The sequence below is a fragment of the Devosia rhodophyticola genome (assembly GCF_028816475.1).
Lineage (GTDB): Bacteria > Pseudomonadota > Alphaproteobacteria > Rhizobiales > Devosiaceae > Devosia > Devosia rhodophyticola.
Window position 1 is genome coordinate 2,053,186 of record NZ_CP118247.1, and the last position, 41,815, is coordinate 2,095,000.

Below are 41,815 nucleotides of genomic sequence, written 5' to 3' on the forward strand. Positions count from 1 at the left end.
TTGCCGGATTGCAGTCCATAGAGGTGCATTATGTTGCTTTCTCGCCTTATGTCGGCGCGTTTCGCGCTGGCCGTCGTTGCCATGATGATCGTGGTGACCGCTTCCAATATTCTGGTGCAGTTTCCGGTTGAGGCCAATCTCGGCCCGATCAACCTTGCCGACCTTCTAACCTGGGGGGCGTTTACCTATCCGCTGGCGTTCCTGGTGTCGGACCTCACCAATCGGCGCGAAGGCCCGACCGTGGCGCGGCTGGTGGTGCTGGTGGGGTTTGTTCTGGCGCTGGCTATTTCGTTTTATCTGGCAACGCCGCGCATAGCGATTGCCTCGGGCAGCGCCTTCCTGATCGGGCAGTTGCTCGACATTTCGGTGTTTCAGCGCTTGCGGAACTGGATTTGGTATGTGCCCCCGTTTGTCGCTTCGCTGGTGGGGTCAGCGCTCGATACGATGATTTTCTTCACGCTGGCGTTTGCGCCAATCTTTGCCGGGATCGACCTGTTGTTCGGCTATGCCGATGGATCATTGGGGTTTGGGGCGCCGTGGCTGGGTGTTGGTGGTGAAGTGCCGTTGTGGACATCGCTGGCGAGCGGGGATTTCAGCGTCAAACTCTTGAGCGCGCTTGTGCTGCTGGTGCCCTATCGTCTGTTTATGGGGTCGCTGGCGAAGCGCCGTGCCGCGGCGTCTGCCTGATATCGGAGCTATTGCTGATCTGGCTGCAGCGCGAACTCGAGCAGGAGATTGCGCTCCCAATCGTTGAAATTATTGTCCGACCCCAAAATGATGCGCAACTCGCCATCGGGAGCAGTATGAACGGCAACGGCTTCCATATTATCAATATCGCCGCCACGCGCTTCGAGCAGAATGTCGCCGGACATAAGATTGCCCGGACGCACGTCGGCGGCGGCAACCCGGCGCAATGTCATGGAAAAAGTCAGGAATGACAGGCCGCGTTCGAGCACCAGCAGGTCGCCATTGGGCAGGAATGCGCAATCGGTTGGATTGACGTCAGGCGATGAGCGATAGGTCAGCTGGCCCTTGTCGCGGTCGCCCAGCAGCCAGGCAACGTGCTGGCCATCATTGTCCTTGACCCCTTCGGTCAGCAACAGGGTCGATCCGGCAATGGGAGATGCATCGGGGGCGATGCAGACCGCTTCGAGTGATTCATTGGTGCGGGTATCGGTGAGCCAATCAGGAATGGGCACTTCGCGCGCGGCGCCGCCGGGTACATTGTCGGTCAGGGCGAAATCGGCAACGCGGGTCAGATGTTCAAAGCCGACGCGTACGCCGACGGGTAGGCCGTCGCGATAGATGGTGTCGATAGCTTCGGCATCGCGGCTATATTGACGCGGCAGCGGCGCGCCCTTGGAGTTCTGGATTGGCTCGATTTTGACACCAATAAAGCCGAGCAAGCGGGTGGCGTCTTCGTAAATCAGCTGGCCGGAAACGAAGTTGCCGCGATCCGAGACAAAGCTCAAATGCTGGTTGGCACTGGTAAAGGCCAAGCCTGACAGGCCACCAAAGGTATCGGTTTGGCTGACCATGGAAATGCCGCCGCGCCAGATCAGATTGTCGACGGGCTCGCCTATGGCGGCGCCCTTGAAGCGGTCGATCTGAGCGGCGCTGATCGTCAGTTCGGTGGCCGTGACGGGCGCGGCCACCAGCAGCAGGATTATTGCGCTGAGGCTGCCCGCTCTTCTCACCGTGCCCTCCGGCGTCCTTGCGTGGGGGCTTCTTCGTCAAACAGTGCCGCCAGTTCGTCGGTCAAGGCACCCGCCAACTCTTCAGCGTCCAGAAGGGTCACGGCGCGGCGATAATAACGGGTGACGTCATGGCCGATGCCGACGGCAACCAGCTGGATCGGGGAGCGGGTCTCGATATCCTCGATGACCTGACGCAAATGGGCTTCGAGATAGTTGCCGGCGTTGACGCTCTGTGTTGAGTCATCGACCGGGGCACCATCGGAAATCACCATCAGGATGCGCCGCGATTCGGGGCGCCCCATCAGGCGCTTGCGCGCCCATTCCAGGGCTTCTCCGTCAATATTTTCCTTGAGCAGACCTTCGCGCATCATCAGACCGAGATTGCGCCGGGCGTGCCGCCATGGTTCGTCGGCGGCCTTGTAAATGATGTGGCGTACGTCATTGACGCGACCCGGATTGCCGGGGCGATTGGCTTCAAGCCATGCCTCGCGGCTCTTGCCGCCTTTCCAGGCGCGGGTGGTAAAGCCCAATATTTCGACCTTGACGCCGCAGCGCTCGAGCGTGCGGGCCAGAATGTCGCCGCAGATTGCGGCAATGGTAATGGGGCGACCGCGCATCGAGCCGGAATTGTCGATCAGCAGGGTCACGACCGTATCGCGGAAGTCGGTGTCGTTTTCGACCTTGAAGGACAGGGCCTGCATTGGATCTATGACCACGCGGGTAAGCCGGGCGCTATCGAGCACGCCTTCTTCGAGATCAAACTGCCAGGAGCGGTTCTGTTTGGCCATCAGGCGGCGCTGCAACTTGTTGGCGAGCCGGGCCACGGCGCCAGCGAGGTTTTCCAGCTGGCGATCCAGAAGCGTGCGCAATTGATCGAGTTCGTCGGGCGGGCACAGATCGGCGGCCTTGACGATCTCATCAAATTTTTGCGTAAAAATCTTGTAGTTGAACTGGTTGGAGCCCAATTCATTGGTCTTGCCGGGTGGCGGGGGCATGGGCGCGTCGTCACCGGCATCACTCTCGGCATCCTCGTCGGTGTCGGCCATATCGCTTTCAAGGCCATCGACGTCGCCGGTTTCCTCGCTGTCGCCAGCGCGCTGATCTTCCTGGGCCTCGGACTGATCGCTTTCGCCGTCACCCTGTTCGGGGTTCTGATCGGTGCCTTCTGCCTGGTCGTCGTCGTCCTGATCATTGCTTTCGTCGGCGGGATCGGGATTGTCCAATTCGCTTTCTGGCACGAGATTGAGATCGCGCAGCAATGTTTTGGCGGCTTTGGAAAAGGCTTCCTGATCTTCAAACAGGGTTTGCAACTGGGCCAGCGACGCGCCGCCTTTGGCCTCGATATCGTCGCGCCAGAGATCAACCAGTGCGTGACCCGAGGGCGGCACGGGCACCCCGGCGAGCTTTTCGCGCAGCATCAGACCGAGTGCCTCGGCGATGGGCGCGTCGTCGCGGTTGGAAACTTCGGCAAAATTGGCGCGAAACAGCCGATCTTCCAGCATTTCGCCAATATTGCCGGTCATGCCGGGCATACGCACGCAACCAAGGGCTTCGACGCGTGCCTGTTCGAGCGCGTCAAAGGCGGCGCGAGCCATGGGATCTATCGGGGCGCGCTTGCGGTGGGCATCGGGATCGTGGCTGGCCAGCCGCATGGCCATGGCATCCCCCTGACCGCGGGCAATGGCAATGTCGCGCCGGGTCGGCAGGCGCGGCAGATTGGCCAGACGCGCCTTGTCCGAGGTTAGCAGGGGGCGGTCGGTGGTAAAACTCACCTCAAGTTCAGGCTTGCCGCCAATAGCGCGCACGGTTGCCCCCATGGCGGACTTGAACGCCTGGGTATTGTCGGGCCGATTGGCCTTGCTGCGCGGCGGTTGTGCCATGGTGAGGTCCGGTCGATTAAGCGGGCGGGGTAATGGTTGAGGCTTTGTGGGCACCAACGATCAGGAGCATCGGGCGGATTATTTCATCCGCCAGTTGAGGGTTTTGCGCCAAGTCCACCGATGTTGGGGTCCACTCCTCTATTGCGTCAAGCACAAAGCCATTGGCGAGCAGGCTATTGAGGCAGGTGGACAATTTGCGGTGATATTTGACGACGCCATCGGCCAGCCAGTTGGTGACCCGTTCACCCTCTTTTCCATAGTCAGTAATGGCCCATGCGCGGTTGTCGCCATCGCCATTGATCCAGTCGGGGGTGGCGCGGGTGGCAAAAATCGGGTGTTCCATGGAAAAGACGAAACCGCCGCCAGCGCGTAGGCCATCGCGGAGCCGGGCGCAAAGCGCGTCGAAATCGGCCAGATAATGGACGGCGAGCGAGCTGAAGACCAGATCGAAACCAGCTGAATCGGGTTGGTAATGGGCGAGATCGGCCTGCTGATAGTCGATGGGCAGGCCCAGCCCGCGTTCGCGGGCGGTTTGCAGCATTTTTTCCGACAGATCGACGCCCGTGATTTTTGCGGCGCCCTGCTCATGGGCCCAACGGCAAAAGGCGCCAAAGCCGCAGCCCAGATCCAATACGCGCTTGTTGGCAAGCGGGGGCAGCATGGCCCGGACGACGGGCCATTCGGGTGCGCCCGCCAGTCCCTCGCGAGAGCGGGGGAGCTGGCTATATTGCGCAAAAAACGCGGGTTGATCGTAAATATTCTGGGCCAAGAAAACCGTCCCGGTTCAGGCGGTAACAGCCAGATTGGCTGAGCTTTCGGGCAGGTCCTCGCCAAAGACGCGCTGGTAGAATTCGGCAACCACGGGGCGTTCGAGTTCGTCGCATTTGTTGAGGAACGTCAGCCGGAAGGCAAAGCCGACATCGCCAAAAATTTCGGCATTTTCGGCCCAGGTGATGACCGTACGCGGGCTCATGACCGTGGACAGATCGCCATTGATGAAGGCGGATCGGGTCAAGTCGGCCAGTCGGACCATGTTGGAAATGGTCTTTTTGCCTTTGTCGTTGGCGGCATAGGTTTTGTTCTTGGCCAGAACGATGCCGACTTCCTTGTCATGGGGCAGATAGTTGAGCGTTGTCACCAGGCTCCAGCGGTCCATCTGGCCCTGATTGATCTGCTGGGTGCCGTGATAGAGCCCCGAAGTATCGCCCAGACCAATGGTATTGGTGGTCGAGAACAGCCGGAAGGCCGGGTGGGGGACAATGACGCGGTTCTGGTCGAGCAGGGTCAGGCGACCGGCCACTTCGAGCACGCGCTGGATCACGAACATCACATCGGGACGGCCCGCATCATATTCGTCAAAGACCAGGGCGACATTGTTCTGGACGGCCCATGGCAAAATGCCGTCGCGGAACTCGGTGATCTGCTTGCCATCCTTGAGCACGATGGCGTCCTTGCCCACCAGATCAATGCGGCTGACGTGGCTGTCGAGATTGACGCGGACCATGGGCCAGTTGAGGCGCGCGGCCACCTGCTCGATGTGGGTGGATTTGCCGGTGCCGTGATAGCCTTGGACCATGACGCGACGATTGAAGGCAAAGCCAGCTAGAATGGCTAGCGTCGTATTGCGGTCAAACAGGTAGTCGGGGTCAATGGGGGGCACATGTTCAGTGCGTTCGGCATAGCCCTTGACGACCAGATCCGTATCGATCGCAAACAGATCGCGGGCCTTGTAATCAGTGTCCGGCAGATTGGTATATTCACTCATGATAGGCTCGCAGCGCAAGTTTTAGGGCAATGGTTCTGGCGCGCTCTATAGCAGGATTGCGCGCTGGCGGGTAGGCGGCAGGTTGGCGCGCTGATCAGCGCGCCACAAACCCGGCTTTTTTCAAATGGGAGTAGGCAGCAATAATGGCGCGCAGGCGGTCTTCAGACGATTTGTCACCGCCGTTGGCATCGGGGTGATGGATCTTGACCAGGGCCTTGTAGGCCTTCTTGATGTCATCGGATTTGGCTTGCCCGATAATGCCCAGTGCCTCAAGAGCGCGACGGTCAGGCTCGTGCAGAGGCTTGACGCGTTCGGCCGCCGGGGTCTGGTTCTGGCGATGGCGGTATTTGGCAAAAACGCCAAATGGGTCGCCATATTTATCGCCCGGGCGAAGCCCTGCGGTGCGCGCAGTTGCCGAATGGCGGGCGCCGGGTTGGCCGGTTGCAAAACTCTGGCGCTTTTCGGGCTGGGGCGGGGCATGGAGTGCCTCGTCCAGATCGTCCTTGTCCATGCCGGCAAAGAAATTGAACGCGGTATTATAGTGGCGCACGTGCTCAAGGCAGAAATTATGATATTCGCCCGCCTTGCGGTGGCCTTTGGGGGCCTTGTGCGTGCCGGCCTTCTCGCAGCCTTCCCAGTCGCATGGGGTTTCGATCGGCGCCGGCTTTTCTTCGCGGCGGGGGCGAATGCGGATGTTGTCGAAAATCTTGGATTCCAATTTCATTGCGCCTAACTAGTAAAGTTCATTCAACAAACCCAGGCGTGCCCCGATGTCCATGCATGACACCATCGTAGACAAGCTCACCGCTGCTTTCGACCCCGAGATTTTAGAGGTCATCGACGAGTCCAACCAGCACTTTGGCCATGCCGGGTGGCAGGAAGGTGGCGAAACGCACTTTCGGGTCAGAATCGCGGCTCGCCATTTTGCCGGTAAGCTGCGCGTGGTGCAACACCGGGATGTCATGATGGCCCTCAATAGTGAGTTGAAAGGGCGGCTACATGCCCTGACCATCGAAATAGTGCCCGTGAAAAAACCAGATGTGGTCTCAACCCCAGTTTAGCAAGAGGCACGCAGCTCTGCATAGCCCGATAGGCCATCGGCTTCCGAAGAAAGTACGGTTATGCGGCAATTTGTGCCGCTAAGCAGCCCATTGCCGCCTGCGGGGATCACCGTACCATCGGTAAAACTTACGCGATCCGGCGATACGGTGAGGACCGATATTACACCAGTGGTATTGCACAGCGGATAGCTGTCGCCGCTTGAAACAAGAAATTTTGTCGCCTGGGGCATGCAGTCGTCCTGGGCGGTAGCGGTTCCGGTCGCGACTGCTGCCGGGGCGGTTATAGCCGGAACGGGCGAGGATTGATTGCGCCAACTGTCCTCGAGAATGGCCAGACGGTTTTGCAGGTTCAGCATGGCATCAGGGTTTACCGCCGCCGTGCCGGGTTTCTGCTGAACATAAAGATCTAGGCTCAGGCGCAGCTGGGCAACTTCGGTTGCGAGGCGCAGGACTTCACGGCGCGTATCGGTATAGACCCAGACGCAGGCAATGATGGCGGTCAATCCCACAAGACCCACCGCCAGCAGCAGAATTGTCTGATGCAGGGACGGACGGGCCGGGGGCTGTTCGGGGGGCGTGTTAGCGCCAGTATCCGATTTCGTCACCCCCGGCAGCGTCCAATCCTGATCCAAATCGGTAGTATCCATTACAGGCCCCTACAACTGGCGGCGTTCTGGTTTGTTCAAACAGGTCAAAGCCCTGTTTCAGATTGGTCCAGAAGGCGAACCAGGGACTGGTTGATGCGTGTGTCAGCGCCCCGTCGGTTAGAACAAAAGGCAGGGCCTGTACATCGACCGCCTCCTGTCCCGCCAAAAGCGCCGCCTCCACTATAACGTAAATTTCTTCGATCAGGACATCCGTCATTGCATAGCACCCCCTCGAAGTGCAGCCGCCATGAACCATTAGCGCAGAACCGGTGCGCTCCAACGCTTGATCGTAGACGTTTGGAAAGCCCAAATTAAAGGCGAGGTGATGGCGCGAACGTGGGTTGAGCTGTTTTATGCCCACCCGATAAAAACCTTCGGGGGCCTGCAAGTCGCCTTCGGCCAGCTTGGGGCCGAGATGGCCGGAAAAAGCGCGAATGGGATAGTGTCGAAAACAGGCAAAGCGCTGGCCATTGCGTGCCAGCCAGAGCTCGAGCCGTTTTTCAGTCTTGAAAAGTCGAATGAAAGCTGGATTGCCGAGCGCAAAGCCCTGTTCTGACAAGGTATTGGATAGCTTTGCGCGGCTGGTTGTTCCAGGTTCGAGCGCTTTTGGCTGATCCATGGGCCCGCGAAATCTCTAGCGGCTGGGCGCGGGGGCAGGCGTGGGCGCGGTGCTTGATGCGTTGGTCTGGGTTGCGGCGCTGGCCGATTGATTACCAAAAATATTGCCAAAGAATCCCGAGATAGCCTGACCGCGCTGTTTGGCAGCGGCTTCGGCATCGGCGGCGCGCTCTGCCTCGGCTGCCTGGCGCTCCTGACGCTGTTGCAGCGTTTCCAGCTCCTCGGCAAAGGCAACCTGATCGGCGGCCCGTTTGGCCAAAAGTGCCGGATTGGACTTGCTGGCGGGGCAGACGCCTGTTGCGTCCAGCGGACCAGAACCGGAGGGGTTGAAGATATACTGCTTTTCGCAGACGTCCCAGACGGCCGGGGTCTTGGTCACCTCGAAATAATCGTAGCCTTCCTTGATGTCTTTCCAAAAGCCCAGATTGGGATTGGTCGACTGTTTGGCCAGATTGGTAGCGGTCATCTTGAAAGGGAACATTTCAAGCTGGAAGCTTGAGTTGCCACCTTTGAAGGTTTCGCGGGCAAGGGCATAGATTTCGGCAATGCCGCCGTCGGTCATGGCGTAGCAGCCGCGCGACGAGCAATCGCCATGCAGCATCAGATCAGAGCCGGTGCGGCCCCAGGCGCGATCAAACTTGTTGGGAAAACCAGTGTTGAATGAGAGGTAGTAATTCGACTTGGGATTCATCAGGCCCGGGGTGATGGTATAAAAGCCCTCGGGGCTTTGCCGGTCACCTTCCTTGATCTTGGGTCCAAGATTGCCCGAAAAGGCGCAAATTTCGTAGGTCTTGAGCAAGCGATATTGCCCGGTGTTGCTCTGTTTCCAGATTTCCACCTGCTTTTCCTGCTTGAACAGGCGAATGACCATGGGCGCGCCGGGGGACGAGCCAATGTTGCGCAGGCTCGCCTGAAGGACGCTGGAAAGCGGCTGATTTTGTCGGTTGTCACCAGTGGCAAAGCCGCCGCAGGCCGCAAGGCTCAAGGCAATCCAGCCGAGAATGAAGATCGAGCAAAACTTGCGTAGCAGGAAAAAATTCAATTGGGGTCGATCCAGACAATGCGGGAAGTGGACGGCCTATTTCATTTTGGTTAGCGCATGGTGGAGCGGCGCGGTGAATGAATTGTTAACAGCGCCAGCCATCTCACGCAATTGTGGATCAATTCAACTTTAAGTTGTTTGAGATCAGGGCAGGTTGGTGCCGATGGCGATGAATTTTTCACGCCGATGCTCGCGCACCTCAAGGCGGGACTTGTCGGCAAAATCATCAAGAAAACCGGCGATGGCGCTGCGGGTATTGTTCATGACGGTTTCAGGATGGCGATGGGCGCCTCCGGTCGGCTCGGCAATGATGCCGTCGATCACACCGAATCCAAGCAGATCGGACGCAGTGATCTTCATATTGTTGGCGGCATCCTGAGCCTTGGCGGCATCGCGCCACAGAATGGTGGCGCCGCCTTCGGGCGAAATCACCGAATAGATGGCGTGTTCGAGCATCAGTACGCGGCTGGCAGTGGCAATGGCGATGGCACCACCCGAACCGCCTTCACCGATGACGATGGCCAGATTGGGCACACCCAGCTCTAGGCTCTTTTCGGTCGAGCGGGCAATGGCTTCTGCCTGACCACGTTCTTCAGCCCCGATGCCGGGATAGGCACCCGAGGTATCGACGAGCGAGATCACCGGAATATTGAAGCGATCCGCCATTTCCATGATGCGGACGGCCTTGCGATAGCCCTCGGGGCGGGCCATGCCGAAATTGTGCTTGAGGCGGGTTTCGGTGGAATTGCCCTTTTCCTGACCGATAACAGCAACCGGCTGGCCGTTGAAACGCCCCAGCCCAGCCTGAATGGCAGAGTCCTCGGCAAACTTGCGGTCTCCGGCCAAAGGCGACCACTCGGTGATCAGGCCCTTGATATAGTCGGAAAAATGGGGGCGTTGCGGATGGCGGGCCACCTGGGTCTTTTGCCAAGGGGTCAGGCGCTTGTAGATATCGATGAGGGCTTCGTCGGCGCGGCTCGAAAGTCGGCTGACCTCTTCATCGATACTAACGGCCTGATCTGTTGCGGCGAGGGATTTAAGCTCGGCAATCTTGCCCTCGAGATCGGCTACCGGCTTTTCAAAATCTAAATAAGACTGCATCCCACCCGCCCGTTAGGGGTCGTTATGCGACCCGAATTTGAGGTCGCTCTGTTGCGCTCTAAAGTGGCCGGAAAGTGACGATGGCGCAAGCGCGTGTCAAGATGCATCACCAGACAAAGGTCCGCTATCGGCCAAAGGATGGTGGGTTTCGACCAATGTGCGCAGTTTTTCGTCCAGAACATGGGTGTAAATCTGGGTGGTCGAAATGTCGGCATGGCCCAACAACAACTGAACGACGCGCAAATCGGCACCGCCCGCCAACAAGTGGCTGGCAAAGGCATGGCGCAGTACGTGGGGGGCGACGCGGGCGCTGGATATGCCAGCGCGTCCGGCCAAAGCCTTGAGATCACGGGCAAAGACCTGCCGCGACAAATGGCCACCCACACCAGCGGCGGGAAACAGCATGGTGCCGGGCTTAAGCGTTGTCAGCCAGGCGCGCACGGCATCGCGGGTGCGGTCATTGACCGGCACGATCCGCTCCTTGTTACCCTTGCCGATAATCGTGAGATAGCTGGCGTCGCGCATCACGGCGGAACGCTTGAGCCCGACCAGCTCGGTAACGCGCATGCCGGTGGCGTAAACCAGCTCCAGCAGCACATAAAGCCTCAGGGCCGAAGTTTTTTTGGCGGGCGACACATCCGCATTGGCCTCGGTTTCGGCCAGCGATAGCAGGCGGTCGACTTCGGCAATGCTCAACACCTTGGGCAAGGCGCGCCGGGCGCGAGGGCTGGCAATAATACGGGTGGGATCATCGCCCCGAATGGCATCGGCGCAGAGAAATTTGTGAAACTGACGAATGGCAGAGAGGCGCCGAGCGCTGGAGGCCGCCGAAAGGCCCTCTGACTTCAGGGCGTCTAGGTAATGGGTGATTGTGTTTCGATCACCGGTGGAAAAATCAAGTTTCCTGGCCCCCAGAAAGGCGCGGTAGTCCTCCAGATCGCGTCGGTAGGCCGCAAGCGTATTGCGGGCGGCGCCGCGCTCGGCGCTCATCATTTCAAGAAAAGACTCGATCAGATGAATGTCATTCATGGGGAGGGTAAGGGCGATAGTGGGCCATTGTCGGGTGCGCTGGCACGCAACAGGTCAGTGGTTGAAATGCGCACCGTCACTTCCTTGGGAGTGGGCTGGACATAAGCGATCAGGGCAATCATGCCCCCATAGGCCAAACCGGCAAGAAACAGCAAGGCAACAAGTAGACGAATGAGGGTGGGCATGAATTGCGCAGTCCGGTTCAATGATCAATGACACTGGCGATCTTATCACCAAAATGGTTTCTATCTGGTAGGCACGCCAGTGTGACCCGGTTTTGCCCCGATCTTCAAGCCAGTGGTTCTTGACATCGGGCGCTGCGACCGGTTCAAACGCGCAGCAATGTGGAGCGGTTTGTGACGCGAATGGAAGCAGCAAGGCGCAATGAGCGCGCCAATCATCTCGTTGACCTGCTGGTCGGGCGACCGCTGGTGCTGGTGGGCATGATGGGCGCGGGCAAAACCACCGTGGGGCGGCGGCTGGCGACGCGCATGGGTCGACATTTTCTCGACAGCGACGAGGAAATCGAAAAAGCGGCGCAAATGGATATTCCCGATATTTTCAGCACGCGCGGTGAGGCCGAGTTTCGTGCCGGGGAAACCCGAGTAATTGCGCGGGTGCTCAAGGAGTCCGACGTGGTGCTCGCGACCGGGGGCGGCGCGTTCGTGCATCCCGAAACGCGGGCGCTGGTGAAGGCGGACGCAGTATCGGTATGGATCAAGGCGGATTTCGATTTGCTGTTTGCGCGGGTGTCGCGCCGGTCCAACCGGCCGCTGCTCAAGACGAATAATCCGCGGGCAACGCTCAAGGCGCTGATCGAGGAGCGTTATCCAATATACGGGGAGGCCGATGTGACCGTGGTGTCACGCGACGTCCCCCATGAAACGGTGGCCGCGGACCTGATTGAAGCGGTTATTTCTCATCTCGAAGCGCGGGAGCCAGGCAATGGCGGCTGATCACACGGTGCATGTTGCCCTGGGCGAACGGGCCTATGATATTTTGATCGGAGACCGATTGCTGGACGAGGCAGGCGCCATTCTGGCGACGCGATTTTCCGGGCGGCGGTTTGGCATAATTACCGACGAGAATGTTGCGGCGGCGCAATTGCCCCGACTGGTCGCTTCACTCGATACGGCTGGTCTCGATTATTCAACCATCATCCTGCCCGCCGGGGAGAGCACCAAGTCTTATGCTCATCTGCAAAGCGCGGTTGAGGGGCTGTTGACAGCGCGGCTGGAGCGCGGGGATCTGGTGATTGCGCTGGGCGGCGGGGTGATCGGCGATCTGGCAGGATTTGCGGCGGCGATTACCCGACGCGGCATGGATTTTGTGCAGATGCCGACCTCGCTGTTGGCGCAGGTCGATAGCTCCGTTGGCGGCAAGACCGGGATCAATTCCCCGCATGGCAAAAATCTGGTGGGGGCGTTTCATCAACCCAAACTGGTGCTGGCGGATCTGTCGACGCTCGACACGTTGCCGGCGCGACAGTTTGCAGCTGGCTATGCGGAAGTGGTCAAATACGGGTTGATCGATGATGAAGCGTTTTTCTTCTGGCTGGAGGAAAACCGGGCTGAGATTTTTGCCGGTGGTCCGGCCCGTGGCGAGGCGATTGCGCGGTGTTGTAAGGCCAAGGCGCGGGTCGTGATCGAGGACGAAAAAGAGCTTGGTGTGCGGGCGCTGCTTAATCTGGGGCATACTTTTGGGCATGCGCTGGAAAAGGACACCGGCTATTCAAACCGATTGTTGCACGGCGAAGGCGTCAGTATCGGCATGGTGCTGGCGCATGGGTTCTCGGCGAAGCTGGGAATGGCGCCATCGCAGGATACGGGCCGGGTTGAGGCGCATTTGCGCGCTGCGGGCCTGCCGACGCAGTTGAGCCATATCGGCGGGGAAATCGGGGCGACCGACACGCTGATGGCCGCAATTGGTCAGGACAAAAAAGTGTCGCGCGGGGCGCTGACCTTTATCCTGACACGCGGTATCGGGCAGGCTTTTATCGAAAAAAATGTTGATCCTGCGGCGGTTGCCGGTTTTCTCGAAACGGCGCGCAAGGTATAAGAAAGCCCGGCAGCGCCGGACTTTTAATTTCGCATCGCTGCTACCTAGAAGGCGCCGTGGCAATGTTTGAATTTCTTGCCCGAGCCACAGGGGCAGGGCGCATTGCGTGAGACGCCAACGAGCAGCTTTGGATCGATCGGCTTTAGCGCCTGATTGCCCGCGGTGGTGGCACCGCCAGTCAAACCACCCATGACCGTTCCATCCTCGGCGTCGTTTTCACCGGTCAGCGGATCGATATGGACTTCGCTTAGCTGGGAAAGATCGGGTTCGGGCGTCGGTTCGGGCTGGCGTACCTGCAGCTCGATATGGCTGAGCTGGGTGGTCACCAGTTCGCGCAGGTTGGTCAGAAGTGCCTGCAGCAATTCATAGGCCTCCTGCTTGTATTCGGTCAGCGGGTCGCGTTGGGCAATGCCGCGCCAGCCAACGACCTTGGACAGGTGATCAAGGGTGACCAGATGCTCGCGCCATAGGCCATCAATGGATTGCAGCAGCAGCGACTTTTCGACCTGACGCATGATCTCGGGCGAATATTTGGCGGCCTTGGATGCGGCGTGTTGGTCGGCCGTATCGCGGATACGCTGCTCGACGATCTCCTGATCGATACCCTCTTCCTCGACCCATTCGCGAACCGGCACTTCGATATTGAGATAGGTCTTGGCAGCGGCTTCAAGCTGTTCGGCCTGCCACTGTTCGGGATAGGAACGGGGCGGAATGGCCTTGGTGACGATGGCTTCAACCACATCGTGGCGCATGTCGCGAACGGTCTCGCTGACGTCTTCAGCGTCCATCATTTCGATGCGCTGTTCGAAGATCACCTTGCGCTGATCATTCATCACATCATCGTATTTAAGGATGTTCTTGCGGATATCGAAGTTGCGGGCTTCGACTTTGCCCTGCGCCCGTTCGATAGCCTTGGTGACCCATGGGTGGGTGATGCTTTCGCCATCTTCCAGACCCAGTTTGCCGAGCATTGAATCCATGCTGTCTACAGGGAAAATGCGCATCAGATCGTCCTGCAGGGACAAAAAGAATGCTGAATGGCCGGGGTCGCCCTGACGGCCTGAACGACCGCGCAGCTGATTGTCGATACGACGGCTTTCGTGGCGCTCGGTGCCGATGACCATCAGCCCGCCTGCGGCAATGGCCTTGGCCTTGTCGGTGGCGATGGTGGATTTGATATCGGCGATCTTGGCGTCGCGTTCGGCCCCTTCAAGGCCTTCAGCTTCCCGTTCGATGCGCATTTCTAGATTGCCGCCGAGCTGAATGTCGGTACCGCGACCAGCCATGTTGGTGGCAATGGTGATGGCGGCAGGCAGTCCAGCATCGGCAACGATATGGGCTTCCTGTTCATGGTGGCGGGCATTGAGCACATTCATGGTGCCGACGTTTTTCTGACGCAGCAATTCGGCCAGCATTTCGGATTTTTCAATCGAGGTGGTGCCCACCAGAACTGGCTGACCGCGCTCCTGACACTGTTTGATCAGATCAGCGATGGCGTCGAATTTTTCAGCAGCGGTGCGGAAAATGGCGTCTTCATCGTCAACGCGCTGAACCGGCAGGTTGGTGGGCACTGTGACAACGTCGAGGCTATAAATGTCGGCAAATTCCTCGGCCTCGGTGGCGGCTGTACCGGTCATGCCGGCAAGTTTTTTATAGAGGCGGAAATAGTTCTGGAAGGTGATCGACGCCATGGTCTGGTTTTCAGGCTGGATCTTGGCGCCTTCCTTGGCTTCCAGCGCCTGATGCAGTCCTTCGGAGTAGCGTCGCCCGGGCATCATGCGGCCTGAAAACTCGTCAATGATGATCACCTCATCATTGCGCACGATATAATCCTTGTCCTTGTGGAACAGGCGGTGCGCGCGCAGGGCCGAATTGGCGTGGTGAACGAGTGCGACGTTTTCGATGTCGAACAGAGACTCGCCCTTCATCAGGCCGTCGGCACGGAGGCGCTCCTCGAGCTTTTCGATGCCCTGATCGGTAAAGGTTGCAGCACGATGCTTTTCATCGACCTCAAAATCACCTTCCTCAATGATGGGCATGAGGGCGTCAAGCGTCAGATAAAGCTCGGTGCGGTCTTCGGACGGGCCTGAAATGATCAACGGCGTACGCGCCTCATCGACCAGGATCGAATCCACTTCGTCAACGATGGCATAAACGTGGCCGCGCTGGACCATCTGGGCGCGGGTATATTTCATATTGTCGCGCAGATAATCGAAGCCGAATTCGTTGTTGGTGCCGTAGGTAATGTCGGCCTCATAGGCGGCCTTGCGTTCGGCGTCGGTCAGGCCATGCACGATAATGCCATAGCTTAGCCCGAGGAAATTGTAGATCTGGCCCATCCATGCGGCGTCGCGACGGGCCAGATAATCATTGACCGTGACGACGTGAACGCCCTCGCCGGTCAGCGCATTGAGGTAAACCGACAGCGTGGCGACCAGGGTCTTGCCTTCACCAGTACGCATTTCGGCGATGGAGCGGTTGTTCAGAACCATGCCGCCGATCAGCTGTACGTCAAAGTGACGCATGCCAAGCACGCGCTTACTGGCTTCGCGAACCGTGGCAAAGGCGGGAACGATCAGATCATCGAGCGATTTGCCATTGGCCAACTGGGATTTGAATTCGGCGGTGCGGGCGCGCAGCTCCTCGTCACTCAATTTTTCGAGTTCGGGCTCCAGCGCGTTGATCGCGGCCACATTGGGCTGGAAGCGTTTGACATGCCGATCCGACGGAGAACCGAAGATCCGCCGGGCGAGCGCGGCTATAGCCATAGTGTCAGATCCTTTTACTGGCCATCGTCGAAGGGGCAATTTTCATGGTGCGATCAATGGGCTGGTCGAGCCCTAATATGCCTCGTCAACGCGATGGTGGGCCGGTTTTGACCCCGAAAAACTGGTCACACAACTATGGGCCAGCGAAATGGCGCTTGGCCCGGCAAAGTCATGGGAAGCGCTGGACATGTAAGAGCGGACCCCCGTCTTGTCAACGTCGACAAAATCGGCCACACCACCCGCGCCCTTAACAACAGGCAACTTGTACGATTGTTGCGTGAGCGCAGAACAATTATTCTTGCGTGGCATAATCTGGCCCTGTTGCCGTGCGAGGGCGTGCGACGCGACGGGCCATCCGACCCGTTACGAAATCAACGGTGCATCTGGGTGTACCACAGAAGCAGCGGTGCCCATATTGGCACCGACCAAGGAGAATGTCGTTCATGTTTGATCGTTCCAAACGCCTTGCGCAGGCAGTTAGTGTGCTGGCGCTTACCATGGGCGGGTTTGCCGCCGTACCAATGGCAATGGCGCAGGATGCGCCGGCCGCCGATGCTGCAGCGCCTGCCCAGCCGGATCCCAATGCGGTAGTCGCCACGGTTGATGGCCAGACCATTACCCAGGCAGATGTCGATTTTGCGGCGCGCGATTTGAGCCAGGACATGGCGCAGATGCCCGTTGACCAGCGTCAGGCCTATGTGTTGAGCGTTTTGATCGACATGAAATTGTCGGCCGGTGCAGCGCGCGCGGAAAAGCTTGATCAGACCGATGTGTTCAAGCAACGTCTGGCCTATCTCGATGAGCAGGCGCTGCGCAGCGCCTATTATATCGAAAAGCTGGCCACGATGGTGACCCCCGATACCGTCAAGGCGAAATATGATGAGTTTGCTGCCCAGTTCGTGCCGCAGGACGAAGTGCGCGCCAGCCACATTCTGGTCAAGACCGAGGACGAGGCCAAGGCCGTCGAAAAGGAATTGGCTGACGGCGCGGATTTTGCTGAAGTTGCCAAAGCCAAGTCGATCGATCCAGGTGCTGCCAATGGTGGCGACCTCGGCTTTTTCGGCAAGGGGCAGATGGTGCCAGAATTTGAAAAGGCAGCCTTTGCGCTCGGCGAAGTCGGTTCGGTTTCCGAGCCGGTCAAATCCCAGTTTGGCTGGCACGTGATCAAGCTGACCGAAAAGCGCACGAGCCCGGTTCCCAGCATGGATCAGGTTGGCCAGAAGTTGCAGCAGGAAGTGGTCAACGCCGCTTTCGTCAAGATCAGCAATGAACTGCACGACAAGGCCAGTATCGAGATTGCCGACAAGGATCTGGCAGCCAAGATCGACGCACAGATGAATCCCGAAGCGGCGGCGGCAGCACCTGCCAACTAAGCTCACAAGTCTAATGATTGTTCACGGCGCGACGCTTGGGCTCGCGCCGTGATAGATAAGGCCGTGCCGGGCCACCCGATGGGCCTTGTGGCTTGCGTCTGGTAAAATTGTGAGGCACACCCAAGCCAGTTGTCCTGCAAACAAGGCATGCATCATGGCGCTCCCGGTTTCTCCCCTTGCCCCCAAATCATTTCCCGACCTGCCGGTCATTGCCGGGGTGCGCTTTGCAACGGCGGCGGCGGGTATCAAATACAAGAACCGTACTGACGTCTTGCTGGCGGTGTTCGATGCGGGCACCAGCGTTGCAGGCGTTTTGACGCGTTCGAAATGCTCGTCGGCGGCAGTGGATTGGTGCAAGGTCAATCTTGGAGGGGGTGTTGCTCGTGCGCTGGTGGTCAATTCGGGCAATGCCAACGCCTTTACCGGCCAAAAGGGCAAGCAAAGCGTTGAGCAGACCGCCGCGATTGCGGCCAAGGCGGTAGGTTGTTCGGTTGAGGAAATCTTTCTGGCCTCAACCGGGGTCATTGGTGAACCGCTCGACGCAAGCAAGTTTTCTGGCGTGCTCGACAATATGGCCGGTCAGCTCAATGATCTGCCATGGATGGAGCCTGCCAAGGCGATCATGACCACCGACACTTTTCCCAAGCTGAGCGCTGCCAGCATCGACATTGATGGAGTCGAAATTTGCATCAACGGCATTGCCAAGGGATCGGGGATGATCGCGCCGGACATGGCGACGATGCTGAGTTTTGTGTTCACCGATATGCCGATCAAGGCCGAGGTGCTACAGGCGCTGCTGGGCCGGCACGTCAAGACCAGTTTTAACGCCATCACGGTGGATAGCGACACATCGACCTCCGATACGCTACTGGCGTTTGCCACGGGTAGGGCCACGGGGATCGAGCCGATTGAAACGCTTGATGATCCACGGGCGGAAATTTTTGGCGAAGCGTTGCGCGATGTGTTGTTTGACCTGGCAATCCAGGTGGTGCGCGACGGGGAGGGGGCGACCAAGCAGGTTGCTGTTCATGTCGAGGGGGCAACAAGCGATGAGAGCGCCTTTCGCATTGCCAAATCGATTGCCGACAGTCCCCTGGTCAAGACCGCGATTGCGGGGGAAGACGCCAATTGGGGGCGCGTGGTGATGGCGGTGGGCAAGGCAGGGGAGCCTGCCGACCGGGACAAATTATCGATCCGGTTTGGCGATCTGTTGGTTGCCCGGAACGGGGAACGCGCCGCCAATTATGATGAAGCGGCGACCAGCGCCTATATGAAGGGCGAGGAGCTTGAAGTGACAGCCAGTCTTGGCTTGGGGGAAGGTCGTGCCACGGTTTATACCTGCGATCTGACACATGGCTATATCGCCATCAATGGCGACTATCGCAGCTAATGAGTAGTCTTGAAGATGTGCAGGCCATAGAGGCGGTGTTTGAAAGGGCATGGCCAGCGGTTGAGGAACTGCGGGACGGGGATTGGGTCGCCCGGTTCTCGGGTGGTTACACCAAGCGGGCCAATTCCATCGTCTTTATGGGCGGTGCAGGCGAGGATGGCGCGCTCGCCCAGCGCATGGCGCGGCTGGAAGCGGCCTGCGAGGCGCGGCAGATGCGCCCCTGCTATCGGATAACTCCCCTGGCGCCGAAAGGGGCTGTGGAGGCGTTGGAGGCGAGGGGCTGGACCAGGTTTGACCGGAGCGTGGTGCAAACCATGGCGTTGCGCAAAGCCATGCGCGCTGTGGGGGCATTAACGCAATTGTTTGAACTGACCGACGCTCATTGGCAGGCGGCGCTGGTGGACATGGCAGGCGGCAACGCCAATGCAGCGGCGCTGGGTGAAATCATCGCGCGGATTGCCGTGCCCGCCAAAGGGGTGCTGGTTTACGATGACAGCCAACAACCGGTTGGGGCGGCGCTGGTGGTCAGTGCCGACGGGATCGCTGTTTTTCTCAATGTTGTGGTGGCGCAAAATGCCCGGCGACAGGGGTTTGGACAGGCTTTGATGCACAGCGCGCTCAATTGGGCGGTGCAGGGCGGAGCGCAGCGGGCGGCCATTCAGGTGCAGGCAGACAATGGTCCGGCGTTGGCGCTTTATCAGGGGCTGGGATTTACCGAAATCTATGATTATCACTATCGGCGGGCGGTACTATGAGCTTGTTACTGGTTGTGGCCTGTGCGCTGGTAGACGCGGATCGGCGGGTGCTGATTGCGCAGCGGCCCGAGGGCAAATCGATGGCGGGCCTATGGGAATTTCCGGGCGGCAAGGTTGAGATCGGTGAAACGCCCGAGGCGGCAATCATTCGCGAGCTTGAAGAAGAACTAGGCATTTCCACTAAGAGTGCGTGTCTGGCTCCGGTAAGTTTCGCAAGCCACAATTACGACAATTTTCACTTATTGATGCCACTTTATGCCTGCCGAAAATGGCAGGGAACGCCACGGCCCAAGGAACATATGGCCCTGAAATGGGTGCGTCCACAGGGTTTGCGCGACTATCCGATGCCACCGGCCGATGCACCGTTGATCGCGGCTCTTTGCGATCTGCTTTGACCGGATTCGACGACGAGGGCACGGAACAGACCATGTTGGCAGCGCAATTAGAGCGGTTCAAAAGCGACGAAGCGGGTGCGACCGCAATCGAATATGGACTGATTTCCGCGCTGATCGCGGTGGCCCTGATCGCTTCCTTCTCCCTGTTGGGCAATAATGTGACCAACCTTTTCGGTTATGGTGTTCAAGGACCGGGCAATGTGATGGCGGCGGCCACGTCAAGCCTGCCATGACAATTCAGCCTTTCGGCTTTTCCAGAACTGATTTGAGGCTGGTGGTGGCACTACCTGGGGCAAGCGGCTTTTGCTGGCTTTCGTGGGGTGCCCAGCCGCTGAGCCAAAGGATATCCAGCGTAGCGCGGATGCGCCCGTCAGGATCGGCGTCGTGCTCGGCATAGGCCTGGGCGGCAAGGCCAAGCAGTTTTTTCGTTGCGGGCTTGCGTGGGCGATCATGGAGCGGGTTGGCAGCGCCCAACGATTTGATTTCCGCCATCAGGGCCAGGGGATTGGCATAGCGGACCACGTGGTTTTCAATGTCTGCAACCGGCAGGGCAAGCCCGGCGCGTTGAAGCAGGCCACCGCCGTCGCGGACCTGAATAAAGGGCGCGACGCGGGGGTAGGCACCGCCTGAAAGCTCGCTATCGGCGGCTAGAAAGGCCTCGCGCAATTCCGAAAGCGTATTGCCGCCAAGGGCAGCGGCCAGAAACAGACCGTCGGGATTGAGCCGACGCGCCAACTGGCTGAGATAGCCGGGCACATCATTGACTACCTGCAGATCCAGAATGGAGACGATCAGGTCATATCCGGGTTGGGCAAAGGCGGGCAGTTCACCATCTGCGCCAAGGGCGTTGACGCGTTCAAAGCGGATTTCTCCCTGGCCGCTGGCCGCGGTTGCCGGCAGCGCATTGGCATCGAGGCCGAGCATCACGGCGGCGGGGAATGGGCGCAACAGGGTTGCCAGTCGATCCTCAAGATCGCGCAGGACCAGTGCGGTGACAAAATCATCGACCTTGGATGGGCGACGCTCGAGATGACGCGCAATCAGGGCGCGATCAAAAATCCTGGGTGATAGTTGCATGGCGGGGACGACAAGGGCCTTCTGGGCTGGCACACTCAGGCCTTATGGAGACTGACGCGCACAATGTCAAAAGCGGGATACGGCTGGGCCAATTGTTCCCAAGGTTCAGGGCTTGGGGCGGCGGGGCGCTGGATATGCTTTACCCGCCAGTTTGTCTGGTGTGTGACGAGCCGGTTGTAAGCCACGACAGTCTTTGTGGGGACTGTTTTGGCCACATGCGCGCCATAACGGCGCCGCTTTGCCCGGTTCTGGGTGTGCCATTTGCTGCCGATATTGGCTCGGATGCGATTTCGGCCGAAGCGATTGCTGATCCGCCGCCGTTTGCGCGGGCGCGCGCCGCCGTGATTTATTCCGATCATGTGGGACGTCTGATTTCGCGAATGAAATATGGCGACCGGCCCGAGCTGGCGCGATTTTGCGCCCGGTTGATGGTTGGGGCGGGGCATGGTCTGCTGGCGGGTGATCCGATATTGGTGCCAGTGCCGCTGCATCGCAGGCGCCAGTTTCGGCGTCGTTACAATCAATCGAGCGAGCTGGCACGCCAGATCGGCAAATTGACCGGGCTGCGGGTTGAGCCGCAGTTGGCGGTGCGGGTCAAGCCGACCCGGCAGCAGGTCGGGCTTTCGGCGAAGGGGCGGGCGCGCAATGTCGTGGGTGCGTTCGAGCCGCATCCCGAAGCGCTAGCGCGCAGCGGCGGACGGCGGGTCGTTCTGGTCGATGACGTCTATACGACCGGGGCAACTGTTAATGCAGTAACCCGTGCCCTGCAGCGGGGCGGCATTGATCAAATTGACGTTTTGAGCTTTGCCCGCGTTGTCAGCGGCGAAGAACTCCCCATATAGGGCGGATAAACGCTCCCGTGGAGAAAAAATTGGCCAAGATCGAAATCTACACCACCCCGACCTGCCCCTATTGCCATGCAGCAAAGTCGCTCCTGGCTCAAAAGGGTGCCGATTATGAAGAAATTACCGTTCTTGACGCAGGCTTGCGCGCCCAGATGACGCAGCGGGCGCACGGTCGGCGCACCGTGCCGCAGATTTTTATCGGGCAAACCCATGTTGGCGGTTATGACGACATGGCGGCGTTGGAGCGGGAAGGGCGGCTGGATACGCTGCTGGCGTCCTAAGAAACAGGCAGGGTGCCATGAGAATTGCCGCAGTTCAGATGCGATCGGGTACGCGAGCCCAGCCAAACATTGATGCGCTGACTGGCCTTGTGACCCATGCGTCCGAGGCGGGCGCGCGCTATGTATTGACGCCCGAGGTCAGTCTGGTTTTTGCCAAGGACAGCACCGGGCTGGCGCGCGAGGCCAAACCATTTGAAGGCAATGAGGGGATCGCATCGCTGTCGCGTCTGGCGGCAAAGTTAGGCATCCATTTGCATCTGGGGTCGCTGGCGGTAGCGCTTGAGGACGGCAAGTTTGCCAATCGCTCGGTACTGTTTGGACCCGACGGCCAAATTTTGGCCCATTATGACAAGATCCATCTGTTTGATGCGATGTTGACCGGGCTCAAGGCCTATCGCGAAAGCGACAGCTATCGAGCCGGTGATGCGGCGGTGACGGTGCCGCTTGATCCGTTCACTCTGGGTATGAGCATTTGCTACGATGTTCGCTTTGGCGCGCTTTACAATGTTCTGGCGGGGGCGGGCGCCAATCTGATGGCGGTGCCGGCCGCTTTTACCGTGCCAACGGGGCAAGCGCATTGGGAAGTGCTGCTGCGGGCGCGGGCGATCGAAACCGGTGCCTATGTGATTGCAGCGGCTCAGGGCGGACAACACGAAAGTGGTCGCGCCACCTATGGGCATTCAATGATCATTGATCCCTGGGGCCGTGTTGTTGCCGAAAGGGCTGACGATAGAGAAGGCGTTGTGCTGGCCGATATTGATCTGGCCGAAGTCGATGAGGCACGGCGGCGCATTCCGGCGCTGGCCAATGCGCGCCCATTCGGGTTAAAGCGAGGGTCGGCCGACGGGGCCAGGATTTTGAGAAAGGGCTTGGCGTGATCCAGTACGCGCTGATTTGTGACCAACATCATGAGTTCGACGCATGGTTCAAAAGCGCCCAGGCTTTTGACGAGCAGTCAGCACACCAGATTGTCATCTGTCCTCAGTGCAATTCCTCGGCTGTGAGCAAAGCCCTGATGGCGCCCGCTGTGGGGCGTAAGGGGGCCAAAAAGATCGACATTGCCCATACCCCGGTCGAGGCCGAAAAACTGCGGACCGCGCTCAAGGCCTGGCGTGACAAGGTGGTAAATGAAGCTGACAATGTTGGCGAGAAATTTGCCGAAGAGGCCCGCAAGATCCATTACAATGATGCACCGGCACGGGGCATTTACGGCCAGGCGAGCCGAGAGGAAGTGGTTGATCTGGTCGATGAGGGGATCGAATTGATGCCACTGCCGGAATTTCCCGACGATAAAAACTGATGGTCTGTGAGCCAATCGGAAATTGGCGCGTTGGCTTGAGCGGGCCGGCGCGGATGACCCCTATTGGCGGTGTCGCGGGCCAACTCTTTTGACAGGAGATGATACGATGACAGAGAAAAATGCAGCGCAAGCGGGGACATTTTCCATTGGCGGCGATCTTGAGGTCAATCGGTTGGGGTTTGGAGCCATGCGGGTTACAGGCAAGGGTATCTGGGGCGAGCCCGAAGATGCCGATGGAGCCCGAAAAACGCTGGCGCGGCTGCCTGAACTGGGGGTCAATTTCGTCGATACCGCTGAAAGTTACGGTCCCTACGTCAGCGAGCGGCTGATCGGGGAGGTTTTGGCGCCCTATGATAAGGGGACAATCGTTGCCACCAAGAGCGGCTTGACGCGCACCGGACCGGATCAGTGGCAACAGCTGGGTCGGCCCGAATTTTTGCGTCAGGGGGCCATTCAAAGCCTGCGCAATCTGCGGTTGGAGCGGCTTGATCTATGGCAGTTGCATCGTATCGACACCAAGGTGCCGCAGGCTGAGCAGTTCGAAGTGATCGCCGAAATGCAAAAAGAGGGCATCATCCGTCATGCCGGACTTAGTCAGGTCAGCGTCGAGCAGATCAAGGCGGCTCAGAAATATTTCCCCGTGGCCACGGTTCAGAACCACTACAATCTGGCCAACAGGGCGAGTGAGGACGTGCTTGATTTCTGCGAAGCCAACAATATCGGTTTCATTCCATGGTACCCACTGGCGGGCGGTGACCTGATCGCGGCCAATCCGGATACTGAAGCGATCAGCAAGAAACATGAGGTGACGCCTGCCCAGATTGCGCTGGCATGGATACTGATGCGCTCGCGCGTGATGTTGCCGATCCCGGGTACCGGCAAGGTAAAGCATCTGGAAGAAAATGTTGCCGCCGCCGCCATCCGCCTGTCGGATGATGACTTTGCGATATTGAACCAGATCGGCAAGAAGGGCTGAGGGTTTTTGGTCGGCGCGATGGGGAGGGTGGAATCCCCGCCATCGAGCCTGACCAACCGGCAGTCTTGGCAGACCACCTTCGGCTGAGCGCGGCTCTAGCATGCGCAATTGGGGAAAGCTACAATATTGTCATGAACACCCGCGCGGCTCGATAAGGGCGCGCGGGTGTTTTTTCGTTGGCACCAGCAAACTGGTGCCGGGTCATATTTACTCAGCCCAGGTCACCCAGATCGCGGACAGCGCCGCGGGCGGCGCTGGTGGCGAATGCGGCGTAAGCCTTAAGGGCCGTCGTGACATTGCGCTTGCGCGGGTGCCCGGGTTTCCAGCCCAGAGCTTCCTGATCGTGGCGGCGCTGGACCAGCTCATCATCTGACACCAGCAAACTGATCGAGCGGTTGGGGATGTCGATTTCGATGGTATCGCCTTCACGGACCAACCCGATGGTGCCGCCCTCGGCCGCCTCTGGTGAACAGTGGCCGATGGATAGACCCGAAGTGCCGCCGGAAAAGCGGCCATCGGTGATTAGGGCGCAGTCCTTGCCCAGTCCCTTGGATTTCAGATAGCTGGTGGGATAGAGCATTTCCTGCATGCCGGGGCCTCCGCGCGGGCCTTCGTAGCGGATGACAATAACATCGCCTGCCTTGATTTCGTTGTGCAGCAAAGCCTTGACCGTGGCGTCCTGACTTTCGAAAACGCGGGCAGGACCGGTGAATTTGAGGATGGATTCATCAACGCCAGCGGTTTTGACGATGCAGCCATCAATGGCGATGTTGCCTTTGAGCACGGCCAGACCACCATCTTTTGAAAATGGATGCTCGGGCGCGCGGATAACCCCTGCAGTGCGATCCAGATCCAGTTCGGCCCAGCGATTGGACTGGGAAAAAGCCTGGGTGGTGCGCACGCCGCCGGGGGCGGCCATGAAAAAATTGCGCACGGCCTCGGAATTGGTGCGCGAAATGTCCCATTTGTCGATGGCGTCGCCCATGGTCGCCGCGTGAATGGTGGGTTCGTCGCGATTGATCAGGCCGGCCCGGTCGAGCTGGCCGAGAATGGCCATGATACCGCCGGCACGATGCACGTCCTCGACGTGAACATCCTGCTTGGCGGGCGCGACCTTGCACAGCACGGGGACATGGCGCGACAGGGCGTCGATGTCATCCATGTCGAAATCGACGTCGCCTTCGTGGGCGGCGGCCAGAATGTGCAGGACGGTATTGGTGGAGCCGCCCATGGCAATGTCGAGCGCCATAGCATTCTCGAAAGCCGATTTTGTGGCAATCGAGCGGGGCAAAACGCTGGCGTCATCCTGTTCGTACCAGCGCTTGGCCAGATCAACGATCAGGTGGCCCGCTTCCTGGAACAGGCGCTTGCGGTCCGAGTGGGTGGCCAGGGTCGAGCCATTGCCGGGTAGGGAAAGGCCTAGGGCCTCGGTCAGGCAGTTCATCGAATTGGCGGTAAACATGCCCGAGCACGAACCGCAGGTGGGGCAGGCGGCTTCTTCGATGGTGGCGATTTCAATATCGGTGTAGCTGTCGTCGGCCGCTGCGACCATGGCGTCGACCAGATCGAGCGCCTGCAACTGGCCCTTGATCATGGCCTTGCCCGCTTCCATCGGGCCGCCCGAGACGAAGACCACCGGAATATTGATGCGCATCGCGGCCATCAGCATGCCGGGGGTGATCTTGTCGCAATTGGAAATGCAGACCATGGCGTCCGCACAGTGGGCGTTGACCATATATTCAACACTGTCGGCGATCAGGTCGCGGCTGGGCAGCGAATAAAGCATGCCGTCGTGGCCCATGGCGATGCCATCATCGACCGCTATGGTGTTGAATTCCTTGGCGACGCCGCCTGCGGCCTCAATCTCGCGGGCGACCAGTTGGCCCAGATCCTTGAGATGCACGTGACCCGGCACGAACTGGGTGAAGGAATTGACCACTGCAATGATCGGCTTGCCGAAATCGCCATCCTTCATGCCGGTGGCGCGCCAAAGGCCGCGGGCGCCGGCCATGTTGCGGCCGTGGGTAGTGGTGCGTGAACGATATGCGGGCATGAAGGTTCCTCGGCGGTTCAGTGCTGTCGCGACAGCTAGTGTTGCGGTCCTTTTAAACCCAATTAGGGTCAGCGGCAACAAAAAACCGTACCGTACCGTACGGTACTGTCTGCGTGGGCAGCTGCCGCTGAACTAGATTATGTGGCGACACTTCCGGTGACGCGTTATTGCTTTTTCGGAACGCGGAATGATGGCCGCCTCGGCCAGACGCTGGGACGTCGGTTTATTGCGGTTCAGGCGAACAAGGAGTGCAGACGTGGACGACAAGGCCCAGAAAAAGCATTTGCGCGACGCCGAGGCTAAAATGCTGAAGGATTTGCGGGCGCTGCGCCGTAAGCAGCGGCAGAACAAATCGCTTACGCGTCCAGCGGATTTGTCGCGCGGGCAAAATATCGCCGATCAGGTCGCTGCAACCATGGGATCGTGGCGTTTCATTCTCATCCAAACCAGTATTTTGGTGGTCTGGGTAGCGCTGAACGTCACCGGGCTGGTGATGCGCTGGGATCCTTACCCATTCATTCTGCTCAATCTGGCGCTATCGTTTCAGGCGGCATATGCAGCACCGTTCATCATGATGAGCCAGAACCGCCAGCAGGATATTGATCGGCGTCAGGCTGAAAATGACTATCGCATCAATATCAAGGCCGAACTCGAAATCGAGCTTATGCAGGAGCAGATCGTGCTGCTGCATTCCAAGATCGATCAAATGCGCGAAAAAGAGGTTTTGGGCCTCACCAATACAGTCGAAGAACTACAGCAGCAAAGCCGGGCGCACGCCAGACTTCGGCTTGAATTGTTTGTCGACGATTTGGCAGCTTCGCGGCGATTTTACACCGATGTATTAGGATTTTCGGCTTTGCCCGGACAGGCGGAGCCATACATGGCCATGCGGCGCGACGGCGCAATCGTCGCGCTCAATGATCGAAATAATCTTCCAGCTGACCACCCGGTTCAGATCAACCCGGGCGGGCTGTTGGGCAAAGGGATCGAGATCGTGCTCGAGCTCGAGGATATCGAGGCTGCCTATCGTGCCGTCGTGGCGAGCGGGTGGCCGATCTCGGGTCCGCTTCAGGCTCAGTCGTGGGGGCTAAACGACTTTCGTGTTGTTGATCCCGATGGCTATTATTTGCGCTTGAGCAGCGCAAAATTCTGAGCGGTCAGTCCAGGGCAGGTTTTTGCGCCAAGATCATATAGTTGATCGCCATGTCTCTGGATTTGCGCCAATCATCGGCAAGCGGATGATAGACGACGCCGGTTTCGGCGGTGATATCAAGGCCGTTGCGGCTTAACAGGGTTCGGATTTCGTCGGGCGTCAAGAATTTGTGCCAGTCGTGGGTGCCCTTGGGCAACCAGCCCAGAACATATTCAGCCCCGACGATGGCGAGCGCGAAGGCGCGTGCGGTGCGGTTGAGCGTGGCGGTTAGCATCAGACCGCCCGGCGCGACCAGATCGGCGCAACTTTTCATATAAAGTGGCACATTGTCGACATGCTCGACCACTTCCATATTGAGCACGATGTCAAATTGGGCACCCGTGGCAACAAGCGCCTCGCTGGTGGTAGCTTGATAGCTAACATCAACGCCCGAGAGTTCGGCGTGTCGTGCGGCGATTTTGATGTTGCGCTCGGAAGCATCAATGCCGGTGACGCTGGCGCCAAGGCGCGATAGCGGCTCACACAGCAGCCCACCGCCGCAGCCGACATCGACGATGCGCAACCCTTCGAGCGGACGCATTGTTGCGCCGTCGCGGGCGAAATGGCGCAGGGCATGCTCGCGAATATAGCCCAGGCGCACCGGGCTGAATTTGTGCAGCGGCTTGAACTTGCCCGTGGGATCCCACCATTCCTCGGCCATAGCCGTGAATTTGGCGACTTCGGCCTCGTTGATCGTGGTTTCGGTCATTACTGGCTCCGCTGGTTTGGTTCATATGACGTGATAGATGTGTGAGCGGCAAGTGCGGCATCGCGGCGCAACGGGACATCAAGCAGTGTTGATTGCGCGCGGGCTTTGTGGCATGGCAGCGGCCAATCAATAAAGTCTGCCGCCCGGTCGCAACGGGTGGTCATTGGGGACACACATGGCCCGCATAGTCGTCAAGTTCGGTGGCACCTCGGTTGCCAATGTGGAACGTATCCGCCAGGCAGCCCGGCACGTCAAACGTGAAGTGGACGCTGGCAACGAGGTTGCGGTCGTGGTTTCGGCCATGTCGGGCAAGACCAATGAGCTGGTCGGCTGGGTCAATGAAGCCAGCAAATTTCACGATGCCCGCGAATATGACGCAGTAGTCGCCTCGGGCGAGCAGGTGACGGCGGGCCTGATGGCCATCGTTTTGAGCGAAATGGGCATCCAGTCGCGCTCGTTTGCCGGCTGGCAGGTGCCCATTTATACCGATGACGCTCATGGGGCCGCGCGCATTACCGGGATTGAACCGAGTACGCTGGACGAGCGGCTGTGTCAGGGATGGGTGCCGGTGATCACCGGGTTTCAGGGTGTATCGCCGCATCAACGCATTACAACGTTGGGGCGAGGTGGATCGGACACCAGCGCCGTTGCAGTGGCGGCTGCCGTTGGCGCAGATCGGTGCGAAATTTATACCGATGTGGATGGGGTCTATACGACCGATCCGCGGATCGTGCCCAGGGCGCGGCGCCTGTCAAAGATTTCCTTTGAGGAAATGCTCGAAATGGCCTCGCTGGGCGCCAAGGTGCTGATGATCCGTTCGGTCGAACTGGCCATGGCACAAAAGGTGCGGTTGGTGGTGCGCTCGAGTTTTGATGATCCCGAGGCGCCCCAGCTGGCGCCCGATGGAACGCCCGGAATTCCCGGTACACTGGTTTGCGACGAGGATGAGATCATGGAAAAGCAGATTGTTTCGGGCGTGACGTTGGCCAAGTCGGAAGCCAAGATCACCCTGCGCGATGTCAAGGACAAGCCCGGCGTTGCCGCTGCCATTTTTGGCGCGCTGGCAGATCGTTCGATCGTTGTCGACATGATCGTGCAAAATGTCTCCGATGACGGAAGCGTTACCGACATCACCTTTACCGTGCCCGATAGTGAATATGAAAAAGCTGTCGATGCGCTCGAAAATAACGATAGTATCGAATACGCCAAGATTGTCGGCTCCAAGGGCGGTGCCAAAATATCGGTTATTGGGGTGGGAATGCGCTCTCACGCGGGCGTTGCGTCGTCAATGTTCCGGGCATTGGCGGATAAGGGAATCAACATTCAGTTGATCACCACTTCGGAAATCAAGACTTCGGTTTTGATAGATGATCAGTACGCTGAGCTTGCGGTCCGGGCTCTGCATACTTATTACGGACTGGACAAGAAGGACGCCTGAGCTCGGCTGAGACCTTTCAGCTGCGCCCGGGTCATTGGGGGCGGCTGAGGTCGCCATAGGGAATATGGGCACAAATATTGGCGGCCCGCGTGTGCTGTTGCGGCAATTGCGCGAGACCATGGCGGAGCCGCTGGCCTCGCAGGACCGTCTCGACAAGATCGTGTCGCTGATTGCCCACAACATGCGCGCCGATGTGTGCTCATTTTACGTTTTGCGCGATGATGGTGCGCTCGAACTGTTCGCCACCAAAGGGTTGGCCGCAGAATCAGTCCATATGACGACGTTGCGACTGGGCGAGGGGTTGGTTGGCCAGATTGCGGCCGAAGCCGAACCGCTCAGCCTCGATGATGCGCCCAGCCATCCCGCCTTTGCCTATCGTCCTGAAACTGGGGAAGATCCCTATTACGCGTTTTTGGGTGTGCCGGTGTTGCGGGCCGGACAGACGCTGGGCGTTCTGGTTGTGCAGAATGCCGAGCGGCGTCGATATGGCGAAGACGAAATCGAAGCCATGCTCACGACCGCCACAATTCTGGCCGAGATGGTGGCAACCTCGGATTTCGACAATCTGATCAAGCCGGGGTCCGATATCGATCTCAGGCGGCCTCGCATGTTCAACGGCGTCAGTTTTACCGATGGCATCGCGCTGGGCACGGTGGTGTTGCACGATCCGCGCGTCGTCGTGACCAATTTTATCGCCGAGGACACCGACCAGGAAAAGGAACGACTGAGTTCAGCGCTTGAGCGGATGCGCGTTTCGATTGATGCGATGCTCGATCGCGGCGACATGCAGCCGTCCTCAGACCATCGTGAAATCCTTGAGACCTATCGGATGTTTGCCAATGACCGCGGATGGGTCAATCGGCTGACCGAAGCCATCGAGAATGGGCTGTCGGCTGAAGCGGCGGTTGAACGGGTTCAAAACGACACACGGGCCCGGATGTTGCGCCAGACCGACCCCTATATCCGGGATCGACTGCATGATCTGGACGATCTGGCCAATCGGCTGTTGCGCATTCTGACCGGCGATCATCAGGGGCTGGGGCGCAATTTACCCGACAATGCCATTCTGGTGGCCCGCAATATGGGGCCAGCCGAGCTGCTCGAATACGACCGCACCAAACTGCGCGGCATCGTACTCGAAGAAGGCGGCGCGACGGCCCATGTGGCCATTGTCGCGCGTTCACTGGGGCTTGTCGCGGTCGGGCAGGCCCAATCCATCGTTTCCATGTCCGAAACGGGCGATGACATTATTCTGGATGGCACGGCCGGTACCGCCCATCTGCGTCCGACGCCCGATATCGAACAGACCTATATCGACAAGGTGCGGCTGTCGGCCAAGCGGCGCGCTCATTATGCAGCGCTCAAGGATCTGCCGTCAGTCACCAAGGATGGGGTGGCGGTGACGCTGTTGCATAATTCGGGGTTGGTGGCAGACCTGCCAATGCTCGACGATACGGGAGCGTCCGGGGTCGGGCTGTTTCGCACCGAATTGCAGTTCATGATCGCTTCGAAACTGCCACGGCTGCAGGAGCAGGTTGATCTTTACGCCGAAGCGATGCGCATTGCAGGCACGCGCCCCATCGTTTTCCGGCTGCTCGATATTGGTGGCGACAAGGTTGTGCCCTATCTGCGCTCAGCCGCCGAGGAAAATCCGGCGATGGGCTATCGCTCGATCCGACTGGGACTGGATCGACCCGGGCTGTTGCGCACCCAGGTGCGGGCGCTGCTGATCGCGGCGCAGGGCAACCCGATCAAGATTTTGGTGCCGATGGTCACCGAGACATTTGAATTTCGTCGCACGCGCCTGATCGTTACCAAGGAAATGGAGCGGCTGCGGCGCGCCGACCAGTTGGTGCCCTCCAGGGTCGAACTTGGGGTCATGGTAGAGGTTCCTTCGCTGCTGTTCGAACTGGATCAATTGTTGCCCGAGGCAGATTTCGTCTCGATTGGCTCCAATGATCTGGTGCAATTCCTGACCGCTTCGGACCGGGCCAATCCGCGCGTTTCGAGCAAGTATGACGCTATAGGCCTGCCGCGATTGCGGGCGTTTCGGCATGTTGTTGATGCGGCGCGGCGCTACAATGTGCCCATTACCATGTGTGGTGAGCTGGCCGGTCGCCCGGTAGAAGCGCTGGCGCTTCTGGCTATCGGGATGACCCGGCTGTCGATGAGCCCCGCCTCGATTGGCCCGATCAAGGAAATGGTGCTCAATCTGGAGTTGGGGCCAATCCGGCAGGCAGTTTCTGCGGCGCTGCTGGATGGCGCGGACGGGGTCTCGGTTCGCTCGCTGCTCGAAGAGTGGATCGACAAACAGAATTTGCCGGTTTGAGGTCTTGGGCGGCGGCACTGTCCCGGCTTGGGCGGGTGCTGCGCTTGCAGTTCGCGTCTGCGCGCCTTAAACGCTGCTGATCGTTCCAGTTTTGGGCGTTAAGAGACAAGGGCGGAGGAAACCCCGCCGACAAGGGAATATTGATGGCTACGCTTCCTCAGGAAAAGCTCGACGCGCTCGAAATGCGGTTCAACTATGTTGAGGCGGCATTGTCTGGTGGTGCCGAACCCGACGAGTTCGTCAAATTTTCCAAGGAACATGCCGAGCTGGCCCCGATTGTGGGGCCAATCGTTACCTACAAGAAGGCGCAAAGCGATCTGGCTGAGGCCGAGGCGTTGATGAAATCGGGTGACCCCGAAATGCGCGAAATGGCCGAGTCCGAAGTTTACGCGCTGCGCGAAAGCATCGAAAAGCTGGTCGATGAAATTCGGATTCTGCTGCTGCCCCGGGATGAGGCCGACGATAAATCGGTAATTCTGGAAATTCGTGGCGGAACGGGCGGCGACGAGGCGGCGCTGTTTGCGGGCGATCTGTTCCGCATGTACGAGCGCTATGCTGCCTCCCAGGGCTGGAAGGTTTCAATCATGGAAGAGAGCCCCGGCGAAATGGGGGGCTTTAAGGAAATCATCGCCAATGTTACGGGCAAGGGTGTTTATGCGCGGCTGAAATTTGAGAGCGGCGTGCATCGGGTTCAGCGGGTGCCGGCGACCGAAGGATCGGGACGCATCCACACTTCGGCAGCAACAGTTGCTGTTTTGCCCGAAGTTCAGGACATTGATGTCGAGATCAAGCCCGAAGATATCCGCATTGATACAATGCGCGCCTCGGGCGCGGGTGGACAGCACGTCAACACCACTGACAGTGCGGTGCGCATTACCCATCTGCCCACCGGAATCATGGTGACGTCAGCCCAAAAGAGCCAGCATCAGAACCGGGCGCTGGCAATGCAGGTATTGCGGGCCCGGCTTTATGAGCAGCAGCGCGAACAGCGCGACAGTGCGCGGGCCGAAGCACGCAAGGGGCAGGTGGGGTCGGGCGACCGGTCCGAGCGTATCCGCACCTATAATTTCCCGCAGGGGCGCGTTACTGATCACCGGATCAATTTGACGCTTTACAAGCTCGACAAGGTGATTATCGGGGAAGCGCTGGATGAACTGATTGATGCGCTGATTACCGAGCATCAGGCTGAGCAGTTGGCGGCAATGGAGCAGTCGAACTGAGGCCGACCAACACGATTGGCGCGCTCTGGCGCCATTGGCGCGACCAGTTGGCGGACAACGGCGTGGCCGGTCCCGATATGGATGCCAAGCTTTTGACCGGCGCGGCGCTGGATCTGGATGAGCTGGGGCTGGCAGTGCACGAGGCCAATGTGGTCGCGCCCGAACAGAAAAGGCAGGTTGAAGCGCTGATGCAACGGCGGCTTGCAGGTGAGCCGGTGGCGCGTATCCTGGGCCGAAAGGGATTTTATGGGCTAGATTTTGCCCTTGGACCGGCAACGCTGGTGCCGCGACCGGAAACCGAATTACTGGTCGATATAGCGCTTGAGGCAATTGGCAAAAAATCAGTCGAAATTCTGGATCTCGGGACCGGGACGGGCTGCATTCCGATTGCCATACTGGCCAATGCACCGCAGGCGCGGGCCATTGCGGTTGATTTAAGTGCAGATGCGCTGCTGGTTGCGGGGCAAAATGCAACAACCCATGGCGTTGCCGGACGGCTCGAATTGTTGGCGGGGTCGTGGTTCGAACCGCTGGAGCCGGGTCGGCGGTTTGATCTGATTGTTTCCAATCCACCCTATATTGCCAGTAAGGTCATTGCTGCACTGGCACGCGATGTGCGCGAGCATGACCCGATGCTGGCACTTGATGGCGGCCCGGACGGGCTGGTGCCCTATCGCGTTATTGTGGAGGAGGCGCGCCAACGCCTGAGGCCGGGCGGGCAGTTGGCCGTCGAGATCGGATATGACCAAGGTGCTGCTGTTATGGCGCTTTTTGCTGAGGCCGGGCTTTTGAGTATCAATAGGTTTTGCGATTTGTCGGGGCTTGATCGTGTGATTGTTGGGCACAATAATGGGTGAATAAGTGCCGTCAAACGAGGCGCGACCTATTTTCCGCTTGGAAATTGATGGCGAACCAGATAGTTTGACCGTGCTGTCAACGGCGCATCATGAGCGCCACGGGGATGGCCACCCGATCATTGGTATAGCTGCACGCTGCAGCGAGGGTCTTGGAATTTCCAATTCGCGGCCTGATTGTATCGGACGGGGTGGCATCGCTGTCGGCATTCCAGGTCTTCATGAAGCCAGTTTATTTCCGATGTTTTGGATCCGTGAGGATCATCGGGACAAGGCCGACCAAGGGCATTTTGCCGGTCCGCCAGAAGCGTGACGCTTGTTTCTCACGAGTTTACAAAAAAGCGACCAGATGAGACCCAATCAGCAGAACAACAAGAACAACAACCGCTCGCGTGGGCGCAACGGCGGACGCAAGCATGTCAATCCGTTATCGCGCAATTTCGAGAGCAATGGACCCGATGTGAAGGTGCGTGGTAACGCCGCCCATATCGCCGAGAAATATATGCAGTTGGCGCGCGATGCCCAGTCGTCGGGCGATTCAGTGATGGCGGAAAATTACCTCCAGCACGCCGAGCATTATTTCCGCATCGTTTCGGCGGCCCAGCCTCAAAACAATGCAAACGGCCGCGAAAGCGACGATCTTGACGATGATATGCCCGAGCCAACCAATCGGTTTTCATCGCCTCAACCTCAACCCGCTCCCCAATCCCAGTTTGATGGCGACGGTGAGGGCAATGGCGGTCAGTCCGCTGGTGGCAACGGTCAGCGCGACGGTCGCGATAATCGCGAGTCCCGGCAGCCCCGCACTCGCCCACCCGCAGAAGCAGCACCGACCGAAGCGCCCAAGCGCGACGATGCAGTAGCGACAGGCGAAACGTCGGCAACTGAAGTTGAGGCAGCCGCTGTTGTGGCCAGCGAAGAAGAGCCGCGCAAGGTGCGTGAACGCCGGCCCCGTCGCCGTCGCCCTACGGCGGCCGATGGAGTTGCTGCCGAGCCCGGCGAGGCACCGCAGCCTGAAGTTGGCGAATTGCCAGCCTTTATTACTGCAGGCGGATCGTCGAACGCGGCCGAATAGGCCAAAGAAATGTCAATTGCGAAAGGGCCGGGTTTTTACCTGGCCCTTTTTTTGTAACTGCATATTAAGCCGGTTTGCGGTTAATCTGCCGGACCCGCTGTCGGATGCGCCTTGGGAGTCAAATGTTTCCATCCCATCGCAATTTCAAAATTGTCCTGTTGGGTCTGAGCCTCGCTCATTTGCTGGGCTTTATGATCGGGCAGATCACCAATAGCCTGGGGATCAGGGGCTATCTGTATTCCGACGGTAGCCCAGTGGGCGCCGATTTCATCAATCTCTGGTCGAGCGCCAGGATGGTCCTCGCGGGTCGATGGGGCGAGATTTATGTGCCCGACGCGTTCATGGCCTATCAGCTGGATTTCATCGGCAGCCCGATTGGTCATCGAGTTTGGGCCTATCCGCCTACTACGCTCCTGTTTAGCTGGCCTTTCGGCCTACTCGGTTTCTATCCCGCACTCCTTGCCTGGTCGGTTCTGGGGTTGGCAGTGCTTTGGTATGGGGCGAGACGCTTCGGATTTGACGGGTTGGAAATCGCGATCATCCTGACCTCACCGGCAACGGTTCTCTGTGTTTATGGCGGACAGTCGGGCAGTCTTTTTACCGGTCTCATGCTCATTGCGCTGGCGGCAGGACGGGTCAGTGGGGGCGGCGCGGGACTGGCAGCTTCGCTTTTGACAATGAAACCGCAAAGCGGGTTTTTGCTGCCGCTTTTGTGGCTGTTCCAAAAGCGCTGGAGGGCAATTGCGGTGGCGGCAGTCGGCGGTTTGTCGCTGGCATTGGCCAGTTTAATGATCTTTGGGTCTGCGGCCTGGCTCGACTATGCGGGCAAAACGCTGCCCGAATTGAGCCTGCTCGAAAAAACGGGCCACGGGCTATTTACCCTGATGATCCCGTCAACCTTCATGGCCGTGCGAATTTTGACTGGGGATGGCGATCTTGCGGTGATAATTCATGGCATCGCTGCAGTTCTGGTTGGCATTGTGCTGATTGTGCGCTTGCGGGCCGTCCTCGATCCGATGCGGCGAGCCGCTATGGTGCTGATCGCCACGGTGTTGATGACGCCCTATATGCACAATTACGATCTGGCTTTGTTGCTGTGCGCTGCATTGCTGATCGCGAGACGGCCCGGCAACTCCAAATTCGGACCCCTTGGTCTTAATGGTCTGGTGGTCATGGCGTGGGGACTGCCGCAGCTGGTGATCGGGCTCAACGCTGTGGGCCTGCCCATTTCCCCGTTGCTCATCTTACCCTTGCTGTTTCTCGCATAGGACACCGCATTTGGTTCGGCTGCCTCTTTTTTGGGGGGGCGGTTGTTCCTATATTCAGGACGTTACCGGTCAGCGCCGCAAGCGGGCTGCCGGACGACAACACTTCCGACGACCAGTTTCGTGCCATTGGGCGAGCTGGCGGGCGAGACAAGGAGAGTTGAATTGAACATTGAAAAATATACCGAACGGGCACGCGGCTTTATTCAGAATGCCCAGACTCTGGCTTTGGCAAAGGGACATCAGCAGGTGGGGCCCCTGCATCTGCTCAAGGTTTTACTGGACGATAGCGAAGAGGGGATGGCCGCGGGCCTGATCGGGCGCGCTGGTGGCAATGCCAAACTGGCGCTGGCCCAGACCGAAGCCGGGCTTGGCAAAATCCCTGTGGTTTCGGGGGATGGCGCGCAAGTCTATTTGTCGCGCGAACTGGCTCGAGTATTCGAGACAGCTGAAAGCGCGGCACAAAAGGTGGGCGATTCCTTTGTGACAGTTGAGCGTCTGTTGCTGGCGCTGACGGTCGAAAAGGAAACCGATGCGGGCAAAATCCTCTTGGCTGCCGGAGTTTCGCCCCAGGCCCTCAATGATGCGATCAACGAATTGCGCAAAGGGCGGACCGCTGACACGGCTTCGGCGGAGAACGGCTATGATGCGCTCAAAAAATATGCGCGCGATTTGACCGAGGCGGCGCGCGAGGGCAAGCTGGACCCGGTAATCGGACGGGATGAAGAAATCCGCCGCACGGTGCAGGTCCTGTCGCGCCGCACCAAGAACAATCCGGTGCTGATTGGCGAACCCGGCGTTGGCAAGACCGCCATTGTTGAGGGGCTGGCGATCCGTATCGTCAATGGCGACGTGCCCGAAAGTCTCAAGAACCGCTCGCTGATGTCGCTGGACATGGGCGCGCTGATCGCGGGCGCAAAATATCGCGGCGAATTCGAAGAACGGCTCAAGGCCGTGCTCAATGAGATCGACAGCGCCGAGGGTCAGATCATCCTTTTCATCGATGAAATGCACACCCTTATTGGGGCGGGCAAATCGGATGGGGCCATGGACGCCTCAAATCTGCTCAAGCCTGCGTTGGCTCGCGGGTCGCTGCATTGCGTTGGTGCCACGACGCTTGATGAATATCGCAAGCATGTGGAAAAGGACGCGGCATTGGCGCGGCGGTTCCAGCCGGTGTTTGTCGATGAGCCTACCATCGAAGACACGATTTCGATCCTGCGCGGGCTCAAGGAAAAATATGAGCTGCATCACGGTATCCGGATTTCGGATTCAGCCATCGTGGCCGCAGCAACCCTGTCCAACCGCTACATTGCGGACCGCTTCCTGCCCGACAAGGCGATTGACCTTGTTGATGAGTCGGCGGCGCGGTTGCGCATGGCGGTGGAAAGCAAGCCCGAGGCACTCGATGAGTTGGATCGGCGCATCATGCAGCTCAAGATCGAGCGCGAAGCCCTGCGCAAGGAAACGGACGACGCCTCCAAGACCCGGCTCGACAAGCTTGAAGCCGAGTTAGCCGATATTGAAGAGCAGGCAACCGGGCTGACCCAGCGCTGGCAGAACGAAAAGCAGCGCTTGCAGGGTGGCCAGAAGATCAAGGAAGAGCTGGACAAGGCCCGCACCGAGCTTGAAGCCGCGCAACGCGTCGGCAATCTCGGGCGCGCCGGTGAATTGTCCTATGGCATCATTCCCGATCTAGAACGCAAGGTTGCCGAGGCGGAAAAAGGCGAAGTTGGACCGGGTAGTGTTCTGGTCGAGGAAGTGGTTTTGCCAACCCACATTGCTCAGGTCGTTTCACGCTGGACCGGTATTCCGGTTGACCGGATGCTGGAAGGCGAACGCGAAAAACTGGTGCAGATGGAATCCCATCTGGGTGAGCGCGTAATCGGCCAGCAAGATGCGGTCGCGGCCGTTGCACGGGCGGTGCGCCGGGCGCGTGCCGGATTGCAGGATCCGAACCGGCCGATCGGTTCGTTCATGTTCCTGGGGCCAACCGGCGTGGGCAAGACCGAGCTGACCAAGGCATTGGCCGAATTCCTGTTCGATGACGAGCACGCCATGGTGCGGATAGATATGTCCGAATTCATGGAAAAGCACTCCGTTGCCCGTCTGATCGGCGCGCCTCCGGGCTATGTCGGTTATGACGAAGGCGGGGCTCTGACCGAGGCGGTGAGGCGGCGGCCCTACCAGGTTGTGCTTTTCGACGAGATCGAGAAGGCGCATCCGGATGTGTTCAACATCCTGCTGCAGGTGCTGGACGATGGGCGGTTGACCGATGGTCAGGGTCGCACAGTTGATTTCCGAAATACCATCATCATCATGACGTCCAATCTGGGTTCGGAACATCTGGTCCAGCTCAAGGAAGGGGAAACGGTGGAATTGGTGCGCGGCAAGGTGTTGGATTCGGTCAAAGCGGCATTCCGACCCGAATTCCTCAACCGGATCGACGATATCATCCTGTTCCATCGGCTGGAGCGCCAGCATATGGGCGCGATTGTCGATATCCAGCTGATGCGGTTGCGCGAATTGCTCAAGGAGCGCGATATTGCGCTCGAGTTGAGCCCGTTGGCGCGCGACTGGCTGGGTAATGAGGGCTATGATCCGCTTTATGGCGCGCGGCCGTTGAAGCGGGTGATCCAGCGCGAGGTTCAGGATAATCTGGCCGATGAAATTCTTGGGGGCCGAATTTCGGATGGCTCCCATGTCCTTGTCGATATTGGCGAGGAAGGGTTGATCCTGCGTCCCCAGGAAGTCGAAAGCGCCAGCGCTTCGGCCTGATCAAAGCGTAAAGGCCGGTTTCAAGACCGGCCTTTTTTATTCCCACCGTCATACGGGCGATCAACAGGAGCAGGCATGGCTGAGCATATTGACTACATTGAATTTCCCTCAAAGGATCGCGCGGCAACGGGCGATTTTTTCGTCAAGGCATTTGGCTGGTCGCTAACCTCCTATGGTCCCGATTATGACGCGATCAATGGTGCTGGTCTTGATGGGGGCATTGATCAGGCGCCCGAGCGGGTCGAGGCGAGTATGGCCATTGTGCGCAGTGATGATCTGGATGACGCCGAAAAGCGCGTGCGGGCAGCTGGCGGCCTGATCACGCGGCCGCAGTTTGATTTTCCGGGCGGGCGGCGGTTTCATTTTCGCGAACCAGGCGGCAATGAAATGGCCGTCTGGATGGTAAAAACCGACTGAGGTACGGGTGGGGCGATGAGCGCAACTGAGGCGGAACCAGCGGGTGCGGCGGCGGTATTTTGTCCTGCCAACCGGCGCCGCTTTGTGCTGATCGCTGCCATTCTGGCGTCGAGCATGGGGTTCATTGATGGTTCGGTGATCTCCATTGCCATACCAGCCATCCGCGCCGATCTGGGGGCAACGCTGGCTGATGCCCAATGGATTTCAAACGGCTACATGCTGTTTTTGAGTTCATTGATCCTGTTGGGCGGGGCGACCGGCGATCGTTTTGGGCTGCGTCTGGTCTTTGGTCTGGGCATTGGCTTGTTCGTTTTGGCCTCGATTGCGTCGGCATTGGCACCAACCCCGACGTTGTTGATTGCTGCGCGCGCCATCCAAGGGCTGGGCGCGGCTTTCATGGTGCCGGGCAGTCTGGCGATCATTGCCAAGGCCTATCCGCGGGCCGAGCGGGGGCGGGCGATCGGCGTCTGGGCGGCGGCGGCCTCACTCACAACCATCATGGGGCCGATCATCGGCGGCGCGTTACTGACCTGGCTTGGCGACTGGGGTTGGCGGCTGGTGTTCGCTGTCAATTTGCCGCTCGGTGGGATCGCGCTCTGGTTGTTGTGGACCAAGGTTCCCGCGGATGAGCCGGGACCGGTTCGGCATCTGGATGTTGTTGGTGGCGTTCTGGCCAGTGTGGGGCTTCTGGCGCTGGTTTACGGGCTTACCGGGGACGGTAGCGATAGCGTCCCGGCGTTATCCCATACGCTGATGTATGGAACTATTGGCGTGGTCATCCTTGGCGCATTTCTGATCTGGGAAGCACGGATCAAGGCGCCAATGTTGCCGTTGCGGCTGTTTGCGAGCAAGGCATTTTCGGGTGCGCAGGCGCTGACTTTCGTCTTGTATTTTTCACTGTCGGGCGTGCTGTTTTTTCTGCCGATGACGGTGATTGTGGGGTGGGGCGCGACGCCGGCCGAAGTGGCACTGGTCATGTTGCCATTTGGCGCGATGCTGACGGTCCTGTCGTCGCTGAGCGGTAGACTGGCAGACAGGTTTGGCGCGGGATGGCCGATCACGATTGGCGCGGTTCTGGTCAGCGTGGCGTTTGCGGGGTTGGGCTATACCGCCCCCTGGCAGTTGCTTTGGCTTGGCACCTTGCCCTCGATCATGGTCCTGGGCATCGGCATGGGGCTGGTGGTTTCGCCCTTGTCGACGGCCGTCATGACCTCGATTGAGGATGGTGATACCGGCGTTGCATCAGGGATCAACAATGCGGTTTCGCGCGTCGCCGGCCTTTTGGCCGTTGCCATGATGGGGCCGGTGGTGACCTCGGTTTTCGAGCAATCATTGGGAAGCGCTGCGGAACTGGCGATATTTTTCGGACTTGCTCCGGAGGAGGCATTGAGCCCTGCCAATGAAGCGCTACGGGTTGCCGCCACCAACAGCGCCTTTGCTACCACAGCCTATATCACGGCGGCGTTGAGCCTTGCGTCTGCGCTAATCGCCTGGTGGACGCTGGAGCGCAAACCGCTGAACGGTCGACCCTAGTTTGAGGCGACCGAAACCGGGGCCGGGGCGCGCTGCATCAGGTCATTGATCTGGGCGACCACCTTTTTGAACGCTCCCTGATCCTGCGCTCGTAAGGTGTTTTCGCGCGGCAGCTTGACGCTGAGCGGGTCAACCAAATTACCGTTGATCTTGACCTCAAAGTGCAGGTGCGGACCGGTCGAATAACCGGTTGTTCCAACGTAACCTATGATCTGCCCCTGACGCACCTTGGTGCCAACCTTGATGCCTTTGGCAAAAGCGTTCATGTGGGCATAGGCGGTTTCGTAACCGTTAACGTGCTTGATCTCGACCTTGTTGCCATAGCCCGATTGCCGACCGGCAAATTCGATGGCGCCATCGCCAGCAGCATAGATCGGTGTGCCGCGGGGAGCTGCAAGGTCGACGCCAGTGTGCAATTTGCGGGTGTGGAAGATGGGGTGGATGCGATAGCCGAAACGCGACCGCAGCGTGCCGCCGCCCTTGAGTGGGCGACGATTGAGAAAACGCTTGCCGGTTTGACCTTCAGGATCAAGATAGCTGACGCCGCCATCGGGCGAAACAAAGCGATAAAGCTGACGCAAGTTCGTGCCAAGCGTCAGCCCGACATAAAGAAGATCCTGCTGCCCGCTGGCATCCGGCTCGGTTTCGAGAATTTCAATGGAATCGCCAGCGCCGATGCGCTTGTTCATATCCACATCATAGGCATACATGCCGATGATGTGTTTGATCGTGGCATCGTCGAGATCATGCTTGCGGCCGGTTTCCCAAATTGAGCGATAGATCGAGGGCAGGTTGGCGACGTTGATCTCTTCGGTATCTTCCTCGGGGAAGGTGATCGGGGCGGGCTTGAGGCCCAGTACATATTGACCTTTGTCGGTCAAGGCGACCGTAGCG

41 protein-coding genes (1 of these 41 cut by a window edge) are annotated in these 41,815 nt (G+C 59.0%); 24 read left to right on the forward strand and 17 right to left on the reverse strand.

The window, feature by feature from the left end; translation table 11 throughout:
* Window positions 1–30 precede the first annotated feature (30 nt).
* Window positions 31–687: a VUT family protein gene (locus PSQ90_RS10140; protein WP_282210205.1), complete on the forward strand. Its 657-nt coding sequence runs from the start codon at window positions 31–33 to the stop codon at window positions 685–687.
* An 8-nt stretch (window positions 688–695) separates the two neighbouring features.
* Here PSQ90_RS10140 and PSQ90_RS10145 read toward each other — a convergent pair whose 3' ends face one another.
* From PSQ90_RS10145 to PSQ90_RS10165, 5 genes are all read right to left on the reverse strand, one after another.
* Entirely contained in the window at window positions 696–1,697 is a 1,002-nt protein-coding gene (locus PSQ90_RS10145; RefSeq protein ID WP_282210206.1) for an esterase-like activity of phytase family protein, read from the reverse strand.
* Window positions 1,694–3,577, reverse strand: a complete 1,884-nt coding sequence (gene cobT / locus PSQ90_RS10150) for a cobaltochelatase subunit CobT (RefSeq protein ID WP_282210207.1) — start codon at window positions 3,575–3,577, stop codon at window positions 1,694–1,696. The genes PSQ90_RS10145 and cobT overlap by 4 nt, the downstream gene beginning before the upstream one ends.
* A gap of 16 nt (window positions 3,578–3,593) precedes the next feature.
* Complete coding sequence (locus PSQ90_RS10155) at window positions 3,594–4,346, reverse strand: class I SAM-dependent methyltransferase (RefSeq protein ID WP_282210208.1); 753 nt, start codon at window positions 4,344–4,346, stop codon at window positions 3,594–3,596.
* 15 nt (window positions 4,347–4,361) lie between these two features.
* On the reverse strand, window positions 4,362–5,342 hold the full coding sequence (cobS, locus tag PSQ90_RS10160; protein ID WP_282210209.1) for a cobaltochelatase subunit CobS: 981 nt from the start codon (window positions 5,340–5,342) through the stop codon (window positions 4,362–4,364).
* Between the two features lie 94 nt (window positions 5,343–5,436).
* Entirely contained in the window at window positions 5,437–6,066 is a 630-nt protein-coding gene (locus PSQ90_RS10165) for a J domain-containing protein (protein ID WP_282210210.1), read from the reverse strand.
* Between the two features lie 46 nt (window positions 6,067–6,112).
* Here PSQ90_RS10165 and PSQ90_RS10170 point away from each other — a divergent pair, with 46 nt between their 5' ends.
* Complete coding sequence (locus PSQ90_RS10170) at window positions 6,113–6,403, forward strand: BolA family protein (protein ID WP_282210211.1); 291 nt, start codon at window positions 6,113–6,115, stop codon at window positions 6,401–6,403.
* On the opposite strand, the gene PSQ90_RS10175 is transcribed toward PSQ90_RS10170, so the two are convergent.
* The 6 genes from PSQ90_RS10175 to PSQ90_RS10200 form a co-directional block, all read right to left on the reverse strand.
* Window positions 6,400–7,050 (reverse strand): hypothetical protein, encoded by a 651-nt coding sequence (locus tag PSQ90_RS10175; protein ID WP_282210212.1) that lies wholly within the window; start codon window positions 7,048–7,050, stop codon window positions 6,400–6,402. The genes PSQ90_RS10170 and PSQ90_RS10175 overlap by 4 nt on opposite strands.
* Entirely contained in the window at window positions 6,983–7,669 is a 687-nt protein-coding gene (locus PSQ90_RS10180; RefSeq protein WP_282210213.1) for a 2-dehydro-3-deoxyphosphooctonate aldolase, read from the reverse strand. Before PSQ90_RS10180 ends, PSQ90_RS10175 begins: the two co-directional genes overlap by 68 nt.
* A 15-nt stretch (window positions 7,670–7,684) precedes the next feature.
* Window positions 7,685–8,710, reverse strand: coding sequence for a murein L,D-transpeptidase family protein (locus PSQ90_RS17045; RefSeq protein WP_328517499.1), 1,026 nt, complete (start codon window positions 8,708–8,710; stop codon window positions 7,685–7,687).
* Window positions 8,711–8,854: 144 nt separating this feature from the next.
* The gene (locus PSQ90_RS10190; protein WP_282210214.1) at window positions 8,855–9,811 is read right to left on the reverse strand and encodes an acetyl-CoA carboxylase carboxyltransferase subunit alpha; all 957 of its coding nucleotides are present in this window, start codon (window positions 9,809–9,811) and stop codon (window positions 8,855–8,857) included.
* Between the two features lie 96 nt (window positions 9,812–9,907).
* The gene (locus PSQ90_RS10195; protein WP_282210215.1) at window positions 9,908–10,840 is read right to left on the reverse strand and encodes a site-specific tyrosine recombinase XerD; all 933 of its coding nucleotides are present in this window, start codon (window positions 10,838–10,840) and stop codon (window positions 9,908–9,910) included.
* On the reverse strand, window positions 10,837–11,025 hold the full coding sequence (locus PSQ90_RS10200; RefSeq protein ID WP_282210216.1) for a histidine kinase: 189 nt from the start codon (window positions 11,023–11,025) through the stop codon (window positions 10,837–10,839). Before PSQ90_RS10200 ends, PSQ90_RS10195 begins: the two co-directional genes overlap by 4 nt.
* 180 nt (window positions 11,026–11,205) lie before the next feature.
* Between PSQ90_RS10200 and PSQ90_RS10205 the strand changes: the two genes are divergently transcribed.
* Window positions 11,206–11,796 (forward strand): shikimate kinase, encoded by a 591-nt coding sequence (locus PSQ90_RS10205; RefSeq protein WP_282213028.1) that lies wholly within the window; start codon window positions 11,206–11,208, stop codon window positions 11,794–11,796.
* The gene (gene aroB, locus PSQ90_RS10210; RefSeq protein ID WP_282210217.1) at window positions 11,786–12,898 is read left to right on the forward strand and encodes a 3-dehydroquinate synthase; all 1,113 of its coding nucleotides are present in this window, start codon (window positions 11,786–11,788) and stop codon (window positions 12,896–12,898) included. The genes PSQ90_RS10205 and aroB overlap by 11 nt, the downstream gene beginning before the upstream one ends.
* A gap of 44 nt (window positions 12,899–12,942) precedes the next feature.
* On the opposite strand, the gene secA is transcribed toward aroB, so the two are convergent.
* Complete coding sequence (gene secA, locus PSQ90_RS10215) at window positions 12,943–15,666, reverse strand: preprotein translocase subunit SecA (protein WP_282210218.1); 2,724 nt, start codon at window positions 15,664–15,666, stop codon at window positions 12,943–12,945.
* A gap of 443 nt (window positions 15,667–16,109) precedes the next feature.
* Here secA and PSQ90_RS10220 point away from each other — a divergent pair, with 443 nt between their 5' ends.
* From PSQ90_RS10220 to PSQ90_RS10240, 5 genes are all read left to right on the forward strand, one after another.
* Entirely contained in the window at window positions 16,110–17,039 is a 930-nt protein-coding gene (locus tag PSQ90_RS10220; RefSeq protein WP_282210219.1) for a peptidylprolyl isomerase, read from the forward strand.
* A 154-nt stretch (window positions 17,040–17,193) separates the two neighbouring features.
* A complete protein-coding gene (gene argJ, locus PSQ90_RS10225; RefSeq protein WP_282210220.1) occupies window positions 17,194–18,429 on the forward strand; it encodes a bifunctional glutamate N-acetyltransferase/amino-acid acetyltransferase ArgJ in 1,236 nt (411 codons plus the stop codon).
* The gene (locus PSQ90_RS10230; protein ID WP_282210221.1) at window positions 18,429–19,184 is read left to right on the forward strand and encodes a GNAT family N-acetyltransferase; all 756 of its coding nucleotides are present in this window, start codon (window positions 18,429–18,431) and stop codon (window positions 19,182–19,184) included. The genes argJ and PSQ90_RS10230 overlap by 1 nt, the downstream gene beginning before the upstream one ends.
* On the forward strand, window positions 19,181–19,579 hold the full coding sequence (locus tag PSQ90_RS10235) for a (deoxy)nucleoside triphosphate pyrophosphohydrolase (RefSeq protein ID WP_282210222.1): 399 nt from the start codon (window positions 19,181–19,183) through the stop codon (window positions 19,577–19,579). The genes PSQ90_RS10230 and PSQ90_RS10235 overlap by 4 nt, the downstream gene beginning before the upstream one ends.
* A gap of 32 nt (window positions 19,580–19,611) precedes the next feature.
* On the forward strand, window positions 19,612–19,812 hold the full coding sequence (locus PSQ90_RS10240; RefSeq protein ID WP_282213029.1) for a Flp family type IVb pilin: 201 nt from the start codon (window positions 19,612–19,614) through the stop codon (window positions 19,810–19,812).
* Window positions 19,813–19,816: 4 nt separating this feature from the next.
* Here the strand turns inward: PSQ90_RS10240 and PSQ90_RS10245 are convergent, their stop codons facing one another.
* Complete coding sequence (locus PSQ90_RS10245) at window positions 19,817–20,656, reverse strand: class I SAM-dependent methyltransferase (protein WP_282210223.1); 840 nt, start codon at window positions 20,654–20,656, stop codon at window positions 19,817–19,819.
* A 134-nt stretch (window positions 20,657–20,790) separates the two neighbouring features.
* On the opposite strand from PSQ90_RS10245, the gene PSQ90_RS10250 reads away from it, so the two are divergent.
* From PSQ90_RS10250 to PSQ90_RS10270, 5 genes are all read left to right on the forward strand, one after another.
* Window positions 20,791–21,498 (forward strand): ComF family protein, encoded by a 708-nt coding sequence (locus PSQ90_RS10250; protein ID WP_282210224.1) that lies wholly within the window; start codon window positions 20,791–20,793, stop codon window positions 21,496–21,498.
* Between the two features lie 29 nt (window positions 21,499–21,527).
* Window positions 21,528–21,782: a glutaredoxin 3 gene (gene grxC / locus PSQ90_RS10255; protein ID WP_282210225.1), complete on the forward strand. Its 255-nt coding sequence runs from the start codon at window positions 21,528–21,530 to the stop codon at window positions 21,780–21,782.
* A 17-nt stretch (window positions 21,783–21,799) separates the two neighbouring features.
* Entirely contained in the window at window positions 21,800–22,660 is an 861-nt protein-coding gene (locus tag PSQ90_RS10260) for a carbon-nitrogen hydrolase family protein (protein ID WP_282210226.1), read from the forward strand.
* On the forward strand, window positions 22,657–23,082 hold the full coding sequence (locus PSQ90_RS10265) for a DUF1178 family protein (RefSeq protein ID WP_282210227.1): 426 nt from the start codon (window positions 22,657–22,659) through the stop codon (window positions 23,080–23,082). Before PSQ90_RS10260 ends, PSQ90_RS10265 begins: the two co-directional genes overlap by 4 nt.
* 106 nt (window positions 23,083–23,188) lie before the next feature.
* Window positions 23,189–24,058, forward strand: a complete 870-nt coding sequence (locus tag PSQ90_RS10270; RefSeq protein ID WP_282210228.1) for an aldo/keto reductase — start codon at window positions 23,189–23,191, stop codon at window positions 24,056–24,058.
* 211 nt (window positions 24,059–24,269) lie between these two features.
* Here the strand turns inward: PSQ90_RS10270 and ilvD are convergent, their stop codons facing one another.
* On the reverse strand, window positions 24,270–26,111 hold the full coding sequence (gene ilvD, locus PSQ90_RS10275; RefSeq protein ID WP_282210229.1) for a dihydroxy-acid dehydratase: 1,842 nt from the start codon (window positions 26,109–26,111) through the stop codon (window positions 24,270–24,272).
* 256 nt (window positions 26,112–26,367) lie between these two features.
* Between ilvD and PSQ90_RS10280 the strand changes: the two genes are divergently transcribed.
* Window positions 26,368–27,264, forward strand: coding sequence for a DUF1003 domain-containing protein (locus tag PSQ90_RS10280; protein WP_282210230.1), 897 nt, complete (start codon window positions 26,368–26,370; stop codon window positions 27,262–27,264).
* Window positions 27,265–27,268: 4 nt separating this feature from the next.
* Here PSQ90_RS10280 and ubiG read toward each other — a convergent pair whose 3' ends face one another.
* The gene (gene ubiG / locus PSQ90_RS10285; protein WP_282210231.1) at window positions 27,269–28,012 is read right to left on the reverse strand and encodes a bifunctional 2-polyprenyl-6-hydroxyphenol methylase/3-demethylubiquinol 3-O-methyltransferase UbiG; all 744 of its coding nucleotides are present in this window, start codon (window positions 28,010–28,012) and stop codon (window positions 27,269–27,271) included.
* Between the two features lie 175 nt (window positions 28,013–28,187).
* Between ubiG and PSQ90_RS10290 the strand changes: the two genes are divergently transcribed.
* The 4 genes from PSQ90_RS10290 (at window position 28,188) to prmC (ending at window position 33,856) form a co-directional block, all read left to right on the forward strand.
* Window positions 28,188–29,450 (forward strand): aspartate kinase, encoded by a 1,263-nt coding sequence (locus PSQ90_RS10290; protein WP_282210232.1) that lies wholly within the window; start codon window positions 28,188–28,190, stop codon window positions 29,448–29,450.
* Window positions 29,451–29,514: 64 nt separating this feature from the next.
* Window positions 29,515–31,779 (forward strand): phosphoenolpyruvate--protein phosphotransferase, encoded by a 2,265-nt coding sequence (gene ptsP / locus PSQ90_RS10295; RefSeq protein ID WP_282210233.1) that lies wholly within the window; start codon window positions 29,515–29,517, stop codon window positions 31,777–31,779.
* A gap of 143 nt (window positions 31,780–31,922) precedes the next feature.
* A complete protein-coding gene (prfA, locus tag PSQ90_RS10300; RefSeq protein WP_282210234.1) occupies window positions 31,923–32,999 on the forward strand; it encodes a peptide chain release factor 1 in 1,077 nt (358 codons plus the stop codon).
* 14 nt (window positions 33,000–33,013) lie between these two features.
* On the forward strand, window positions 33,014–33,856 hold the full coding sequence (prmC, locus tag PSQ90_RS10305) for a peptide chain release factor N(5)-glutamine methyltransferase (RefSeq protein WP_282213030.1): 843 nt from the start codon (window positions 33,014–33,016) through the stop codon (window positions 33,854–33,856).
* A 76-nt stretch (window positions 33,857–33,932) separates the two neighbouring features.
* Here the strand turns inward: prmC and PSQ90_RS10310 are convergent, their stop codons facing one another.
* The gene (locus tag PSQ90_RS10310; protein ID WP_282210235.1) at window positions 33,933–34,076 is read right to left on the reverse strand and encodes a hypothetical protein; all 144 of its coding nucleotides are present in this window, start codon (window positions 34,074–34,076) and stop codon (window positions 33,933–33,935) included.
* A 126-nt stretch (window positions 34,077–34,202) separates the two neighbouring features.
* Here PSQ90_RS10310 and PSQ90_RS10315 point away from each other — a divergent pair, with 126 nt between their 5' ends.
* The 5 genes from PSQ90_RS10315 to PSQ90_RS10335 all read left to right on the forward strand — a co-directional run bounded on the left by PSQ90_RS10315 (window position 34,203) and on the right by PSQ90_RS10335 (window position 40,921).
* Window positions 34,203–34,928 carry a DUF4167 domain-containing protein gene (locus PSQ90_RS10315; RefSeq protein ID WP_282210236.1) on the forward strand — a complete coding sequence of 242 codons (726 nt, stop codon included), beginning with the start codon at window positions 34,203–34,205 and terminating at the stop codon, window positions 34,926–34,928.
* 122 nt (window positions 34,929–35,050) lie between these two features.
* Window positions 35,051–36,196 (forward strand): glycosyltransferase family 87 protein, encoded by a 1,146-nt coding sequence (locus PSQ90_RS10320; RefSeq protein WP_282210237.1) that lies wholly within the window; start codon window positions 35,051–35,053, stop codon window positions 36,194–36,196.
* Between the two features lie 162 nt (window positions 36,197–36,358).
* Window positions 36,359–38,971 carry an ATP-dependent chaperone ClpB gene (gene clpB, locus PSQ90_RS10325; RefSeq protein ID WP_282210238.1) on the forward strand — a complete coding sequence of 871 codons (2,613 nt, stop codon included), beginning with the start codon at window positions 36,359–36,361 and terminating at the stop codon, window positions 38,969–38,971.
* A 75-nt stretch (window positions 38,972–39,046) separates the two neighbouring features.
* Window positions 39,047–39,388, forward strand: coding sequence for a VOC family protein (locus PSQ90_RS10330; RefSeq protein ID WP_282210239.1), 342 nt, complete (start codon window positions 39,047–39,049; stop codon window positions 39,386–39,388).
* 15 nt (window positions 39,389–39,403) lie between these two features.
* Entirely contained in the window at window positions 39,404–40,921 is a 1,518-nt protein-coding gene (locus PSQ90_RS10335; RefSeq protein WP_282210240.1) for an MFS transporter, read from the forward strand.
* Here PSQ90_RS10335 and PSQ90_RS10340 read toward each other — a convergent pair.
* A protein-coding gene (locus PSQ90_RS10340) for a M23 family metallopeptidase (protein ID WP_282210241.1) crosses the window boundary here: on the reverse strand, window positions 40,918–41,815 show its 3' portion. It continues 1,028 nt past the right edge of the window; only the last 898 of its 1,926 coding nucleotides appear in the window; its start codon lies beyond the right edge, outside the window; it ends in the stop codon at window positions 40,918–40,920. The two genes, PSQ90_RS10335 and PSQ90_RS10340, sit on opposite strands and share 4 nt — an antisense overlap.

Coding starts and splice junctions, on each gene's coding strand:
- PSQ90_RS10290 (WP_282210232.1), top strand. CDS start 28,188: ATGGCCCGCATAGTCGTCAAGTTCGGTGGCACCTCGGTTGCCAATGTG.
- PSQ90_RS10335 (WP_282210240.1), top strand. CDS start 39,404: ATGAGCGCAACTGAGGCGGAACCAGCGGGTGCGGCGGCGGTATTTTGT.
- secA (WP_282210218.1), bottom strand. CDS start 15,666: ATGGCTATAGCCGCGCTCGCCCGGCGGATCTTCGGTTCTCCGTCGGAT.
- PSQ90_RS10220 (WP_282210219.1), top strand. CDS start 16,110: ATGTTTGATCGTTCCAAACGCCTTGCGCAGGCAGTTAGTGTGCTGGCG.
- PSQ90_RS10195 (WP_282210215.1), bottom strand. CDS start 10,840: ATGAATGACATTCATCTGATCGAGTCTTTTCTTGAAATGATGAGCGCC.
- PSQ90_RS10200 (WP_282210216.1), bottom strand. CDS start 11,025: ATGCCCACCCTCATTCGTCTACTTGTTGCCTTGCTGTTTCTTGCCGGT.
- PSQ90_RS10190 (WP_282210214.1), bottom strand. CDS start 9,811: ATGCAGTCTTATTTAGATTTTGAAAAGCCGGTAGCCGATCTCGAGGGC.
- PSQ90_RS10180 (WP_282210213.1), bottom strand. CDS start 7,669: ATGGATCAGCCAAAAGCGCTCGAACCTGGAACAACCAGCCGCGCAAAG.
- PSQ90_RS10310 (WP_282210235.1), bottom strand. CDS start 34,076: ATGAAGACCTGGAATGCCGACAGCGATGCCACCCCGTCCGATACAATC.
- ubiG (WP_282210231.1), bottom strand. CDS start 28,012: ATGACCGAAACCACGATCAACGAGGCCGAAGTCGCCAAATTCACGGCT.
- PSQ90_RS10235 (WP_282210222.1), top strand. CDS start 19,181: ATGAGCTTGTTACTGGTTGTGGCCTGTGCGCTGGTAGACGCGGATCGG.
- argJ (WP_282210220.1), top strand. CDS start 17,194: ATGGCGCTCCCGGTTTCTCCCCTTGCCCCCAAATCATTTCCCGACCTG.
- PSQ90_RS10320 (WP_282210237.1), top strand. CDS start 35,051: ATGTTTCCATCCCATCGCAATTTCAAAATTGTCCTGTTGGGTCTGAGC.
- PSQ90_RS10140 (WP_282210205.1), top strand. CDS start 31: ATGTTGCTTTCTCGCCTTATGTCGGCGCGTTTCGCGCTGGCCGTCGTT.
- PSQ90_RS10250 (WP_282210224.1), top strand. CDS start 20,791: ATGCTTTACCCGCCAGTTTGTCTGGTGTGTGACGAGCCGGTTGTAAGC.
- PSQ90_RS10245 (WP_282210223.1), bottom strand. CDS start 20,656: ATGCAACTATCACCCAGGATTTTTGATCGCGCCCTGATTGCGCGTCAT.
- PSQ90_RS10315 (WP_282210236.1), top strand. CDS start 34,203: ATGAGACCCAATCAGCAGAACAACAAGAACAACAACCGCTCGCGTGGG.
- PSQ90_RS10330 (WP_282210239.1), top strand. CDS start 39,047: ATGGCTGAGCATATTGACTACATTGAATTTCCCTCAAAGGATCGCGCG.
- PSQ90_RS10260 (WP_282210226.1), top strand. CDS start 21,800: ATGAGAATTGCCGCAGTTCAGATGCGATCGGGTACGCGAGCCCAGCCA.
- ilvD (WP_282210229.1), bottom strand. CDS start 26,111: ATGCCCGCATATCGTTCACGCACCACTACCCACGGCCGCAACATGGCC.
- cobT (WP_282210207.1), bottom strand. CDS start 3,577: ATGGCACAACCGCCGCGCAGCAAGGCCAATCGGCCCGACAATACCCAG.
- PSQ90_RS10175 (WP_282210212.1), bottom strand. CDS start 7,050: ATGGATACTACCGATTTGGATCAGGATTGGACGCTGCCGGGGGTGACG.
- PSQ90_RS10230 (WP_282210221.1), top strand. CDS start 18,429: ATGAGTAGTCTTGAAGATGTGCAGGCCATAGAGGCGGTGTTTGAAAGG.
- ptsP (WP_282210233.1), top strand. CDS start 29,515: ATGGGCACAAATATTGGCGGCCCGCGTGTGCTGTTGCGGCAATTGCGC.
- PSQ90_RS10170 (WP_282210211.1), top strand. CDS start 6,113: ATGTCCATGCATGACACCATCGTAGACAAGCTCACCGCTGCTTTCGAC.
- aroB (WP_282210217.1), top strand. CDS start 11,786: ATGGCGGCTGATCACACGGTGCATGTTGCCCTGGGCGAACGGGCCTAT.
- PSQ90_RS10165 (WP_282210210.1), bottom strand. CDS start 6,066: ATGAAATTGGAATCCAAGATTTTCGACAACATCCGCATTCGCCCCCGC.
- prfA (WP_282210234.1), top strand. CDS start 31,923: ATGGCTACGCTTCCTCAGGAAAAGCTCGACGCGCTCGAAATGCGGTTC.
- PSQ90_RS10205 (WP_282213028.1), top strand. CDS start 11,206: ATGGAAGCAGCAAGGCGCAATGAGCGCGCCAATCATCTCGTTGACCTG.
- PSQ90_RS10240 (WP_282213029.1), top strand. CDS start 19,612: ATGTTGGCAGCGCAATTAGAGCGGTTCAAAAGCGACGAAGCGGGTGCG.
- PSQ90_RS10270 (WP_282210228.1), top strand. CDS start 23,189: ATGACAGAGAAAAATGCAGCGCAAGCGGGGACATTTTCCATTGGCGGC.
- cobS (WP_282210209.1), bottom strand. CDS start 5,342: ATGAGTGAATATACCAATCTGCCGGACACTGATTACAAGGCCCGCGAT.